Origin of the sequence: Luteimonas sp. TWI662 (genome assembly GCF_039673825.1) — a bacterium.
GTDB lineage: Bacteria > Pseudomonadota > Gammaproteobacteria > Xanthomonadales > Xanthomonadaceae > Luteimonas.
In genome coordinates this window covers 56776-114446 of the sequence record NZ_JBDJMI010000003.1, presented here as the reverse complement: position 1 = coordinate 114446, position 57671 = coordinate 56776, and the positions used below count along the sequence as shown (strand labels likewise).

General features: G+C 68.9%; 42 protein-coding genes and 1 tRNA gene (2 of these 43 only partly in view). 39 read left to right on the top strand and 4 right to left on the bottom strand.

The features are described 5' to 3' along the window. A protein-coding gene (locus ABE488_RS04145; RefSeq protein ID WP_346447257.1) for a TonB-dependent receptor crosses the window boundary here: on the bottom strand, window positions 1-523 show its 5' portion. The gene continues 1874 nt to the left of window position 1, outside the view; the window shows 523 of its 2397 coding nt (coding positions 1-523); it begins with the start codon at window positions 521-523; its stop codon lies beyond the left edge, outside the window. Between the two features lie 154 nt (window positions 524-677). Here ABE488_RS04145 and ABE488_RS04140 point away from each other — a divergent pair, with 154 nt between their 5' ends. Both ABE488_RS04140 and ABE488_RS04135 read left to right on the top strand, forming a co-directional pair. Further along, window positions 678-2537 (top strand): ABC-F family ATP-binding cassette domain-containing protein, encoded by a 1860-nt coding sequence (locus ABE488_RS04140; RefSeq protein ID WP_346441603.1) that lies wholly within the window; start codon window positions 678-680, stop codon window positions 2535-2537. A 59-nt stretch (window positions 2538-2596) separates the two neighbouring features. After that, window positions 2597-3289, top strand: a complete 693-nt coding sequence (locus ABE488_RS04135; RefSeq protein ID WP_346441602.1) for a hypothetical protein — start codon at window positions 2597-2599, stop codon at window positions 3287-3289. 27 nt (window positions 3290-3316) lie between these two features. Here ABE488_RS04135 and ABE488_RS04130 read toward each other — a convergent pair whose 3' ends face one another. Next, window positions 3317-4204, bottom strand: coding sequence for a LysR substrate-binding domain-containing protein (locus ABE488_RS04130; protein WP_346447256.1), 888 nt, complete (start codon window positions 4202-4204; stop codon window positions 3317-3319). A 169-nt stretch (window positions 4205-4373) separates the two neighbouring features. Between ABE488_RS04130 and bla the strand changes: the two genes are divergently transcribed. The 10 genes from bla to ABE488_RS04080 all read left to right on the top strand — a co-directional run bounded on the left by bla (window position 4374) and on the right by ABE488_RS04080 (window position 13075). Further along, the gene (gene bla, locus ABE488_RS04125; RefSeq protein ID WP_346447255.1) at window positions 4374-5285 is read left to right on the top strand and encodes a class A beta-lactamase; all 912 of its coding nucleotides are present in this window, start codon (window positions 4374-4376) and stop codon (window positions 5283-5285) included. A gap of 137 nt (window positions 5286-5422) precedes the next feature. Beyond that, complete coding sequence (locus tag ABE488_RS04120; protein ID WP_346447254.1) at window positions 5423-5752, top strand: zinc ribbon domain-containing protein; 330 nt, start codon at window positions 5423-5425, stop codon at window positions 5750-5752. A gap of 121 nt (window positions 5753-5873) precedes the next feature. Then, window positions 5874-7634 carry an aspartate--tRNA ligase gene (aspS, locus tag ABE488_RS04115; RefSeq protein ID WP_346447253.1) on the top strand — a complete coding sequence of 587 codons (1761 nt, stop codon included), beginning with the start codon at window positions 5874-5876 and terminating at the stop codon, window positions 7632-7634. A gap of 127 nt (window positions 7635-7761) precedes the next feature. After that, window positions 7762-7962, top strand: coding sequence for a periplasmic nitrate reductase, NapE protein (gene napE, locus ABE488_RS04110; protein WP_346447252.1), 201 nt, complete (start codon window positions 7762-7764; stop codon window positions 7960-7962). Between the two features lie 12 nt (window positions 7963-7974). Next, on the top strand, window positions 7975-8496 hold the full coding sequence (gene napF / locus ABE488_RS04105) for a ferredoxin-type protein NapF (RefSeq protein WP_346447251.1): 522 nt from the start codon (window positions 7975-7977) through the stop codon (window positions 8494-8496). Further along, entirely contained in the window at window positions 8489-8806 is a 318-nt protein-coding gene (locus ABE488_RS04100) for a chaperone NapD (protein WP_346447250.1), read from the top strand. Before napF ends, ABE488_RS04100 begins: the two co-directional genes overlap by 8 nt. Continuing rightward, on the top strand, window positions 8803-11301 hold the full coding sequence (gene napA / locus ABE488_RS04095; RefSeq protein ID WP_346447249.1) for a periplasmic nitrate reductase subunit alpha: 2499 nt from the start codon (window positions 8803-8805) through the stop codon (window positions 11299-11301). Before ABE488_RS04100 ends, napA begins: the two co-directional genes overlap by 4 nt. 1 nt (window position 11302) lies before the next feature. Then, entirely contained in the window at window positions 11303-11818 is a 516-nt protein-coding gene (locus ABE488_RS04090) for a nitrate reductase cytochrome c-type subunit (protein WP_346447248.1), read from the top strand. Beyond that, complete coding sequence (locus ABE488_RS04085) at window positions 11815-12453, top strand: cytochrome c3 family protein (protein ID WP_346447247.1); 639 nt, start codon at window positions 11815-11817, stop codon at window positions 12451-12453. Before ABE488_RS04090 ends, ABE488_RS04085 begins: the two co-directional genes overlap by 4 nt. Window positions 12454-12517: 64 nt before the next feature. Then, window positions 12518-13075: a GNAT family N-acetyltransferase gene (locus tag ABE488_RS04080; protein WP_346447246.1), complete on the top strand. Its 558-nt coding sequence runs from the start codon at window positions 12518-12520 to the stop codon at window positions 13073-13075. A gap of 34 nt (window positions 13076-13109) precedes the next feature. On the opposite strand, the gene ABE488_RS04075 is transcribed toward ABE488_RS04080, so the two are convergent. After that, window positions 13110-13535 carry an organic hydroperoxide resistance protein gene (locus ABE488_RS04075; protein WP_346441590.1) on the bottom strand — a complete coding sequence of 142 codons (426 nt, stop codon included), beginning with the start codon at window positions 13533-13535 and terminating at the stop codon, window positions 13110-13112. Window positions 13536-13650: 115 nt separating this feature from the next. Between ABE488_RS04075 and ABE488_RS04070 the strand changes: the two genes are divergently transcribed. The 26 genes from ABE488_RS04070 to ABE488_RS03945 all read left to right on the top strand — a co-directional run bounded on the left by ABE488_RS04070 (window position 13651) and on the right by ABE488_RS03945 (window position 54508). Further along, window positions 13651-14463, top strand: a complete 813-nt coding sequence (locus tag ABE488_RS04070; RefSeq protein ID WP_346441589.1) for an AraC family transcriptional regulator — start codon at window positions 13651-13653, stop codon at window positions 14461-14463. Next, window positions 14460-15083 carry an alpha/beta hydrolase gene (locus ABE488_RS04065; RefSeq protein ID WP_346447245.1) on the top strand — a complete coding sequence of 208 codons (624 nt, stop codon included), beginning with the start codon at window positions 14460-14462 and terminating at the stop codon, window positions 15081-15083. The genes ABE488_RS04070 and ABE488_RS04065 overlap by 4 nt, the downstream gene beginning before the upstream one ends. Before the next feature lie 31 nt (window positions 15084-15114). Next, window positions 15115-15846, top strand: coding sequence for a YebC/PmpR family DNA-binding transcriptional regulator (locus ABE488_RS04060; RefSeq protein WP_346441587.1), 732 nt, complete (start codon window positions 15115-15117; stop codon window positions 15844-15846). 22 nt (window positions 15847-15868) lie between these two features. Next, window positions 15869-16390 (top strand): crossover junction endodeoxyribonuclease RuvC, encoded by a 522-nt coding sequence (gene ruvC, locus ABE488_RS04055; RefSeq protein ID WP_183426630.1) that lies wholly within the window; start codon window positions 15869-15871, stop codon window positions 16388-16390. Between the two features lie 67 nt (window positions 16391-16457). Further along, the gene (gene ruvA / locus ABE488_RS04050) at window positions 16458-17048 is read left to right on the top strand and encodes a Holliday junction branch migration protein RuvA (protein ID WP_346441586.1); all 591 of its coding nucleotides are present in this window, start codon (window positions 16458-16460) and stop codon (window positions 17046-17048) included. A 100-nt stretch (window positions 17049-17148) separates the two neighbouring features. Then, the gene (locus tag ABE488_RS04045) at window positions 17149-19011 is read left to right on the top strand and encodes a potassium transporter Kup (RefSeq protein ID WP_346447311.1); all 1863 of its coding nucleotides are present in this window, start codon (window positions 17149-17151) and stop codon (window positions 19009-19011) included. Window positions 19012-19114: 103 nt separating this feature from the next. Further along, window positions 19115-20404 carry a diguanylate cyclase gene (locus ABE488_RS04040; RefSeq protein ID WP_346441585.1) on the top strand — a complete coding sequence of 430 codons (1290 nt, stop codon included), beginning with the start codon at window positions 19115-19117 and terminating at the stop codon, window positions 20402-20404. Between the two features lie 217 nt (window positions 20405-20621). Next, on the top strand, window positions 20622-21605 hold the full coding sequence (locus ABE488_RS04035) for an LLM class flavin-dependent oxidoreductase (protein WP_346441584.1): 984 nt from the start codon (window positions 20622-20624) through the stop codon (window positions 21603-21605). A gap of 41 nt (window positions 21606-21646) precedes the next feature. Further along, the gene (ruvB, locus tag ABE488_RS04030) at window positions 21647-22684 is read left to right on the top strand and encodes a Holliday junction branch migration DNA helicase RuvB (RefSeq protein ID WP_346447244.1); all 1038 of its coding nucleotides are present in this window, start codon (window positions 21647-21649) and stop codon (window positions 22682-22684) included. A 45-nt stretch (window positions 22685-22729) separates the two neighbouring features. Continuing rightward, complete coding sequence (gene ybgC, locus ABE488_RS04025) at window positions 22730-23179, top strand: tol-pal system-associated acyl-CoA thioesterase (RefSeq protein ID WP_346441582.1); 450 nt, start codon at window positions 22730-22732, stop codon at window positions 23177-23179. 6 nt (window positions 23180-23185) lie between these two features. After that, on the top strand, window positions 23186-23983 hold the full coding sequence (gene tolQ, locus ABE488_RS04020) for a protein TolQ (protein ID WP_346441581.1): 798 nt from the start codon (window positions 23186-23188) through the stop codon (window positions 23981-23983). A 51-nt stretch (window positions 23984-24034) separates the two neighbouring features. Beyond that, complete coding sequence (gene tolR / locus ABE488_RS04015) at window positions 24035-24472, top strand: protein TolR (RefSeq protein WP_241944079.1); 438 nt, start codon at window positions 24035-24037, stop codon at window positions 24470-24472. Further along, entirely contained in the window at window positions 24473-25477 is a 1005-nt protein-coding gene (gene tolA, locus ABE488_RS04010) for a cell envelope integrity protein TolA (RefSeq protein ID WP_346447243.1), read from the top strand. 2 nt (window positions 25478-25479) lie between these two features. Continuing rightward, window positions 25480-25854: a cell envelope integrity protein TolA gene (locus tag ABE488_RS04005; RefSeq protein WP_346447242.1), complete on the top strand. Its 375-nt coding sequence runs from the start codon at window positions 25480-25482 to the stop codon at window positions 25852-25854. Between the two features lie 82 nt (window positions 25855-25936). Beyond that, window positions 25937-27259 (top strand): Tol-Pal system beta propeller repeat protein TolB, encoded by a 1323-nt coding sequence (tolB, locus tag ABE488_RS04000; RefSeq protein ID WP_346441578.1) that lies wholly within the window; start codon window positions 25937-25939, stop codon window positions 27257-27259. A gap of 66 nt (window positions 27260-27325) precedes the next feature. Further along, window positions 27326-27838, top strand: a complete 513-nt coding sequence (gene pal / locus ABE488_RS03995) for a peptidoglycan-associated lipoprotein Pal (protein ID WP_346441577.1) — start codon at window positions 27326-27328, stop codon at window positions 27836-27838. 8 nt (window positions 27839-27846) lie between these two features. Further along, window positions 27847-28665: a tol-pal system protein YbgF gene (gene ybgF, locus ABE488_RS03990; protein WP_346441874.1), complete on the top strand. Its 819-nt coding sequence runs from the start codon at window positions 27847-27849 to the stop codon at window positions 28663-28665. A 4-nt stretch (window positions 28666-28669) separates the two neighbouring features. After that, complete coding sequence (gene queE / locus ABE488_RS03985) at window positions 28670-29350, top strand: 7-carboxy-7-deazaguanine synthase QueE (protein WP_346441576.1); 681 nt, start codon at window positions 28670-28672, stop codon at window positions 29348-29350. 131 nt (window positions 29351-29481) lie between these two features. Further along, complete coding sequence (gene queC / locus ABE488_RS03980; RefSeq protein WP_346441575.1) at window positions 29482-30162, top strand: 7-cyano-7-deazaguanine synthase QueC; 681 nt, start codon at window positions 29482-29484, stop codon at window positions 30160-30162. A gap of 212 nt (window positions 30163-30374) precedes the next feature. Next, window positions 30375-30548, top strand: a complete 174-nt coding sequence (locus tag ABE488_RS03975) for a hypothetical protein (RefSeq protein ID WP_346441574.1) — start codon at window positions 30375-30377, stop codon at window positions 30546-30548. 150 nt (window positions 30549-30698) lie between these two features. Continuing rightward, a tRNA-Lys gene (locus tag ABE488_RS03970) sits at window positions 30699-30774 on the top strand. A gap of 305 nt (window positions 30775-31079) precedes the next feature. Then, window positions 31080-35513 (top strand): DEAD/DEAH box helicase, encoded by a 4434-nt coding sequence (locus ABE488_RS03965; RefSeq protein WP_346447241.1) that lies wholly within the window; start codon window positions 31080-31082, stop codon window positions 35511-35513. Between the two features lie 82 nt (window positions 35514-35595). After that, entirely contained in the window at window positions 35596-36330 is a 735-nt protein-coding gene (locus ABE488_RS03960) for a response regulator transcription factor (RefSeq protein ID WP_346441572.1), read from the top strand. 974 nt (window positions 36331-37304) lie between these two features. Then, entirely contained in the window at window positions 37305-49349 is a 12045-nt protein-coding gene (locus tag ABE488_RS03955; protein ID WP_346447240.1) for an isopeptide-forming domain-containing fimbrial protein, read from the top strand. A gap of 14 nt (window positions 49350-49363) precedes the next feature. Next, window positions 49364-53038, top strand: coding sequence for a hypothetical protein (locus ABE488_RS03950; protein ID WP_346447239.1), 3675 nt, complete (start codon window positions 49364-49366; stop codon window positions 53036-53038). 27 nt (window positions 53039-53065) lie between these two features. Next, window positions 53066-54508, top strand: a complete 1443-nt coding sequence (locus tag ABE488_RS03945; protein WP_346447238.1) for a hypothetical protein — start codon at window positions 53066-53068, stop codon at window positions 54506-54508. Window positions 54509-54607: 99 nt separating this feature from the next. Here ABE488_RS03945 and recQ read toward each other — a convergent pair whose 3' ends face one another. Beyond that, window positions 54608-56470 (bottom strand): DNA helicase RecQ, encoded by a 1863-nt coding sequence (gene recQ, locus ABE488_RS03940; RefSeq protein ID WP_346447237.1) that lies wholly within the window; start codon window positions 56468-56470, stop codon window positions 54608-54610. A 79-nt stretch (window positions 56471-56549) separates the two neighbouring features. On the opposite strand from recQ, the gene ABE488_RS03935 reads away from it, so the two are divergent. Beyond that, window positions 56550-57671 carry the 5' portion of a dicarboxylate/amino acid:cation symporter gene (locus ABE488_RS03935; protein WP_346447236.1) on the top strand. Its footprint extends 297 nt past the window's final position, so 1122 of the gene's 1419 nt are visible here — the first part of the coding sequence; its start codon is at window positions 56550-56552; its stop codon lies beyond the right edge, outside the window.

Below are 57671 nucleotides of genomic sequence, written 5' to 3'. Positions count from 1 at the left end.
CGATGTTGACCACGCCGGCGATCGCGTCCGAGCCGTACTGGGCCGAGGCACCGTCGCGCAGCACCTCCACGCGCTCGATCGCAGAGACCGGGATCGTGTTGAGGTCGACCGGCGCCGAGCCACGGCCGATCGTGCCGTTGAGATTGAGCAGCGAGGAGGCGTGGCGGCGCTTGCCGTTGACCAGCACCAGCACCTGGTCGGGCGAGAGGCCGCGCAACTGCGCCGGGCGGATCGCCGAGGAGCCGTCCACCAGCGCCGGCCGCGGGAAGTTCAGCGACGGCAGCGCGCGTGCCAGTGCGGTCGCCAGTTCGGTGGTGCCGGTGGCCTGCAGCGACTCGGCAGTGATGATGTCGATCGGCGACTGCGATTCGGCGACCGTGCGGTCGCTGACCCGGGTGCCGGTGACGATCAGCGTGTCGAGGGTGGAGGTGCGTGTCTGGGCGTCGACGTCCTGCGCGAGCGCGGCGGGAGCGGTGGGCAGCAATGCGGCGAGCAGGGCAAGGGTGAGGCGATGGCGGGGCATGACGGACCTCGGGCGTGGGGGGCGGTGTTAATGCCGATTTAACAGGCGCGTTTCACGGGCGTCAATGCGGCCAGGAATAGGTTTCGATTGTTCCCTTTTTGGGACGATCGCGGGCGTCGGCGGGCCGAGGCCCCGGCTCCTGTAAAATCGGCGGATGATCTCTTTCAAGAATTTCGCCCTGCGGCGCGGCGAACGCCTGCTGCTGTCCGACGTCGACCTCACTCTGCATTCGGGCTGGCGCGCCGGTGTGGTCGGCCGCAATGGCGCCGGCAAGTCGTCGCTGTTCGCGGCCGTGCGCGGCGAAGTGGAAGCCGACCGCGGCGACCTCGACCTGCCCAACCGGCTACGCGTGGCGAGCATCGCCCAGGAACTGCCGTCGCTGCCCGACCCGGCGATCGAGTTCGTGCTGGGCGGCGATGCTGCGGTCGCCAGCGTGCTCAAGGCCGAGGCCGAGGCGATGGCCGCCGAGGACTGGGAGGCCGTGGCCGAGGCCCACGTGCGCATGGCCGAGCTCGGCGCCTACGACGCCTCGGCGCGCGCCGGCAAGCTGTTGCACGGCCTGGGCTTCCCGGCCGAGACCCACCAGCGTGCGGTCGCCACGTTCTCCGGCGGCTGGCGCGTGCGCCTGAACCTGGCGCGCGCGCTGATGACGCCCAGCGACCTGCTGCTGCTCGACGAGCCGACCAACCACCTCGACCTCGATGCGGTGCTGTGGCTGGAGCAGTGGTTGCTCAAGTACCCGGGCACACTGCTGCTGATCAGCCACGACCGCGAGTTTCTCGACAACGTCTGCACCCACACCCTGCACCTGCATGGCGGCGGCGCGAAGCTCTACACCGGCAACTTCACCGCGTTCGAGCGCCAGCGCGCCGAGCAGTTGCGCCTGCAGCAGATCACCCACGAAAAGACCCAGGCCGAGCGCGCGCACCTGCAGAAGTTCATCGATCGCTTCAAGGCCAGTGCCGCGAAGGCCAAGCAGGCGCAGTCGCGGGTCAAGCGCCTGGCCAAGCTCGCCGACACCGAAGCGGTGCGCGCCGAGCGCGAGGTGCGGATCGACTTCCCGCAGCCGCTGAAGCTGCCGCATGCGCTGCTGCGCATCAACGACGGCGTCTGCGGGTATCGGTCGGCCGACGGGCAGGTGGTGATTCTGGACAAGGTGGGGTTCGGCCTGGAGGCCGGCGACCGCATCGGCCTGCTGGGCCCCAACGGCGCCGGCAAATCCACCCTGGTCAAGTCGCTGGTCGGCGACCTGCCGCTGCTGGCCGGCGAGCGCTACGCGCATCCGGACCTGCGCATCGGCTACTTCGCCCAGCATACGGTCGAATCCTTGGTCGCCGGCACGTCGCCGATCGACCACCTGCGCGAACTCTCGCCCAATGTCGCCACCCAGGCCTTCCGCGACTTCCTGGGCAAATGGAGCTTTCCTGGCGACCGCGCGTTCGAGAGCATCGACGGCTTCTCGGGCGGCGAGCGCGCGCGACTGGCGCTGGCACTGATCGCCTGGCTGCAGCCCAACGTGCTGTTGCTCGACGAGCCGACCAACCATCTCGATCTGGAGATGCGCGAGGCGCTGGCCGAGGCGCTGAGCGACTTTCCCGGCGCGATCGTGCTGGTCTCGCACGATCGCCACCTCATCGGCCTGGTCAGCGACATCTATTGGCGCGTCGCCGATGGCAAGGTCGTGCCCTTCGATGGCGACCTCGACGAATACGCGGCGTGGCTGCGCGCGCGCGGCAATGCCGGCGAGCTGCGCACCCCGGCCGCCACGCCCGTCGCCGAGGCACCGCCGGCCTCGCCGGCGCCGCGTCCCAAGGTCAATCCGCATCGGCTGCAGAAGGTGGAGACGCGGGTCTCCGACCTTGCGGCAGAACTGGCCCGGATCGACGCGACGCTGGCCGACCCGGCCACCTATGCCGACGGCCCGCGCGTGGCCGAGCTGGGCCAGCGCCAGGCCGCGCTGCGCGACGAGCTGGAGACGGCCGAGGCCGAGCTGCTGGCCCTCTACGACGCTTGATCGGCAACCCGGGCAACCCCGGGTTGCCGTTGCGCGGCATGGGCGGGTAGGGTTGCGCGATGAACCGACTCCTGATTCCGACCGCCCTGGCCGCCGCCCTCGTGCTCGGCGCCTGCGGCAACACCGAACCGGCCGCCGACACCCGTCCGCCGCCGGCCAATCCGACCGCCGACGCCGCCGCTGCGGCCGCCGCCGAAGCTGCCGCGCGCGAGCACGTGCCCGCCGACGCGTTCCTGGCGGCGATCGCGCGCCACTGCGGCGAGGCCTTCGCTGGCCGTATCGTCGCCAACGAGCCGGCGCCGGCCGCCGACGCCGCGCCCGATCCGTTCGAGGGCAAAGAGCTGGTGATGCATGTGCGCGGCTGCAGCGACAAGACGCACGAACTGCGGATTCCTTTCCATGTCGGCGACGACCATTCGCGCACCTGGATCCTGACCCGCACCGAGCACGGCCTCCGGCTCAAGCACGACCATCGCAAGCCCGATGGCAGCGAGGACCCGGTGACGATGTACGGCGGCGAGACCCAGAATGCCGGCACCGACCAGCGCCAGGAATTCCCGGTCGATGCCGAGTCGATCGCGCTGTTCGAGAAGGAAGGCCTGAACGACTCGGTCACCAACACCTGGGCGATGGAAATCCATCCCGGCGAGCGGTTCGTCTACGAACTCACCCGCCCCGGCGGGCGCAAGTTCCAGGTCGAGTTCGACCTGACCAAGACCGTCGCGGCCCCGCCGACGCCCTGGGGTTACTGACCGCCGGCACACCGCGATAGCGGCGGGTCAGGGCGCAGGCGCTGGCGTGAGCGCCCGCTGTGCCTGCAGCCAGGTGCGGAACTGGCGCAGCGGCGCCGGTTCCGGCCGTGAGCGCAGCTGGGTCAGCCAATAGCGGCCCAGCGCGATACCGGTGTCGAAGGGCTGCACCAGCCGGCCTTCGCGCAGTTCGCGTTCGAACATCGCCAGCGGCAGCAGCGCCACGCCGGCGCCGGCCGCTGCGGCACTGGCGAGCGCCAGCGACGAATCGAAGACCGGCCCGCGCGCGTCCAGCGTGCCGGCGCCGGCCGCCTGCAGCCAGCGCGGCCACTCGTCGCCGCGGTAGGAGCGCAGCAGCGTCGTGCGATCCAGGTCGCGCGGGCTCGCCAGCCGGCGTGCCAATGCAGGCGCGCAGACCGGCGCAAACAGTGTGTCGACGATCGGCATGCAGGCCTGGCCCTGCCAGTCGCCGTCGCCAAAGCGCACCGCGGCATCCAGACCTTCGCTGGCCAGGTCGATGCGGTTGTTGTGGGTCTGCAGGCGCAGTTCGAGTTCCGGATGCGCGGCCTCGAACGCCGGCAACCGCGGCAGCAGCCAACCGGTGGCGAAAGTGCCGACGACCCCCAGGCTCAGAACCTGGCGCTCGGCGGTGCCGCCGGCACGCTGGACCGCGGTGGCGATGCGGTCGAAGGCGTCGTTGAGGACCGGGTACAGCGCGCTCGCCTCGTCGGTCAGCGCGACGCCGCGCGGCAGGCGATGGAACAGGCGCACCCCCAGGCGATCTTCCAGGCTGCGGATCTGGTGGCTGAGAGCGGCCTGGCTGACGCACAGCTCGAGCGCGGCGCGGGTGAAGTTCTGATGGCGCGCTGCGGCCTCGAAAGCGCGCAACGCGTTGAGTGGCAGCGGCGGACGCGACATGGCGGCAGGGGTGAGCGGGATCGATCGATGATCGCATTCCGGGCGCTGATTGGGGCAAATCGCCATTCCGCCATCGATATGGCTCATGGCTGCCCCCGATTCTTCGCGCTGGTGGCCGCCGCCGCGCGGGCACGAGAATCGGCGCTCACCCAATCTCGGAGATTGCCCGATGGCATCGCGACGCGCGCTGTTGAAACTCGCCGGCCTGTCCGCTCTGTCGCTGCCGATGGCCGCATTGCCGGCCCAGGCGCGCGCCGCGGGGGCGGGCACGAGACCCGACGCGATCGCCGCGGCGCCGGACCTGGCCGCGCTCGAAGCGGCCAGCGGTGGCCGGCTCGGCGTGGCGCTGCTGCGCGACGGCGCCTGGGGTGTGCAGTTCGGGCACCGGGTCGACGAGCGCTTCCCGATGGCCAGCACCTTCAAGGCCCTGCTGGCCTCGGCGGTGCTCGCACGGGTCGATCGCGGCACGCTGTCGCTGGACCAGCGGCTCGCGGTGCGTGAGGCCGACATGCTTGAGCATGCGCCGGTGACCGGCCGGCATGTCGGGCGCGACCTCACCGTGCGCGACCTGTGCCAGGCCACGATGGTCTGGAGCGACAACCCGGCGGCGAACTTGCTGCTGCCGCTGGTCGATGGCCCGGTCGGGCTCACCGCGTTCCTGCGCGCCGCCGGCGATGCGGTGACGGTCTGCGCCCGCAACGAGCCGCTCGCCAACGTGTTCGCGGTCGGCGATCCGCGCGACACGACCAGCCCGCAGGCGATGGCCGGCAATCTGCAGCGGTTCGTGCTCGGCGACGTGCTGTCACCGGCTTCGCGTCTGCAGTTGACCGACTGGCTGATCGGCAACCGCACGGGCGATGCACGCATCCGCGCCGCCGCCCCCGCAGGCTGGCGGGTCGGCGACAAGACCGGAGGCGCGAGCGGCATCAGCAACGACATCGGCGTGCTGTGGCCCGCCGATGGCGGGCGGCCGTGGCTGCTGGCCTGCTATCTGCAGGGCTCGGCGCTCGACGGCGCGGCCCGCGATGCCGTGGTCCGTCGCGCCAGCGAGTTGGCCCTTGCCTACGCGCGCGGTGCGTAGCGTCGCGCGCGAACGAGGTAACCGAGAGGCGCGGCGTCGGGCAGCGGCGCGAACGCGCCACGGTCGCATGCGGCGGACTTGATCCGGTCGCCGGCGCCCCCATGTCCACGCCCAGTCAAGGTTGCCTTCTTTCCATCATGCCGATCTACGCCTTCCGCTGCGCCGACTGCGGCCACAGCTTCGACCGCCTGCAGAAGCTCTCCGATCCCGATCCCGAGACCTGTCCGGCCTGCGACGCTGCGGCCGTCAAGCGTCAGCTCACCGCGCCTGCGTTCCGCCTGGCGGGCAGCGGGTGGTACGAAACCGACTTCAAGAAGGACGGCGACAAGAAGCGCAACCTGGCCGAAGGCGGCGAGTCGGCCAAGCCCGCGGGCGAGGCCGCCGCGAGCCCGGCGCCGGCGGCCAAGTCGGAAGCGCCCAAGGTAGAGGCCAAGCCGGCCGCCAAGCCCGCCGCCGCGGCCGACTGAGGCCGCGCGGCCGGCGTCGCTGCGAACGCAGGCGCGCGCGCACTGCCGCGCACGCCTTACACTATCGGGTTCCGCCCGCCGGGCGGCCCGTATCCCGTGTCTTTCCGCGTTCGGAGTGTCCATGCGTACCCATTTCTGCGGCCTCGTCGACGAGGCGCTGATCGACCAGACCGTCACCCTGTGCGGCTGGGCCGATGTCGCCCGCAACCTCGGCGGCGTCTGCTTCATCGATCTGCGCGATCACGAGGGGATCGTCCAGGTCGTCGCCGAACCGTCGGACGAGCCGGGCAACGCGGACGTGCTGGCCCGGGCCGAGCAGGTGGGTTACGAGGACTGCCTGCGCATCACTGGTGTCGTCCGCCGCCGGCACTCGGTCAATCCGAAGATCCGGACCGGCCAGGTCGAGATCGTCGCGCAGACCATCGAGGTGTTGAACAAGGCCGAGCCGCTGCCGTTCCATCATCACGAGAACCCCGGCGAAGACACGCGACTCAAGTACCGCTACCTGGATCTGCGTCATCCGCAGATGCAGCGCCGCATGCGCACGCGCACCAAGCTGGTCAGCGCGCTGCGCCATTGGCTCGACGCGCGCGGCTTCCAGGACATCGAGACCCCGATCCTGACCAAGGCGACGCCCGAAGGCGCACGCGACTTCCTGGTGCCCGCACGCATGCATCCGGGCGAGTTCTATGCGCTGCCGCAGTCGCCGCAGTTGTTCAAGCAGATCCTGATGATGTCCGGCTTCGACCGCTACTATCAGGTGGCGCGCTGCTTCCGCGACGAGGCGCTGCGCGCCGATCGCCAACTGGAGTTCACCCAGCTCGACATGGAGTTCGCGTGGGTGTCCGAGCGCGACGTGCAGGACACGGTCGAGGCGATGATCCGCGATGTGTTCCGTGAGGTCGCCGGCGTCGAACTCGACGCACAGTTCCCGCGCATGACCTGGGCCGAGGCCATGCGCCGCTACGGCTCCGACAAGCCGGACCTGCGCATCGCACTGGAACTGGTCGACGTCGCCGACCTGGTCAAGGACTGCGGCTTTGCGGTGTTCGCCGGCCCGGCCAACGAGGTCAACGGCCGTGTCTGCGCGCTGCGCATCCCCGGCGGCGCGTCGCTGAGCCGCAAGCAGATCGACGAGTACGCCGCGCATGCGGGCAAGTACGGCGCCAAGGGCCTGGCGTACATCAAGATCGCCGAGTCCGGCGAAATCAGCTCGCCGATCCAGAAGTTCTTCGATGAGGCCGCGTTCGCCGGGCTGGTGTCGCATGTCGGTGCCGGCAACGGCGATCTGGTGTTCTTCGGCGCGGGCAAGTACACGACCGTCAGCGACTTCATGGGCGCGGTCCGGCTCAAGGCCGGCAAGGACTTCGACCTGGTGGCCGAGGGCTGGAAGCCGCTGTGGGTGACCGATTTCCCGATGTTCGAATGGGACGACGAGGCGCAGCGCTACGTCGCCTTGCATCATCCCTTCACCGCGCCTGCGGTCGATGATGAGGCCGACCTGCGGACCAATGCGGCGACCGCGGTCTCGCGCGGCTACGACATGGTGCTCAACGGCAACGAGGTCGGTGGCGGTTCGATCCGTATCCATCGCGCGTCGATGCAGTCGGCGGTGTTCGACCTGCTCGGCATCGGCGCCGAAGAGGCGCAGGCCAAGTTCGGCTTCCTGCTCGATGCCTTGAAGTACGGCGCACCGCCGCACGGCGGCATCGCGTTCGGCATCGATCGCCTCGCGGCGCTGATGGCCGGGACCGAGTCGATCCGCGATGTCATTGCGTTCCCCAAGACCACCGGCGCGCAGTGTCTGATGACCGATGCGCCCTCGCCGATCGCCGACGCGCAATTGGCCGAGGTCCATATCCAGGTCCGCGCGCCACGCTGAAAGACTGCGTGCGGTGCATCGCTGTGCGACGCAGGTCGCGCAGTGGCCCGATATTGACCCAGATCAAGACCTCTGTCGCCAAGGTTGGGTAATCTTCGGGCGCGACTTCTTCTTCGACAGGACTGCCATGACGCCCGAATCGCAGGAGGCTGCCCGCTTGACCACACCCGCACAGCCGGCCGATCCGCGCCGGGCCAAGCGCAAGGAGTTGCTGCTGTTCCTGTTCATCACCGTGGTGATGTTCCCGATACTGTCGGTGCTGATCGTTGCCAGCTACGGGTTCTCCGTGTGGTTCTGGCAGATGTTCACCGGCCCGCCGACGTACTAGTTCGCCGTCGTCATGGTAGCCGCCGCCACCAGACCGCCCGATCCGCGCCGACGCGCGCTGCTGCGCGGTCGTCTGCACGACCCAGATCCCTTGCGCCCGCCGTGGGCATTGGACGAGCGCGCGTTCGTCGATGCCTGCACGGGCTGCGGTGCCTGCGTCGCGGCCTGTCCCGAGCGCGTGCTGGTGATCGGCGAGGGGCGCCTGCCGGTGTTCGATCCGGGCCTGGGCGAATGCACGTTCTGCACCGAGTGCGCCTCCGCCTGCCAGGCCCACGCGTTCCGCCCGGTCGCAGACGTGGCCTGGACGCTGCAGGCGCGCATCGCCGACACCTGCCTCGCGCTGCACGGGATCGTGTGTTCGAGCTGCCGCGACGCCTGCGGCGAATCGGCGATCCGTTTTCCGGTGGCCTCGCGTGTGCCCACGCCGGTCGTGGCCACGGACAGCTGCACTGGCTGCGGCGCCTGCGTCGCCGGTTGCCCATCGGCTGCGATCTCGCTGCGGCCCGTCACCCCTGAGGAAGCCGCCCATGTCTGATCCCCGCCACGAGTGGCATGTCGCCAGCCTGGTCGTCCGCCACCGTCCCCAGGCGCGTGCTGCGCTGGCGGCCGCGGTCGCGACCACCGACGGCCTCGAACTCGCGATGCAGGAAGACACCTGCAGCGTGCTGCTGCAGGAAAGCGACGGCACCGCGGGCCTCATGGCGAGCATCGACGTGCTGCAGTCGGTGGCCGGCGTGATGGCCGTCAACCTCGTCTATCACCACGCCGAGCCGACGTCTGCGATCGATCGCGACTTCGCGCCGGCCGACCACCGTACACAAGACACGACAGGAGCAACGGCATGACCAGCCGCCGCGAGTTCATCCGCAATACCGCCATCGCCAGCGCCGCAGCCGCGGCAGGCATGCCGGTGCCCGCCCATCTGGCCGAGGCGATGACCGAGGGCGACGGCCAGCTCAAGTGGAGCAAGGCGCCGTGCCGCTACTGCGGCACCGGGTGCGGCATCAACGTCGCGGTGCGCGATGGCCGGGTCGTCGCCACCCACGGCGACGTCCATGCCGAGGTCAACCGCGGCCTGAACTGCGTCAAGGGCTACTTCCTGTCGAAGGTGCTCTACGGCGCCGATCGCCTGACCACGCCGATGCTGCGCAAGCGCAATGGCGTGTTCGCCAAGGACGGCGATTTCACCCCGGTGAGCTGGGACGAGGCCTTCGACGTCATGGCCGAGAAGTTCCGCGCCGTGCTCAAGGCCAAGGGCGGCGACGGCATCGGTATGTTCGGTTCGGGCCAGTGGACGGTGTGGGAGGGCTACGCGGCCAACAAACTGATGAAGGCCGGTTTCCGCAGCAACCACATCGATCCGAACGCGCGCCACTGCATGGCCTCGGCGGTGACCGGCTTCATGCGCACCTTCGGCATGGACGAGCCGATGGGGTGCTACGACGACATCGAGGCCGCCGACGCGTTCGTGCTGTGGGGCTCGAACATGGCCGAGATGCACCCGATCCTGTGGACGCGCGTCACCGACCGCCGGCTCACGCATCCGCACGTCAAGGTCGCCGTGCTGTCGACCTACGAGCATCGCAGTTTCGAGCTGGCCGACATTCCGATGGTGTTCAAGCCGCAGACCGACCTGGTCATCCTGAACTTCATCGCCAACCACATCATCAAGACCGGTCGGGTCAACCGCGACTTCGTCGACAGGCACACGACCTTCAAGCGCGGCAACGACGACATCGGCTACGGCCTGCGGCCCGAGCACCCGCTGGAGGTCGCGGCCAAGAACGCGCAGGACCCCAACGGCGGCACGCCGATCGACTTCCAGGCCTTCGCCGACTTCGTCGCGCCGTACACGCTCGAGCGCACGATCGAAATGACCGGCGTGGAGCGCGCGTGGCTCGAGCAACTGGCCGAGCTGTACGCCGATCCGAAGATCAAGGTCATGTCGTTCTGGACCATGGGCTTCAACCAGCACACGCGCGGCACCTGGGCCAACAACATGGTCTACAACATCCACCTGCTGACCGGGAAGATCGCCACGCCGGGCAACAGCCCGTTCTCGCTGACCGGCCAACCGTCGGCCTGCGGCACCGCGCGCGAGGTCGGCACCTTCAGCCACCGCCTGCCGGCCGACATGGTGGTCACCAACCCTGAGCATCGTCACCACGCCGAGGCGATCTGGAAGATTCCGCACGGGATCATCAAGGACAAGGTCGGCTACCACGCGGTCGAGCAGAACCGCGCACTGCGCGACGGCAAGCTCAATGCGTATTGGGTGCAGGTCAACAACAACATGCAGGCCGGCGCGAACATGCTCGAAGAGGGCTACCCTGGCTACCGCAATCCCGACAATTTCATCGTCGTCTCCGACGCCTACCCGACGGTGACCTGTCAGGCGGCCGACCTGATCCTGCCCACCGCGATGTGGGTGGAGAAGGAGGGCGCCTACGGCAACGCCGAACGCCGCACGCACTTCTGGCATCAGTTGGTGCAAGCGCCGGGCGAAGCACGCTCGGACCTGTGGCAGCTGATGGAGTTCTCCAAACGCTTCACCACCGACGAGTGCTGGCCCGAGGAGATCCTGGCAGCGAACCCGCAGTTCCGCGGCAAGACGCTGTTCGACGTGCTCTACCGCAATGGCAAAGTGGACGCCTTCGGGGTCGAGGAGATCGAAGCGGGCTACGCCAATGCCGAGGCCGATGCGTTCAGCTTCTACGTGCAGAAGGGCCTGTTCGAGGAGTACGCCGAGTTCGGTCGCGGCCACGCGCACGACCTGGCGCCGTTCGACATGTATCACCGTGAGCGCGGCCTGCGCTGGCCGGTGGTCGACGGCAAGGAGACGCGCTGGCGCTACCGCGAGGGCGCTGATCCGTACGTCAAGCCGGGCACGGGCTTCCAGTTCTACGGCAACAAGGACGGCCGTGCGGTGATCTGGGCGCTGCCCTACGAGCCGCCGGCCGAGTCGCCCGACGACGAGTACGACCTGTGGTTGGTGACCGGGCGCGTGCTCGAGCACTGGCACTCGGGTTCGATGACCATGCGCATTCCCGAGCTGTACCGCGCTTTCCCGTCGGCAGTGGTGTTCATGCATCCCGACGACGCCCGCGCGCGCGGTCTCAAGCGCGGCGACGAAGTCTCGGTGTCGTCGCGGCGCGGTGCGATGCGCACGCGCGTGGAGACCCGCGGCCGCAACCGGATGCCGCGCGGGGTGATCTTCGTGCCATGGTTCGATGCCGCCCAGCTGATCAACAAGGTCACGCTCGATGCGACCGATCCGATCTCCAAGCAGACCGATTTCAAGAAATGCGCGGCCAAGGTCGCCGCGGTGGGAGTGGCCTGACATGCGCAAGATCCTCGCCATCGTGTTGATGCTCGTGCTGGCCGCGTGCGGCGATCGCGCACCCAAGCCCGAGATCGTGCCGCCGGCGCCCGAGGTCGGCGCGCGCGGCAATCCGGTCCAGGACATCGATCCGTTGCGACGCAACGTGCCGATTACCGCTGAGATCACGCCGCTGCCGATGGCGCGGGTCGAGAACTTCGATCGTCGCCGCGGCCGCGCCTACCCGATGCAGCCGCCGACCGTGCCCCACAGCATCGAGGGCTACCAGGTCGACAAGAACGCCAACCGTTGCATGCTGTGCCACGCGCGCAGCAATGCCGCGCAGTTCCAGGCGCCGGAGATCAGCGTGACCCACTACATGGATCGCGACGACCAGTTCCTGGCGCAGGTGTCCTCGCGGCGCTACTTCTGCCTGCAGTGCCACGTCGTGCAGACCGACGCGCAGCCGCTGGTCGCCAACGGCTTCCGTGATATCGACAGCGTGCTGCGGTCCGAGCGCGAGGAGACCTTGCAATGAAGGCGTTCGGGCGGGTCCAGGCCACGGTCCGGTCGTTCTGGAAGACGCTGCGCTCGCCGGCAGTCCACCTGAGCCTGGGCTTTTTGACGCTGGGTGGGTTCATCGCCGGGGTGATCTTCTGGGGCGGCTTCAATACCGCGCTGGAGGTCACCAACACCGAAGCGTTCTGCACCGGCTGCCACGAGATGCGCGACAACGTCTTCGAGGAGCTCAAGACCACCATCCACTACAACAACCGCTCGGGCGTGCGGGCGACCTGTCCCGATTGTCACGTGCCGCACAACTGGACCCACAAGATCGGACGCAAGATGCAGGCCTCCAAGGAGGTCTGGGGCAAGATCTTCGGCACGATCAATACGCGCGAGAAGTTCCTGGACATGCGCCTGACGCTGGCCGAGCACGAGTGGGCGCGGCTGAAGGCCAACGATTCGCTCGAGTGCCGCAACTGTCATGACTACGACTCGATGGACCTCACCCGCCAGGCGAGCCGGGCGGCGCAGATCCATCGCACGTACCTGGCGACCGGGCAGGCGACCTGCATCGACTGCCACAAGGGCATCGCGCACCGGTTGCCCGACATGACCGGCGTGCAGCAGGGCGTGCGGGCGGTGCCGGCGGCCCACACCGCGCACTGAAGGCGCGCAACATCGCGCCGGCCACCGCTGGAGGCCGGCGCGGCGTTGCTGCGACAATGGCGCGATGACTGTCGAACCCACCGCCGAACCGCCGCTGCCGCCGGGCTTCGTACTGCGCCGCGGTGTCGAAGCCGATGCGGCGCGGCTGTCCGCCCTCGCTGCGCGGACGTTCACCGAGACCTTCGGGCATCTGTATCCGCGCCATGATTTGCAGGCCTTCCTCGACGAGGCCTACGCCGTCGAGCGCCAGCGCATCGTGCTGACCCATCCCGACTACGCAGTCTGGCTGCTCGAGCGTAACGGCGAGGCCGTCGGTCATACCGCCGCCGGCCCCTGCGGCCTGCCGCACGCCGAGGTCGCACCGGGCGATGGCGAGCTCAAGCGGCTGTATCTCGTCCGTGGCCTGCAGGGGGCCGCGCTCGGCACCCGCATGATGCAGGTCGCGATGGACTGGCTGCTGCGCGAGGGCCCGCGCACGCTGTGGGTCGGCGTGTGGTCGGAGAACCTCGGCGCGCAGCGCTTCTATGGCCGCTATGGTTTCGGCAAGGTCGGCGAGTACCTGTTTCCGGTCGGCGCCACGCAGGATCTGGAGTTCATCCTGCGTCGGCCCGTGCAGCGCTGAGCCAGGCGCCTGGGATGGCGCCCGGCTGCTGCCCTCAGGCCACGACCAGGGTCACATCGATGTTGCCGCGGGTCGCGTTCGAGTAGGGGCAGACCGCATGCGCGGCCTCGACCAGCGGCTGCAACTGCTCGCGCGGCACGCCGGGGGCGCGGATCGTCAACGTGGCCTGGATGCCGAAGCCAGCCGGAATCGGGCCGATGCCGACTTCACCGGTGATCGTGGTATCGGCAGGCAGCGTGACCTTCTGCTTGCCGGCGACCAGCTTGAGTGCGCCCAGGAAGCACGCTGCGTAGCCGGCGGCGAACAGTTGTTCGGGATTGGTGCCCGGGCCGCCGGCGCCGCCCAGTTCGCGCGGCGTGGACAGGGCGATGTCGAGGGCGCCGTCGTTGGAGGCGGCGCGGCCTTCGCGTCCGCCGGTGGCGGTGGCAGTCGCGGTGTAGAGCACGGTGTCGAGGGACATGCGAAAGGTCTCCGGGTGGCAGCCGGCGGAATGCCGCTGCGGTATCGACACTGTGCGTGGTTCGCTGATACGTTTGGGCATGCCAAGTCCAGGAAACTTGGCCTGGAGTCCTGCAATGGTGGATCGGCTGGCCGTGCTGCTGGATCGGTTCCGGATCACCGCCGATGTCGACGCCGGCCCTGGCGAGGTTGGCAGCCACGACGACGGCGCGCTGTGGCTCGTGGCGGCCGGTGCGTTGCGCTTGGCTGCGCAGTCGCAGCCGATGGCCGGCCCCGGCCTCCTGCTCGTCCCCCAGCGCATCCTGGCCGACGAGGTCATCACCGAACCCGGAGCGCGCGTGCTCGCCGCGCGGCTGCGCTTGGAGGGCGGCGCCGACAATCCGCTGGTGCGGGCCTTGCCCGCCGTGCTGTGGCTGCCCGCCGACGCGGTGCCGGGCTCGGCCGGGCTGTTCGCGCTGGTGTTCGAGGAGGCCTTCGACGGCCGCTGCGGGCGCACGGTGCTGCTCGATCGGCTGATCGAGGCGCTGCTGGTCCAGGTGCTGCGCCAGCAGTTGGAATCGGGCGGCCTGCGCGGCGGACTGCTGGCGGGCATGGCGCACCCGCGGCTACGGCGCGCACTGGTCGCGCTGCACCAGGCGCCGGCGCGCGGCTGGACGCTGGCATCGATGGCACAGGCTGCGGGGATGTCGCGCAGCGCCTTCGCGCAGAGCTTCCGAGAGGCGCTCGGACAGACCCCGGGCCAGTACCTGCAGGATTGGCGGATCGCGCTTGCGCAGCGGGCGCTGCGGCGCGGCCGGCCGCTGAAGGTGATCGCCGACGAAGTCGGCTACGGCAGCGAGGCGGCGCTGTCGCGGGCGTTCAAGGCCCGCAGCGGGCTGTCGCCGCGGGCCTGGCGGCAGGCGACGGGTCTGCTGGACATGGCCGCATGAGCAACGGGCCTCAACGTGTCGTGCTGCTGCACGGCATCTGGATGGTCGGTCTGACGATGCGGCGCTTTGCACGCCGCCTGGCGGCGGCGGGGTTCGCGCCGGAGATCTTCGGTTACCCCAGCGTCACCGGTGGGCCGCAGGCCGCGGTCGATGGCCTGCTCGCGCAGGTGCGTCGCGGCGGGCCGGCGCATCTGGTCGGGCACAGCCTCGGCGGCCTGGTGGCGCTGCAGGCGCTGGCGCAGGCGCCGGACCTGCCGGTCGGGCGCGTGGTCTGCCTCGGCTCGCCGGTGTGCGGCAGCGGCGCTGCGGCCGAGCTGTCGCGGTGGCCGATCTCGCGGCTGTACTTCGGCCGCAGCGCCGACATCCTGCTCACCGGCTGCGCCCGGTGGCCGCCGCAGGTCGCGGTCGGGATGGTCGCCGGCCGGGTCCCGCGCGGGCTGGGGGCGTTGTTCGCGCGCTTCGATGGCCCACACGACGGCACCGTGGCGGTGGCCGAGACGCGCGCGCCGGGGTTGACCGACCACGTGGTCGTCGACGCCAGCCACAGCGGCCTGCTGTTCTCCTCCCCGGCGGTGTCCCAGACCGCTGCGTTCCTGCGCGAAGGCCGCTTCGCGCGCTAAAATCGCGCCTTCGACGCTGAAAAGAACGACCATGGGACGAGGACCTTCGATCGAGGCCCGCAAGAACGCGACCGACGCCAAGCGCGGCAAGATCTTCACCAAGATCATCCGCGAGATCGGCGTCGCCGCGCGTGCCGGCGGCGGCGATCCGGCCAACAATCCGCGCCTGCGCGTCGCCATCGACAAGGGCATGGCGCAGAACATGTCCAAGGACGTGGTCGAGCGCGCGATCAAGAAAGCGACCGGCGAACTGGAAGGGGTCGAGTACGAGGAGATCCGCTACGAGGGGTACGCGCCGGGCGGCGTGGCGGTCATCGTCGACGCCTTGACCGACAACAAGGTCCGCACCGTGGCCGACGTGCGCCATGCCTTCGGCAAGTGCGGCGGCAACCTCGGCACCGATGGCTCGGTGGCCTTCATGTTCAAGCGTCTGGGCGTGCTCAGCTACGACGCCGGCGCCGACGAGGAACGGATCACCGAGGTCGCGATCGAGGCCGGCGCCGACGATGTGGTCGTCTATCCCGAGGACGGCGCGATCGACGTGATCACCGCGCCCGAGGATTTCGCTGCGGTGCGCGAGGCGATGGCCGCCGCCGGCCTCGCCCCCGAGCACGCCGAGCTGACGTTCCGCGCCGACAACGACGTCGCGGTCGATGCCGAGACCGCGCAGCAGGTCCGCAAGCTGCTCGACCTGCTCGAGGACCTCGACGACGTCCAGGACGTGTACTCGAACGTGGATCAAGCGTCGCTGGACGGCGCCTGACGGCGCCGGTGATCCGTCGCCGATGACCCGCATTCTTGGCATCGATCCCGGCTCGCAGCGCACGGGGGTGGGCATCATCGACGTCGATGCGGCCGGCCGCGTCACGCATGTGCATCACGCGCCGCTGTCGCTGCTGTCGGCCGGCGATTTCCCGGCACGGCTGCGCCGCCTGCTGGTCGGGCTGGGCGAACTGGTCGAGCTGCACCGGCCCGACGAGGTGGCGATCGAACGGGTGTTCATGTCGCGCAATCCCGACTCGGCGCTCAAGCTCGGTCAGGCGCGCGGGGCGGCGATCGGCGCGGTGGTGCTGCGCGATCTGCCGGTCCACGAGTATGCGGCCAGCGAGATCAAGCTCGCGGTCGTTGGTCGCGGCAGCGCCGAGAAGGGCCAGGTCCAGCACATGGTCGGCCTGATGCTCGGGCTGACCGGCAAGTTGCAGGCCGACGCTGCCGATGCGCTGGCGGTGGCGATCACCCATGCCCACGTCCGTGCGACGGCCGGCCGACTGGGGCTCGACGCGCGTCAGGCCTGGAGCAGGAAATGAGCGACATCGCGGCCTTGTCCGCCCCCCTCCCCATGTTTCATGACCGGCCCGCGGCCGGAGGCGCTCCATGATCGGAAGACTGCGCGGCAAGCTCGTGCACAAGGCTCCCCCCTGGCTGGTCGTCGATGTGGGCGGGGTGGGATATGAGTTGGAAGCCCCGATGAGCACGTTCTACGACCTGCCCGAGGTCGGGCGCGAGGTCGCGCTGTTCACGCACTACGCGCACAAGGAGGACACCGTCTCGCTGTACGGCTTCCTGCACGAGTCCGAACGCCGGCTGTTCCGCGATGTGCAGAAGGTCAGCGGGATCGGCGCCAAGATCGCGCTCGCTGTGCTGTCGGGAGTCAGCGTCGATGCGTTCGCGCAACTGGTCCAGGCCGGCGACGTCACGGCGCTGACCCGAATTCCGGGGATCGGCAAGAAGACCGCCGAGCGGATCGTGGTCGAACTGCGCGATCGGGTCGCCGACCTGGGTGGCGCGGGTGGGGCGGTGGCCGGGCGCACCGGGCCTGCCGATCCGTTATCGGAGGCGACCGTCGCCCTGCAGCAATTGGGGTACAAACCGGCCGAGGCGGCGAAGATGGCGAAGGCCGCGGCGCGTGATGGCGATGCGGCCGAAATCATCATCCGCAAAGCGCTACAGTCCGCGCTTCGCTGACCCACCGCCCGTCAGGGGCCCCCACGTCATGAACCAGTCCACGCGCCAGGCGGCGCCCGATCCGCGCAGTCCGCCCGGCCACCCGCAGACCCATGGCCAGATCGGCCTGGCGGGGCTGGTCGCCGGGGCGATCGGCGTCGTGTTCGGCGACATCGGCACCAGTCCGCTGTACACCCTGCGCGAGGCGTTCTCGTCGCATTACGGTTTGGTGGCCGATCACGACACCGTGCTCGGCGTGCTGTCGATGATCTTCTGGTCGCTGACGATCGTGGTGACCTACAAGTACGTCACCATCATTCTGCGCGCCGACAACGACGGCGAGGGCGGCATCATGGCGCTGATGGCGCTGGCCCAGCGCTGCCTGGCCAAGGGCGGGAAGTCTGCGTATCTGGTCGGCATTCTCGGCGTCTTCGGCGCGTCGCTGTTCTTCAGCGACGGCGTCATCACACCGGCGATTTCGGTGCTGTCGGCGGTCGAAGGCCTGGAGGTCGTGGCGCCGGGCCTGCATGCGTGGATTATTCCGATCACCGTGCTCGTGCTCGGCATCCTGTTTGCGACCCAGCGGTTCGGCACCACGAAGGTGGGGCGGGTGTTCGGCCCGATCATGGTGCTGTGGTTCGCCTCGCTCGCGATGCTGGGCGTGCTCAACATCCTGCACGCGCCCGAGGTGCTGCATGCGCTCAATCCGTGGTGGGCGGGGCGGTTCTTCGTCGAGCACAGTTGGGGCGGGGTGTTCATTCTCGGCGCGGTGGTGCTTGCGGTGACGGGCGGCGAGGCGATCTATACCGATATGGGCCACTTCGGTGCGCGCCCGATCCGCTATGCCTGGTACTTCTTCGTGCTGCCGGCGCTGATGCTCAATTACCTGGGGCAGGGCGCGCTGGTGCTCGAGGACCCGGCAGCGATCCGCAACCCGTTCTACGTCGGCGTGCCCGAGTGGGCGCGCTGGCCGATGATCGTGCTGGCCACCGCGGCGACGGTGATCGCGTCGCAGGCGGTGATCACCGGCGGCTTCTCGGTCGCTCGGCAGGCGATGCAGTTGGGCTACATCCCGCGCATGCATGTGCGCCACACCTCCAGCGACACTATCGGCCAGATCTACATCCCCGGGGTGAACTGGGCGATGGCGGTGGTGGTGATCGCGCTGGTGCTCACGTTCCAGACCTCCTCGGCGCTGGCGGCGGCCTACGGCATCTCGGTCTCGCTGACGATGCTCATCGATACGTTGCTGCTGATCGTGGTCGCGCGGGCACTGTGGCCGCGCTGGCGGCGCTGGGTGCTGCCCTCGTGCGCGGTGTTCATCCTGATCGATGTCGCCTTCGTCATCGCCAACGGTGCCAAGGTGCTGCAGGGCGCCTGGTTTCCGCTGGTGCTGGGCATCACGCTGTTCACCCTGCTCAGGACCTGGCGGCGCGGCCGTCAGCTGCTGCGCGACGAGATCCAGAAGGAGGGCATTCGCCTGGATACCTTCCTGCCGGGCCTGATGCTCGCCCCGCCGGTCCGGGTGCCGGGCACCGCGGTGTTCCTGACCGCCGACCGCGGCGTCGTGCCGCAGGCGCTGATGCACAACCTCAAGCACAACAAGGTGCTGCACGAGCGCAACGTGTTCCTGACCGTCGAAACGCTCGCCGTGCCGTATGCGGCGCCTGCGCGCCGATTGCGGATCGATCCGGTCGGCGACGATTTCCATCGCATCACCCTGCGCTTCGGCTTCATGGAGACGCCGGACGTGCCGATGGCGCTGATGCGCTGTGGGGACGTGGAGGGCGGCATCGTGATCGACCCGATGGACACCACCTACTTCACCAGCCGCGAGACCGTGGTGGCGACGCCGCGGCGGGGCATGCCGGTCTGGCGCGACAAGCTGTTCGCGCTGATGCATCGCAACGCGGCGCCGGCCACGGGCTTCTTCCGCATCCCCGGCAACCGCCTCGTCGAGCTCGGATCGCAGGTGCATATCTAGCCGGACAGCACGCACCCGCCGGGCGGGTGCGACGCAGTGTCGCGTTCAAGCGCGCCCGCCGTCGGCCGATAACGTCGGCGAGTACCGTCGGACGCCGAACCGCATGCACGCGCTCCTGCCCAGGATCCCGACCTCGCCCCTGCCGCAGCGCGTGCTGCTGGTGGAGAACTCGCGTGCCTACACCCAGGCCGTCGCCGGCACCATCGAGAGCCGGCTCGAACTGCCGGTGACCGTGGCCGGATCGCTGGCCGAGGCCGAGCGGGCGCTCGACGCCCACAACGACTGGTTCCTGGTGTTGACCGGGTTGGTGCTGGCCGACGGCGATCGCGACTCGGTGGTCGATTTCTTCCTGGCCCGTGGCCTGGCCACGGTCGTCGTCAGCGGTGTCTACGACCGCGAACTGCGCGACCGGTTGCTGCGCCGGCAGGTGATCGACTTCGTGCTCAAGAGCACGCCCGGCAGTCTGGATTACATCGTCTGGCTGGTGCAGCGGCTCGAGCGCAATCGGCGGATCTCGGCACTGGTGGTCGACGATTCGGCCTCGGCGCGCGAGCGCACCGCCTGGTTGCTGGAGATGTTCGGCTATCGGGTGGTGCAGGCCGCCGAGGGCGATGCCGCGCTGCGTGCGCTCGAAGCCGACCCGACGATCCGCCTGGCCTTGATCGACGAGGAGATGCCGGGCATGCAGGGCGTGGAAGTGACGCGGCGCCTGCGCGCGCTGCGCGCCCGCGATCGGGTCGCGGTGATCGGCGTGTCGGGCTGCGAGGATGCCGACCTGGTCGCCCGTTTCCTCAAGAACGGCGCCAACGATTTCCTGCGCAAGCCCTATTCGCGCGAGGAGTTCTTCTGCCGTGTCTCGCAGAACGTCGATCAGCTCGAGCTCATCGGCAGCCTGCAGGACTTGGCGACGCGCGATTTCCTGACCGGCCTGCCCAACCGGCGCTGCTTTCTCGAGCGCACCGAGCAGCAGCTGCCCGCCCTGCAGGACGGCGGGACATCGGTGGCGATGGCGATCCTCGATGTCGACCACTTCAAGCACATCAACGACAGCTGGGGGCACGAGACCGGCGACCATGCGCTGCGAGCGCTGGCGAACGCCCTGTCGGCGCATGCTCGCCCGCAGGACCTGATCGCGCGCTTTGGCGGCGAGGAGTTCTGCCTGCTGGTGCCCGGGCTCGATACCGAGGCGCTGGCCGCGTACTTCGAGCGCCTGCGCGGCTGCGTCGAGAACCTGCGGGTGCCGGTGCGCGGCGGCGATCTGCGGATGACCGTCAGCATCGGCGTGTGCGCCGCGTCCGTCGGCGATGACCTGCACCGGCTGCTGGCCGAAGCCGATCGCCGGCTTTACCTGGCCAAGGCCGGCGGCCGCAACCGCGTGGTGATGGACGGCTGACCGCTCGGAGCACGAAGTAAGCGCGAGGCGTATCCGACCGCCACGGCGTCGATCGACGCGTCCATCGGCGCCCGAGAAGACCTGCGATGCGGCTCGGACGAAAGCGCGGCGTCCAGCACGCCGTTACGGCAACCGCAAGGCAGCGTTCCACCCGCCGGCCATGGAGTTCGACGGCTCGGGCCCCATGTCCCTGAGCATGCCCCCTCCAGGCCCCCCGATGATTCCGTACTCTGTCCTCGACCTCGCGCCCGTCACCGAAGGCTCGACGCCCGCCGACTCGTTCGCCCGCTCGCTCGACCTCGCCCGCCACGCCGAGGCCCTGGGCTACCGCCGCTACTGGCTGGCCGAGCATCACAACATGCCCGGCATCGCGAGCGCCGCGACGGCCGTGCTGATCGGCCACATCGCCGGCGGCACCTCGACGATCCGGGTCGGCGCCGGCGGCGTGATGCTGCCCAACCACGCGCCGCTGCAGGTCGCCGAGCAGTTCGGCACGCTCGCATCGCTGTATCCCGGACGTATCGACCTCGGCTTGGGCCGCGCCCCCGGCACCGACCAGGCGACCACCCAGGCCCTGCGCCGCTACTACGCGGGCGCGGACGCCTTCCCGTCCGACGTCATGGAACTGCTGCGCTACTTTGAGCCGGCCAGGCCGGGTCAGCCCGTGCAGGCCGTCCCCGGTGCCGGACTGGATGTGCCGGTCTGGATCCTCGGCTCGAGCCTGTTCGGCGCGCAGCTGGCCGCCTCGCTGGGCCTGCCCTATGCATTCGCCTCGCACTTCGCACCGGCCGCGATGACCGAGGCGCTTGCGCTCTATCACCGGGACTTCCGCCCATCCCAGCGGCTGCAGCAGCCGCATGCGATGCTCGCACTCAACGTCGTCGCGGCCGACACCCGCGCCGAGGCGCAGCGGCTGTTCACCACCCAGCAACAGAGTTTCGTGCGCCTGCGCCGCGGGATGCCGGGGTTGATCCCGCCGCCGATCGACGACATCGACGCGATCTGGAATCCGGCGGAGAAGGCCATGGTCGCCCAGGCCCTGGCGTGCTCGGTGGTCGGCGACCCGACCGATGTGCGCGAGGGTATCGCCGACTTCGTTGCCCGGCACCGCCCGGACGAGCTGATGCTCACCGCCAACATCTTCGATCACGACGCCCGCCGTCACAGCTTCGCACTGGCCGCCGAGGCCATGCGCCGCTGACCCCGGTTCTGGTTCGGGGGGTGGCGTGCGATCATGCCGGGATGACCCAGGACCGCATCATCGCCGCCGACGCCACCCACGAGGACGACGCCGTCGAGGCGAGCATCCGGCCGCAGCGGCTGGACGACTACCTCGGCCAGCAGCCGGTCCGCGAGCAGTTGTCGATCTACATCGAGGCCGCCCGGCAGCGCCGCGAGGCGCTGGACCACGTGCTGGTGTTCGGGCCGCCTGGCCTGGGCAAGACCACGCTCAGTCATGTGATCGCCAACGAACTGGGCGTGGCGCTGCGCGTGACTTCGGGCCCGGTGATCGAGAAGGCCGGCGACCTGGCTGCGCTGCTGACCAACCTGCAGCCGCACGATGTGCTCTTCATCGACGAGATCCATCGCCTGTCGCCGGTCGTGGAGGAAGTCCTGTACCCGGCGATGGAGGACTTCCAGCTCGACATCATGATCGGCGAGGGCCCGGCCGCGCGCTCGATCAAGATCGACCTGCCGCCGTTCACGCTGATTGGCGCGACGACCCGCGCCGGTCTGCTGACCGCACCGTTGCGCGATCGCTTCGGCATCGTCCAGCGCCTCGAGTTCTACAGCACCGAGGAGCTGACCCGCATCGTCCGGCGCTCGGCACAGATCCTGGGGATGGCGTGCGAACCGGAAGGTGCGGCGGAGATCGCGCGGCGCGCGCGCGGCACCCCGCGCATCGCCAACCGTCTGCTGCGGCGGGTGCGCGACTATGCCCAGGTCCGCGCCGGCGGCCGCATCGACCACGCCGTCGCGCACGCCGCGATGCAGATGCTCAAGGTCGACCCGGAGGGGTTCGACGAGCTCGACCGGCGCCTGCTGCAGCTGATCATCGAGAACTTCGATGGCGGCCCGGTCGGCGTCGAGTCGATGGCCGCCGCGCTCAGCGAAGAACGCGGCACGCTCGAGGACGTGATCGAACCGTATCTGATCCAGCAGGGCTTTCTGGTGCGCACCGCGCGCGGTCGCATGGCCACGCGCAAGGCCTACCTGCACCTGGGGCTGCGCCCGAAGGCGCCCGAACTGGGAAATGGAGACTCAGGGGTATTGTTCTGATGGCCCCACGATCCGCTCGACACCACCGACCGTGAGCCACACCCCATGACTTCCCGATCTCCCACCTCCGGTGCCGGTTCACCGGTATTCAGTTGGCCGACACGCGTCTACTGGGAAGATACCGACGCTGGCGGGGTCGTCTATCACGCGCAGTACGTCGCCTTCATGGAGCGCGCACGCAGCGAGTGGTTACGTGCCCACGGTCATGGTCAGACCTCGTTGCAGGATGACCACGGCACGATGTTCGCGGTGCGCGCGATGCGGATCGATTTCCGCAGTCCTGCGCGCCTGGACGATGCGCTGGAGGTCGAAGTGGTGCTGCGTCAGTGTCGACGCGCGAGCGCGGTGTTCGTCCAGCGGATCTGTCGCGAGGGCGTGCTGCTGGTCGATGCCGAGGTACGCGTGGCCGCGCTGTCGGCGGCGGATTTCCGTCCGCGTGCGTTGCCCGAAGCGCTGTATACCCAGCTCAAGTCACTCGAAACGTCAGCGGAGTAATCCTGGATGAGCCCAATGCCCGTACTGTTGCAGTCCGCCGCCCAGGTGCAGGCCCTGCCCGAGGAGGCCACCGCCGGCGCCACCGAGCTGGCGAACACCGGTGCGGCCGCTGCCGCGACTGCGCCGCTGCCCAACGATCTGAGCATCCTCGACCTGATCCTGCACGCCTCGATACCGGTGCAGTTGGTGATGCTGCTGCTGTTACTGGCGTCGATCTCCTCGTGGGTCATCATCTTCCGCAAGAAGCGCATGCTCGACCGCGCAGAAAAAGAGGCCGACCGCTTCGAGGAGCGTTTCTGGTCGGGCGCCGAGATCGGCAAGCTCTACAGTTCGGCGACCGAGCGCAGCCGTGAGATCGAGGGGCTGGAGGCGATCTTCGAGGCCGGCTACCGCGAGTACTCGCGCCAGCGCCAGCGTCGCGGCATCGACAGCCGCACCCAGCTCGAGGGGGCGCAGCGCGGCATGCGTGTGGCCGGTGCCCGCGAGCTCGACGGCCTGGAACGCAATCTCGAGTTCCTCGCCAACGTCGGCTCGATCGCGCCGTACGTCGGTCTGCTGGGCACGGTGTGGGGGATCATGATCTCGTTCCACGGCTTGGCCAGCGTCAAGGAGGCCACCATCGCCACCGTCGCGCCGGGCATCTCCGAGGCGCTGATCGCGACCGCGATGGGCCTGTTCGCGGCGATCCCGGCGGTGTGGGCCTACAACCGCTTCGCGACCAAGGTCGAGCGCATCGCCACGCGCTATGAGGCCTTCTCCGACGAGTTCTCCTCGATCCTCGAACGTCAGACCGGCGCCGACTGACCCCAGCCGCGCCGGGCGGTCGCTGGACCGTCCACGAACCCGGACCCCGCCATGTCGTCGATCTCCCTTCGCCGTGCCAAGCGGCGCAAGCTCAAGAACGAAATCAACGTCGTGCCCTACATCGACGTGATGCTGGTGCTGCTGATCATCTTCATGGTCACCACGCCGCTGATGAACCTGGGCACCGACATCAACCTGCCCGATTCGCGCGCCAAGTCGCTCGGTACGCCGAAGGACCCAGTGGTCGTCAGCGTCTATCCCGACGGCCAGCTGGCGCTGATGGTCGAGCAGCAGAACACCTCGGTCACGCGCGAGGACCTGGTCGCACGCTTGCGCGGTATCCACACGCAGAACCCGGAGGCCACGATCCTGGTCAACGGCGATGGCGCCGCCAGCTACCAGCGCATCATGAATGCCATCGACCTCATCAACGAGGCCGGCATCTCCAAGGTCAGTCTGATCAGCCGCCCGCAGGAGGGCGCGAACTGAATGCGTGAATCGCGCACCGACGACGCGATCGCAGTCGGGCTGGCGATCCTGGTCCACGTGCTGCTGTTCGGGCTGATCCTGCTCGGCGCACTGTGGAGCGCGTCGTCGCGCCCGACCTCAGCCGCCGGTTCTCCGGTTTCGGCGGACGTCATCGACCCCAATGCGTTGAGCGCGGCCGACCGACGCGCGCTTGCCAGCCGCCCCGAGCCGGTCGCCGAGCCCGTGCCCGAACCTGCACCGGAGCCGGTGCCAGCGCCCACGCCCGAGCCCGTCGTCGAGCCCCTGCCCGAGCCGGAACCCGAGCCGGTTGCCGCGCCGCCGCAGCCGCTGCCCGAGCCGCGTCCCGAGGATGCGGTCGAGCGTCGCCAGCCGACGCCCCAGGAGGTCGTGCCCAAGCCCGACACCGTCTCCCAGGATGCCGTGCGTCGTGAGGCGCAGGCTGCCGAGGCGCGCGAGCGGGAGCAGGAGGAAAAGCGCCGGCAGGCGCAGATCGAGCTGGCCGAGCAGCAGAAGCAGCAGGAGGCCGAGGAGAAACGCCGGCTTGCCCGCCAGGAACTGGAGAAGCTGCGCGCCGAACGCGAGAAGGCCCAGCGCGAAGCGCGCCTGGCCGAGCAGCGGCTCAAGCAGATCGCCGACCGCGAGGCGCGCCAGGCGGCCGAGCGCGCCGCGGCGTCCGCAGCGGCGTCGGCGGCGAGTCCGCCGCCCGGCCGTCCCGATGGCGACAGCGGCCTGGCCGCCAAGTACGCGGCGGCGATCCAGGAAGCGGTGCGCCGCAACTGGCGTCGGCCCGACAACGTGCAGTTGGGTCAACGCTGCCGCCTGTACATCACCCAGTTGCCGGGCGGCGAGGTGATCAGCGTCGAGTTCGACCCGTCGTGCCCGTACGACGCTCAGGGCCGGCGCTCGGTCGAGGCCGCGGTGCGCGCCGCCGAGCCGCTGCCTTACGCCGGCTTCGAATCGGTCTTCAACCGCAGGCTCAACTTCAACTTCACCGCGCAGGATTGACGATGCCAAGTCCGGTCTCGACTGCCAGGGCGGCGTTCGCAGTGAGCGTGCTGGCGGTGTGCGGCCTGACCACACCCGTGGCTGGCCGCGCCGACGACGGGCTCGAGGCCCGGTATCGGATGGCCTTGCATCAGGCCGTGCAGAGCCAGTGGCGCAAGCCGGACATCGTTGGGGACGTGCGGTGCCGGGTGCTGGTCCGGCAACTGCCTGGTGGCGATGTCGTGTCGGTCGAGCCGGTACGCGAGTGCGGGTTCGACGCCAAGGCCCGGCAATCCCTGCTCGAGGCGGTGTACCGGGCCTCCCCGCTGCCGTATTCGGGCTTCGAGCGGGTGTTCGAGCGTCAACTCGTCATCACCTTCACCAGCGGCGCGCCATGATTGCGCCCGGATTCATCCTGTTGCGCCGCGCAGCGGCCAAGCTGCGCGGGTCTCTTTTCCCATTCTCATGTCCGGTAGGCCGATGAAACCCATCCTGATCCGTTGTCTGATCGCCCTGTTCGCGCTCGCACTGCCGATGATGGCCAGCGCGCAACAGCAGGGGCTGGAGATCGATATCACCGGCGGCAGCGCGCAGGCGATGCCGATCGCGGTCGTCCCGATGCCCTACCAGGGCAGCGGCACCGCGCCCGATACCGACGTGGCCGCGGTGATCCGCGCCGACCTCGACCGCTCCGGTCAGTTCCGCACGCTGCCCGACCGCGACATCGTCGAGCGCCCGACCCGTGGCAGCGAGGTCCAGTACCCGACGTGGCGCGCGCTGCGCCAGGACTTCCTGGTCGTGGGCCGGGTCGTCGACGCCGGCGGCGGTGGCTACCGCGTCGAGTACGAGCTGTTCGACGTCGCCAAGCAGGAGCGCATGCTCGGCCTGGCGATGACCGCACGCGCCAATGCGATGCGCGACGTCGCCCACCAGATGGCCGACGCGATCTACGAGAAGATCACCGGCGTGCGCGGTGCGTTCTGGACCCGGATCGCCTACGTGACTCAGACCGGGCTGGGGCAGAACGCCCGCTATGCGCTGGTCGTCGCCGATTCCGACGGCCACAACCCGCAGACTGTGGTGCGCTCCAACGAGCCGCTGCTCTCGCCGGCATGGAGCCCGGACGGCCGCCGCATCGCCTACGTGAGCTTCGAACGTGGCAACTCGGCGATCTACATCCAGGACATCTCCACCGGCGGCCGCGAACTGGTCTCCAGCTTCCGTGGCATCAACGGCGCCCCGGCGTTCTCCCCCGACGGCCGTCGCCTGGCGCTGTCGCTCTCGCGCAGCGGCAATCCCGAGATCTACGTCATGGACCTGGGCAGCAAGGCGCTGACCCAGGTGACCAATCACTTCGCGATCGACACCTCGCCGGTCTGGGCGCCCGATGGCGCCAGCCTGTACTTCATCTCCGACCGGGGCGGGCGGCCGCAGGTCTACCAAGCGCCGGCGAGCGGCGGCAACGCCACCCGGGTGACGTTCGAGGGCAGCTACAACGCCGACCCGTCGGTCTCCTTCGATGGCAAGAAAATCGTCGTGGCGCAAGGGTCGGGCAACGTGTACCGTATTGCACTGCTGGATCGCAGCCTGGGGTCGCCCCGCTGGTCCACGCTGTCGCCCGGATCGCTCGACGAATCGCCGAGTTTCGCTCCGAACGCCGGCATGGTCCTGTACGCGGCGCGCGAGGGACGTAGGGGTGTGCTGTATGCGGTCTCTTCGGATGGCCGGGTACGCCAGCGCCTCGTCCTCGCCGATGGTGATGTGCGCGAACCGGCATGGGGTCCGTTCCGGGAACAGCGCTGACGCTGCCTGCACGTCCTTCACAACAATACTCACTGCCCTGATTCGACATAACCAAGGATCGACGAGATGAAGACGACCACCCGTGTGATGCTGGCAGCGCTGCTCTGCACCGCCGCCGTCGCGTGTTCCAAGAAGGTGAAGGAAGAAGCGCCGGTCGCGACCGGTCCGTCCACCGGCACGGTCGCGCCGACCCCGTCGACCGCGGGTGCCTACACGCCGGCCGACCTGGACAGCGACGCCTGCCTGCGCCAGCGCGTGGTGTACTTCGATCTGGATCAGGACTCGCTGCGTCCGGAGTTCCAGGCCATCGTCAGCTGCCACGCCAAGTACTTGCGCGACCGCAGCTCGGCGCGCATCTCGCTTGAAGGCCACGCCGACGAGCGCGGTAGCCGCGAGTACAACCAGGGCCTGGGCGAGCGCCGTGGCAATGGTGTGTCCTCGGCACTGCAGGCCAACGGTGGCTCGGCTGCCCAGCTGGCCGTCGTGAGCTACGGCGAAGAGCGTCCGGTGTGCACCGAGTCGAACGAGGATTGCTGGGCCCGCAATCGTCGCGTCGAGATCATCTACACCGCCCGCTGATGCGCTCGATGCGTCACTGGCTGGTGCTCCCAGTTGCGTTCGCGGCGACCCTCGTGGTCGCCGCGCCCGCGTCCGCGCAGCGCGCGAGCCTGGCCGACCGCGTTGCCGCGCTGGAAGCCCGCTCGGGAGACACCAGCGCGAACATGGACCTGCTCAACCAGGTCAACCAGCTGCGGCAGGAACTGGTCGCCCTGCGCTCGCAGGTCGAGGAGCTGCAGCAGCAGAACGAACAGCTCAAGAACAGCAACCGCAGCCAGTACCTGGACATCGACGGCCGGCTCAACCGGCTCGAAGGCGCCGGAGGCGGTGCCGGCGGTGCCGGTGGCATGGAACTGCCCGAACTCGGGCGTGGGGCCGTCGGTGCCGCGCCGACCCCATCCCAGGACGGCGCCGGCACGCAGCCGTCGGACGCGCCGCCGGCGACGGCGCAGGCACCGGCCGATGAGCGTGGTGCCTACGAGCAGGCGTTCGCCGCGCTGCGCAATGGCGACTACGCCGAATCGGCGACGTTGTTCCAGGCCTTCCTGGCCCAGCACCCGCAGGGCAGCTACGCGCCCAATGCGCTGTACTGGCTGGGCGAGAGCTACTACGTGACCCAGAACTACGCCTTGGCCGAGGAACAGTTCCGCGCGCTGCTGCAGCGCTATCCGACCAGCGACAAGGCGCCCGGCGCCCTGCTCAAGGTCGGTCTGTCGCAGTACGGCCTGAAGAACCTCGAAGCGGCCGAAGCGACGTTGGCCGAGGTCGGCAAGCAGTATCCGGGCAGCGATGCCGCCCGCACGGCAGCCGACCGGCTGCGCGCGATCCAGCTCTCGCGCTTGCGCTGATCCCATGACCGCCGTCGCGCCCGATGCGGTCGCCGCATCCGCGGCCGACCGGCTCAAGCTCACCGAGATCTTCCTGTCGCTGCAGGGCGAGGCCCGCGACGCAGGCTGGCCCACGGTGTTCGTGCGCCTGACCGGCTGCCCGCTGCGCTGCGGCTATTGCGACACCGCCTACGCCTTCCACGGTGGTCAGTGGTGGACGATCGACGCGATCCTCGACGAGGTCGCCCGCCAGGGCGTGCGCCATGTCTGCGTGACCGGCGGCGAGCCGCTGGCGCAGAAGCGTTGCATCGGCCTGCTCAAGCGCCTGTGCGATGCCGGCTACCAGGTCTCGCTCGAAACTTCGGGCGCGCTCGATGTGTCCGACGTCGACCCGCGCGTAAGCCGCGTTGTCGACATCAAGACGCCGGGCTCCGGCGAGGCCCACCGCAACCTGTGGGACAACCTGGCGTTGCTGACCGCGCACGACCAGATCAAGTGCGTGATCTGCTCGCGCACCGACTACGAATGGGCCCGCGATCTCGTCCTCGAACGCGGCCTGCACCAGCGCTGCGATGTGCTGTTTTCCCCAAGCAAGGGCGAAATCTCCGCGCGCGACCTCGCCGACTGGATCGTGGCCGATCGCCTGCCGGTCAAGTTCCAGATGCAGTTGCACAAGCTGCTGTGGAACGACGAGCCGGGGCGATGATCGCGCGATACGCGACGCGGTTCCACGGCCGGCGGTGACGCGCGGGCGACTGCGTTCCGTGCGAGGACCCGGCGCGTGGCGCTGTGGCTGCTAGGCTTCTCGATTCCTCGATTCCCCTCGTTTGCTCCCCCATGAAGAACGCCGTTGTCCTGTTGTCCGGAGGCATGGATTCCGCCGCCGTCGTCGCCATCGCCCGCGAGCAGGGCTTCGCGGTCCACGCGCTGAGCGTGCGTTACGGACAACGTCACACCTCCGAGCTCGACGCGGCCGCGCGCGTGGCGACTGCGCTGGGCGCGGTGGCCCATAAGACCGTCGACGTCGACCTGCGCGCGTTTGGCGGCTCGGCGCTGACCGACGACATCGAAGTTCCCGAGGCCGGCAGCGTGGGCATCCCGGTCACCTACGTGCCGGCCCGCAACACGATCATGCTGTCGCTGGCGCTGGGCTGGGCAGAAGTGATCGGCGCGGCCGACCTGTTCTGCGGCGTCAACGCGGTCGACTACTCGGGCTACCCGGACTGCCGGCCGGAGTTCGTCGCCGCGTTCGAACGGCTGGCCAACCTGGCGACCAAGGCAGGCGTCGAGGGGGCCGGCATCCGCGTTCACGCGCCGCTGCAGCACATGAGCAAGGCGGACATCGTCCGCGAAGGCCTGCGCCTGGGCGTGGACTTCGGGCTGACCGTCTCGTGCTACCGCGCCGATGCACAGGGCCACGCCTGCGGCCATTGCGACGCCTGCCGGCTGCGCGCCGATGGCTTCGCCTCCGCGGGCGCGCCCGATCCGACGCACTACGTGCCGACCATCGCCGGCTGAGCCGGCATCGTTCGCGGGCGCCGGCTGGCCGGTCGGTGGCGCCTATTGCCCGCCGATCGCATGCGGACATCGCCCATATACGCGTGTGTCGCGCTCGCCCTGCGTGATATCGGGTGCACACCTGCGCGATCGCGCGCTCCAGGCGGCGCCGCGACGTGCCTGTCACGGCGCGTGCGTACCGTGGGCGTGGACTCCACACGCGGACACCACCGATGCCCCTGACCGACGACCAGTTGCGGATCCTGCGCGATATCGACGCCACCACGCCGATCACCGAGGCCGAGACCGACTGGGCCGTGCGTGCCGGCTATGCCGTCTTGGCCGAGGACGGGGACATCGACTTGACCGAGCAGGGGCGCGCGCTCGTCGGGGGCCCGCAGGCCTAACGGCGTGACTGGCCGCGCGCCGCTGCAGACGGCGGCCCCTGTCCGGTACAATGCGCCTCCGGCCTGTGCCGGTGCCGCCCAAGGGCGGCAGGCGTCCTCCGCCTCACTGGTGGCCAGGATGCGCTGACCGGGCGCATGCCGCCCGTCGATGGGTCGTTAGCTCAGTCGGTAGAGCATCGGACTTTTAATCCGCTGGTCGATGGTTCGAATCCATCACGACCCACCATTCCATCGACGGGAGCGCCAACACCGCAGGCGGCCGGATGTGCGCCGGCGATCCGCGCTTGCGCAATCCTGTGAGTCGATCCTGAAGGCGCTGCCTGGAATGGACGATGCGTAGCGTGCGCCTCAGCAACGCAATCGGAAGCGTGGTGCGCGGCGCGGATCAAGCAGGCTTTGGGCGCTGCATCGTGCAGGCGTGTGGTAGCCGCTGAACGCGGCGCGCAGCGCTGTTGAAGCCTGCATCCGGCGGTCGCATATCCGTAGCACTCTCGCGGGTGCAGCTCGCGCTGACTGGCGACGCCTTCGTCCATGCCCCTCGACACCCTCCATCCCGCCGTCGCGCAGTGGTTCGGCGACACGTTCGCGGTGCCGACGCCGGCGCAGGTCGCGGCGTGGCCGGCGATCGCGGCCGGGCACGATGTGCTGGTGTCGGCGCCGACGGGGTCGGGCAAGACGCTGACGGCATTCCTGGTCGCGATCGACGGGCTGGTACGCGAGGGCCTCGAGGCCGGCGGGACGCTGCCGGACACGACGCGGGTGGTCTATGTGTCGCCGCTCAAGGCGCTGTCGAACGACGTGCGCATCAACCTGGAGGCGCCGCTGGCCGGCATCGCTGCGGCGCTGACGGCGATGGGGCTGCCGGACGTCGGGATCCGCACGGCGGTACGCACCGGCGATACGCCGCAGGCCGAGCGTGCGCGGATGCGCCGGCGGCCGCCGCACATCCTGGTGACCACACCCGAGTCGCTGTACGTGTTGCTGGGCTCGGTGTCGGGGCGGGCGATGCTCGGGGACGTGCGCAGCGTGATCGTCGACGAGATCCATGCGGTGGCCGGCGACAAGCGCGGCAGCCATCTGACCTTGACGCTGGAACGGCTGCAGGCGCTGTGCGGCCGGCGGCTGCAGCGGGTCGGGTTGTCGGCGACGCAGACGCCGATCGGCACGGTGGCCCGGTTCCTGGTCGGTGAGCGCGGTGGGGACATCGCAGCAACTGCGCAGGCCCAGCCTAACTCGTCCCCGCATGCGGGGGAGGGCGAGGGCGCTGCCGGCACAGCGACGAGGGACAACAACGGCTGCACCATCGTCGAGGTCGGGCTGGACCGCTCGCGCGACCTGGCGCTCGAACTACCGCCCACGCCACTGTCGGCGGTGCTGTCGAACGACCAGGCGATGCAGCTCTATCAGCGCATCGCAGAACTGACGCAGGCGCACCGGACCACGCTGGTGTTCGTCAATACGCGGCGCATGGCCGAGCGGGCGGCGCGTCACCTGGGTGAGCTGCTGGGCCGCGAGCGTGTGGCCGCGCACCACGGCAGCCTGGCGCGCGAAGCCAGGCTCGACGCCGAGCAGCGGCTCAAGCATGGCGAATTGACGGTGCTGGTAGCCACCGCGTCGCTGGAGCTGGGCATCGATATCGGCGATGTCGACCTGGTGTGCCAGATCGGCTCGCCGCGCTCGATTGCTGCGTTCCTGCAGCGTGCGGGCCGCTCACGGCATCAGGTCGGCGGTGTGCCGAAGGCGCGGCTGCTGGCGACCACGCGCGACGAACTGGTCGAGTGCGCGGCCTTGCTCGACTGCGTGCGCCGCGGCGAACTCGACGCAGTGCGTATCCCGCCGGCGCCGCTCGACGTGCTGGCGCAGCAGATCGTCGCCGAAACCGCGATGCAGGATTGGGACGAGGACGCGCTGTTCGCGCTGGTGCGTCGGGCGTGGCCGTATCGGGACCTGGCGCGCGTGGACTTCGATGCGGTCGTGCGCATGCTGGCCGAGGGCTTCGTTGGCCGCCACGGGCCGCGCGCCGGCCACGTCCATCGCGACGCGGTGCATCGCCGGCTGCGGGGGCGCAAGGGGGCACGCATGGTCGCGACGATGTCCGGCGGCACGATTCCCGACACCGGCGACTACACGGTGCTGCTCGAACCCGAGTCGCAGTCGATCGGCACCGTCATCGAGGATTTCGCGGTCGAGAGCTTGACCGGTGACGTGTTCCAGCTGGGCAATGCCAGCTACCGGATTTTGCGGGTGGAGGCGGGGCGGCTGCGCGTGGAGGATGCGCAGGGCCTGCCGCCGAACATCCCGTTCTGGATCGGCGAGGCGCCCAGGCGTACGGACGCGTTGTCGGCGGGCGTGGCGCGGCTGCGTGCGCAGGTCGAGGCCCTGCTCGATGCACCGGGCGCGGGATCCGGCCATCTGCGTGCCCACGCCTGGCTGCAGGACGAGGCGGGCGTGTCGGTCGAGGCAGCCACGCAACTGGTCAATTATCTGGGCCGTGCACGCGATGCGCTCGGGGCGCTGCCGACGCAGTCGTGCCTGGTGCTCGAGCGCTTCTTCGACGCCACTGGCGGCACCCAACTGGTGCTGCATGCGCCGTTCGGCAGCCGCATCAACCGCGCATGGGGCCTGGCACTGCGCAAGCGCTTCTGCCGCAAGTTCAATTTCGAACTGCAGGCGGCAGCGACTGAGGATGCGATCGTGCTGTCGCTCTCGACCAGCCACAGCTTCCCGCTGGCCGAAGTCATGGACTATCTGCGCGCGGCGACTGCGCGCGAGGTGCTGGTGCAGGCCCTGCTCGACGCGCCGTTGTTTGGCGTGCGCTGGCGCTGGAATGCGACCACCGCGCTCGCGCTGCCGCGCTTTACCGGCGGCCGCAAGGTCGCGCCGCAACTGCAGCGGATGAAGAGCGAGGACTTGCTCGCGGCAGTGTTCCCCGACCAGGTCGCGTGCCTGGAGAACATCGTCGGCGAGCGCGAGATTCCCGACCACCCGCTGGTCGCGCAGACGCTGTACGACTGCCTGGAGGTCGCAATGGACGCGTCCGGCTGGCTGGCCGTGCTCCGCGGTGTCGAGGCGGGCCGGATCGAGGTGCTCGCGCGGGAGTTGACCGCGCCGTCGCCGCTGGCCGCCGAGGCGATCAACGCGCGCCCCTATGCCTTTCTCGATGATGCGCCCCTCGAGGAACGCCGGACCCAGGCGGTGCAGCAGCGCGATTGGTGCGATCCGGCCGCGACGGACGACCTCGGGCGGCTCGACCCCGCGGCGATCGCGCGGGTGCGCGACGAGGCGTGGCCGGACGCGGTGACGCCGGACGAAATGCACGATGCGCTGATGATGCTCGGTGCCATCGCCGAGGATGAGGCGGCGGCCGTCGCGCATTGGCCAGCGCTGCTTGCCGCACTGGCCGGCGATGCGCGCGCAACGCGCGTGCCCGTGGGCGGCGAGGCTGCGGTCTGGGTTGCGGTCGAGCGACTGCCGCTGCTACGCGCGTTGCATCCTGACGCCGCGGTCCAGCCTGACGTCACGGTGCCGGTGGAGTACGCGGTGGCGTGGACGCGCGAGGCCGCGCTGCTGGAACTGGTCCGCGCCCGTCTGGGTGGGCTCGGGCCGGTGACGGCCGAGGCATTGGCCGCACCGCTCGGCCTGGCCGCGTCAGCGGTGTTGCCGACGCTGCACGCCCTCGAGCACGAGGGCACCGTCATGCAGGGCTGGTTCTGCGGCGACGCCGCCGGGCCGCTCGAGTGGTGCGAGCGCGGGCTCTTGGCCCGCATCCATCGCGAGACGCTGGGTCGCCTGCGTCGCGAGATCGAGCCGGTGCCGGTGGCTGACTACGTGCGCTTTCTGTGCGACTGGCAACGCGTGTCGCGGAGCGGGCGCGTGCGCGGTGCCGAGGCCTTACCCGGCGTGCTGGCGCAGCTCGAAGGCTACGAAGCGCCCGCGGCGGCATGGGAGGCGGATCTGTTGCCGGCACGGGTGCCGGACTTCTCGCCCGGTTGGCTCGATGCGCTGTGCAGCACTGGGCGTTTGGCATGGCTGCGTCTGCGGCCGCGTGCCGGCGAAGGGAGCGGCGGCCACCTGCGCCAGATCCCGATCGCGCTGCTGCCGCGGCCGGATGTCCCGCGCTGGATGCGCCTGGCGCCGGCGCCGGGTGAGGCGGCGGCGTTGTCTTCGCGCGCGCGTCGGGTCGACGAGGTGCTGGCGCGGGATGGCGCGTCGTTCTTCGACGACCTGCAGGCGCACACGCGCCTGCTGCAGACCGAGTTGGAGGACGGGCTGTCTGAACTGGTCGCCGCCGGGCGTGCGCACTGCGACAGTTTCGCGGGACTGCGCGCGTTGCTGGTGCCACCCTCGCGTCGGCCGGCCACTGGCGGGCGACGGCGTGGGAGGCCGTTGGTCGGCATCGCCGATGCCGGGCGCTGGAGCCAGCCCAGGCGCGGCGAAGACGGCCCCGACGCCGACGATCTGGAGCACATCGCGCGCGTGCTGCTGCGGCGTTACGGCGTGGTCTGCTGGCGGATCCTCGATCGTGAACCCGACTGGCTGCCGCCGTGGCGCGAGCTGGTGCGGGTCTATCGCCGGCTCGAAGCCCGTGGCGAGATCCGCGGCGGCCGTTTCGTGGCCGGGCTGTCGGGCGAGCAGTACGCGCTGCCCGAAGCCGTGGGGCTGTTGCGCGCGGTCCGCGCGCGACCTGCGGATGGTGAACTGATTTGCGTGGGCGCGTCCGACCCGTTGAATCTCGCCGGGACGCTGCTGCCCGGCGAGCGGGTGCCCCGGCAGCCGGGCGCGCGACTGGTTCTGCGCGATGGGCGCGTGGTCGCCAGCCGGGTGGCGGATCGCTGCAGTGTCGACGATGCGCTCTCGGCCGAAGAGGCGGCCGCGGCAAAGGCGCTGCTCCAGCGTTCCGGGGCAGTGCCGCGTCACGGACACGGCCGGTATGGCGCGGCTGCGCCTAGTGATCGCGCTGGGTGACGGCGTCGGGATTAGCGCTCAGCGGGGGTTTGCTATCGTTGTCGAATGACCCGCGGGGAGAGGCGCCCGCTTCGAAAATGGGATGCATGGCGTGAACGGGGCGGCGGTAGAGCGTGTCAGTGTCGCGGTGGTCGAGGACGACGACGAACTGCGTGACGAGATTCTGGTACCCCTGCTGCGTGCGGCCGGGTTCGAGGCGACCGGCATGCCCGGCGCGCTGGCGCTGTACCGCGATCTGGTGGCCGGCCGCTATGACCTGGTGCTGCTCGATGTTGGCCTGCCGGACGAGGACGGCTTCGCGATCGCCCGCCATCTGCGCGAGGCTGCGCCCACGATCGGGCTGGTGATGCTGACCGGGTACGTGTCCAACGGCGATCGGCTGCGTGGTCTGGAAGCCGGCGTCGATGCGTATCTGACCAAGCCGGTCGAGGCCAGCGCGTTGATCGCCACGCTACGCAATCTCGCGCGTCGCATCGTGGCCTCCGATGGCGGCCAAAGCAGCGAGCTGGGCGAGGAGCTCGACAGCGAAGCGGGTTGGCGGCTCGACGAGCGCGGGTGGAACATCCTGTTGCCCGATGGTCGTGCGGTCGAACTCACGCTCGCCGAACAACAAGTCATGCGCCGGCTTGCCGGCTCGCCGGGACAGCCGGTCCGTCGCGAGGATCTGATCGCCGGACTCGTGGACGATGTGCACGAGTTCGATCCGCACCGGCTGGAGATGTTGGTCTACAGGCTCCGGCGAAAGTGCCAGGACAGTACCGGGGTGGCGCTGCCACTGCGCTCGGTCCGCGGCGTGGGTTACGTGTTGACCTGGTGATGGTGGCGCTGGCGGTCTGACGCGAGGGCGTGCCTGGCGTGGGCCAGCCGATGTCGGCATTTTCGGCCGCGGGACACTGGATCGTTCCTGGCGTCCGAACCGGGGCGAGGGGCGGGCTCGGCAATCCCCAATGCGATCGAGCGCGCGCAGCCTCGATGCGCACGAATTGCAAGAGACACTCGAACGACAGAGCGTCGGCAGTGAGTCTGCGCCGGCGCCGGCCCGATGCCGCCCGCAGCGGCTGTGCTTCTCTGCGTGCAGTCTCTCGGGATCACAGCATCGGGCGCGAGGGCCTACGAGCCGCAGCGCCCTACCGCATCGGCCGTACACAAGGCGAAGCTGCCATCTTCCTGCTGCCAGGGACGGGTCGACTCCGATGTCGGCGGGGCCTAAAACGCATTTGCCGCGCTCGAAGCGTCGCCGCCTTGTTTTGAGTTGAGGGCGGAATCGCATGCCGCCTGGATCTCAACATGGGCCTGTGGCGGTAACGCCGAACACAGATCGCTCTTTTACTTGGTACTGCGTTGGGTCGGCAGCGCGCACGAACTGGGTAAATAGGCCGACTTTCCCGTTTCAGCAAGTCGGTCATCGCGTGCTGAATGCGGGTTATTTATCTCACCGTTTCTCTCATTCGCTAACATATAGAGAGATATAAAATCTGTGATTGACGTCCGATTTTTGCACACATAAGATGCCGTCCCGCTCGACGATGGTTCTTTTTCGTGCGGGTGGCATCTCACGCGATGGGGAAGTTTCTTTCTGAACGACGAGCTCGATCGAGCTCGTTGTCGCGCGGCTGGATGTCATTCAAGGAAATGCGGGTCCGTCGATCTCGGGCCATGGCAGGTTTTTCGGGGGATTGCGGGATGCTGTTGAACAACATCCGGGCGGCCGCAGCGGCCGCGGGCGGTACGGTATTGGCCTGTCTTCTGGGATTGGCGGGAGCGTCTCCGGCGTTCGCCCAGTCGACGTCCGTGACCAACGTCGCGACCGTCACCGCGCCTCCGGGTACGAACGACATCGATCTCGCCAACAACACCGCGAGCGCGACGGTCACCGTGGCGCGTCCGGTCGTTGAGGTCGTCAAGAGCGCCGACCCCGTCGCCGGCTCTACGGTGACCGCAGGGCAGGTCATCACGTACACGTTAAGCGTGCGTGTGGCGGAAGCCGCCACCCTGTCCGACGTCGTGTTGAACGACACGCTCAGCGCGGGCCTGATCTTCGGCGCGGTGACCAGCGCCGGTGACTTCGTCGAGGGCGGTAGCGGCAACGCCCGCACCTTCACTCTGCCGGCCGGGACGGCGCCGGGCGACTACAACGTCGTCTACACCGCCACCGTCGGCGCGGATGCGCAGACGTCGGTCGGGAATGCGGTGGTCGCCACGGGCGGTGGCGATCCGGACAATCCGGATGCCCCGTCGCCGACTTGCACGAGCTGCACCACCGAACATCCGTTGGCCTCGGTCGTGACGGTGACGAAGGCCTCCGACCCGGCGTCGGGTAGCCAGGTGTCGCCTGGTGACACGTTGACCTACACGGTGAGCGCAACGGTTGCCAGTGCGGCGACCACCGAAGTGCTGACGCTGGCCGACACGCTCGGCACGGGTCTGACCTTTGGCGCCGTCACCGACGCGGGTGCGTTTGTCTGCACCGGTGCGCTGACCTGCACGCTGCCTGCGGGCACTTTGCCGGGCACCTACACGCTGACCTACACCGCAACCGTCAATGCGGATGCGACGGGCAGCGTCGGCAACGTCGTCGTAGCCAGCAACCCGGCTGGCGGCAACGATCCCGATCCGGTCTGCACGACCTGCGAGACCGAGCATCCGGTTGTCGCGACCTCGATCACGGTGGCCAAGACCTCCAACCCGGCGTCCGGCAGCGAGGTGTCGCCTGGCGACACGCTGACCTACACGCTGACGGCGACGGTCGCGAACTCGGCCACCACTGAAGTGCTGACGCTGAGCGATACGCTCGGGGCGGGTCTGACGTTCGGTTCGGTGACCGATGCGGGTGCGTTCGCCTGCACCGGCACGCTCACCTGCACGCTGCCGGCGGGCACCTTGCCGGGCACCTACACGCTGACCTATACCGCAACCGTCAATGCGGATGCGACGGGCAGCGTCGGCAACGTCGTCGTAGCCAGCAACCCGGCTGGCGGCAACGATCCCGATCCGGTCTGCACGACCTGCGAGACCGAGCATCCGGTCGTTGCGACGTCGATCACGGTGAGCAAGAGCTCCAACCCCGCCTCGGGTAGCGAAGTCGCACCTGGCGACACGCTGACCTATACGCTGACGGCGACGGTCGCCAATTCGGCGACGACTGAGGTTCTCACGCTGAGCGATACGCTCGGCACGGGCCTAACCTTTGGGTCGGTCACCGATGCCGGCGCGTTCGCCTGCACCGGTGCACTGACCTGCACGCTGCCTGCCGGCACGCTGCCGGGTGTCTACACGCTGACCTACACCGCGACTGTCAATGCGGATGCGACCGGAAGCGTCGGTAACGTCGTCGTAGCCAGTAACCCGGCTGGCGGCAACGATCCCGAGCCGGTCTGCACCTCCTGCGAGACCGAGCATCCGGTCGTTGCGACCTCGATCACCGTGGCGAAGACCTCGAATCCGGCGACAGGTAGCGAAGTGTCGCCTGGCGACACGCTGACCTATACGCTGACGGCGACGGTCGCCAATTCGGCGACGACTGAGGTTCTCACGCTGAGCGATACGCTCGGCACGGGCCTAACCTTTGGGTCGGTCACCGATGCCGGCGCGTTCGCCTGCACCGGTGCACTGACCTGCACGCTGCCTGCCGGCACGCTGCCGGGTGTCTACACGCTGACCTACACCGCGACTGTCAATGCGGATGCGACCGGAAGCGTCGGTAACGTCGTCGTAGCCAGTAACCCGGCTGGCGGCAACGATCCCGAGCCGGTCTGCACCTCCTGCGAGACCGAGCATCCGGTCGTTGCGACCTCGATCACCGTGGCGAAGACCTCGAATCCGGCGACAGGTAGCGAAGTGTCGCCCGGCGACACGCTGACCTACACGCTGACCGCGACGGTCGCCAACTCGGCGACGACCGAGGTACTGACGCTTGCCGATACGCTGGGCGCAGGCCTGACCTTCGGGTCCGTCACCGATGCGGGTGCATTCGCCTGCACCGGTGCGCTGACCTGCACGCTGCCGGCGGGCACGCTGCCGGGCACGTACTCGCTGACCTACACCGCGACCGTCAATGCGGATGCGACCGGTGCGGTGGGCAACGTTGTCGTGGCCAGTAACCCGGCTGGTGGCAACGATCCTGATCCGGTGTGCACCACCTGCGAGACCGAACATCCGGTCGTCGCGACGTCGATCACGGTGAGCAAGACCTCGAACCCCGCATCGGGCAGCGAGGTGTCGCCTGGCGACACGTTGACCTACACGCTGACGGCGACGGTCGCGAACTCGGCGACGACCGAAGTGCTGACGCTTGCCGACACGCTGGGCGCAGGCCTGACCTTTGGGTCGGTGACGGATGCGGGCGCGTTCGCCTGCACCGGTGCGCTCACCTGCACGCTGCCGGCCGGTACCTTGCCGGGCATCTATACGCTGACCTACACGGCCACGGTGGACGCCGCCGCGACGGGCAGCGTCGGTAACGTCGTCGTGGCCAGTAACCCGGCCGGTGGCAACGATCCCGATCCGGTGTGCACGACCTGCGAAACCGAGCATCCGGTCGTTGCGACGTCGATCACCGTGGCCAAGACCTCGAACCCGGCCTCGGGCAGTGAGGTGTCGCCTGGTGACACGCTGACCTACACGCTGACCGCGACGGTCGCCAACTCGGCGACGACCGAGGTACTGACGCTTGCCGATACGCTGGGCGCAGGTCTGACCTTTGGTGCGGTCACCGATGCCGGCGCGTTCGCCTGCACTGGTGCACTGACCTGCACGCTGCCTGCCGGCACGCTGCCGGGTGTCTACACGCTGACCTACACCGCGACCGTCAACGCGGATGCGACCGGAAGCGTCGGTAACGTCGTCGTAGCCAGTAACCCGCCCGGCGGCAACGACCCCGAGCCCGTGTGCACGACCTGCGAGACCGAGCATCCGGTCGTCGCCACGTCGATCACGGTGAGCAAGAGCTCCAACCCGGCTTCTGGTAGTGAGGTGTCGCCTGGCGACACGCTGACCTACACGCTGACCGCGACGATCGCCAACTCGGCGACGACCGAAGTGCTGACGCTCGCCGACACACTCGGTGCAGGTTTGACCTTCGGTGCCGTCGCCGATGCGGGTGCATTCGCCTGCACCGGCGCACTGACCTGCACGCTGCCTGCCGGCACGCTGCCGGGCACCTACACGCTGACCTATACGGCCACGGTGGACGCCGCGGCAACGGGTAGCGTCGGTAACGTCGTCGTGGCGACCACGCCGCCGGGCGGTAACGACCCCGATCCGGTGTGCACGACCTGCGAGACCGAACATCCGGTCGTTGCGACGTCGATCACGGTGACCAAGACCTCGAGCCCGGCCTCGGGGAGCGAAGTCGCACCTGGCGACACGCTGACCTACACGCTGACGGCGACGGTCGCGAACTCGGCGACGACCGAAGTGCTGACGCTTGCCGACACACTCGGTGCAGGTTTGACCTTTGGTGCCGTCACGGACGCGGGTGCGTTTGCTTGCACGGGCGCGCTGGCCTGCACGTTGCCTGCGGGCACGCTGCCGGGTACTTACACGCTGACCTACACCGCGACCGTCAATGCGGATGCGACGGGCAGCGTCGGTAACGTCGTCGTGGCCAGTAACCCGGCTGGCGGCAACGATCCCGATCCGGTGTGCACGACCTGCGAGACCGAGCATCCGGTCGTTGCGACGTCGATCACGGTAAGCAAAAGCTCCAACCCGGCTTCTGGTAGTGAGGTGTCGCCGGGCGACACGCTGACCTACACGCTGACGGCGACGGTCGCGAACTCGGCCACCACTGAAGTGCTGACGCTGAGCGATACGCTCGGGGCGGGTCTGACGTTCGGTTCGGTGACCGATGCGGGTGCGTTCGCCTGCACCGGCACGCTCACCTGCACGCTGCCGGCGGGCACCTTGCCGGGCACCTACACGCTGACCTACACCGCAACCGTCAATGCGGATGCGACCGGCAGCGTCGGCAACGTCGTGGTGGCGAGCACGCCCCCAGGTGGTAACGACCCTGAGCCGATCTGCACCACGTGCGAGACCGAACACCCGGTCGTCGCGACGTCGATCACGGTGAGCAAGACCTCGAACCCGGCGTCGGGTAGCGAGGTGTCACCTGGCGACACGCTGACCTACACGCTGACCGCGACGGTGGCGAACTCGGCGACGACCGAAGTACTGACGCTGGCCGACACGCTGGGCGCAGGCCTGACCTTCGGGTCCGTGACCGATGCGGGCGCGTTCGCCTGCACCGGTGCGCTGACCTGCACGCTGCCGGCGGGCACCTTGCCGGGTGTCTACACGCTGACCTACACCGCGACTGTCAATGCGGATGCGACCGGAAGCGTCGGTAACGTTGTCGTAGCCAGTAACCCGGCTGGCGGCAACGATCCCGATCCGGTGTGCACCACCTGCGAGACCGAGCATCCGGTTGTCGCGACCTCGATCACGGTGAGCAAGGCCTCCAACCCGGCCTCGGGGAGCGAGGTGTCGCCTGGTGACACGCTGACCTACACGCTGACGGCGACGGTCGCCAATTCGGCGACGACCGAAGTGCTGACGCTTGCCGATACCCTTGGCGCAGGTCTGACCTTTGGTGCGGTCACCGATGCCGGCGCATTCGCCTGCACCGGTGCGCTGACCTGCACGCTGCCGGCGGGCACGCTGCCGGGCACGTACTCGCTGACCTACACCGCGACTGTCAATGCGGATGCGACGGGCACGCTGGGTAACGTTGTGGTGGCGACCACGCCGCCCGGCGGCAACGACCCCGATCCGGTGTGCACCACCTGCGAGACCGAACATCCGGTCGTTGCGACGTCGATCACGGTGAGCAAGGCCTCGAACCCGGCCTCGGGGAGCGAGGTGTCGCCTGGTGACACGCTGACCTACACGCTGACGGCGACGGTTGCGAACTCGGCCACGACCGAAGTGTTGACGCTCGCCGATACGCTGGGCGCAGGCCTGACGTTCGGTTCGGTGACCGATGCGGGTGCCTTCGCTTGCACGGGCGCGCTGACCTGCACGCTGCCTGCCGGCACGCTGCCGGGTACTTACACGCTGACCTACACGGCCACGGTGGACGCCGCCGCGACGGGCAGCGTCGGCAACGTTGTCGTGGCCAGTAACCCGGCCGGTGGCAACGATCCCGATCCGGTGTGCACGACCTGCGAGACTGAACATCCGGTTGTCGCGACGTCGATCACGGTGACCAAGGCCTCCAATCCGGCCTCCGGTAGTGAGGTGTCGCCTGGCGACACGCTGACCTACACGCTGACGGCGATGGTTGCGAATTCGGCGACGACCGAAGTGCTGACGCTCGCCGACACCCTTGGCGCAGGTCTGACCTTTGGCGCCGTCACCGATGCGGGTGCATTCGCCTGCACCGGCGCACTGACCTGCACGCTGCCGGCGGGCACGCTGCCGGGCACCTACACGCTGACCTACACCGCGACTGTCAATGCGGATGCGACGGGCAGCGTCGGTAACGTCGTCGTGGCCAGTAATCCGGCTGGCGGCAACGATCCCGATCCGGTGTGCACGACCTGCGAGACCGAACATCCTGTCGTCGCGACCTCGATCACCGTGAGCAAGAGCTCGAACCCGACCTCGGGTAGTGAGGTGTCGCCTGGCGACACATTGACCTACACGCTGACGGCGACGGTCGCGAACTCGGCGACGACCGAAGTGCTGACGCTCGCCGATACGCTCGGCACGGGTCTAACCTTTGGCGCCGTCACCGATGCGGGTGCATTCGCCTGCACCGGCGCACTGACCTGCACGCTGCCTGCCGGCACGCTGCCGGGCACCTACACGCTGACCTACACCGCAACCGTCAATGCGGATGCGACCGGCACGCTGGGCAACGTCGTGGTCGCGAGCACGACGCCCGGCGGCAATGACCCCGAGCCGGTGTGCACCACGTGCGAAACCGAGCATCCGGTGGTCGCGACGTCGATCACGGTGGCCAAGGCCTCCAACCCGGCCTCGGGCAGCGAGGTGTCGCCTGGCGACACGCTGACCTACACGCTGACCGCGACGGTCGCGAACTCGGCCACGACCGAAGTGTTGACGCTCGCCGATACGCTGGGCGCAGGCCTGACGTTCGGTTCGGTGACCGATGCGGGCGCATTCGCCTGCACCGGCGCACTGACCTGCACGCTGCCGGCGGGCACGCTGCCGGGCACGTACTCGCTGACCTACACCGCGACCGTCAATGCGGATGCGACCGGAAGCGTCGGTAACGTCGTCGTGGCCAGTAACCCGGCTGGCGGCAACGATCCCGATCCGGTGTGCACCACCTGCGAGACCGAACATCCTGTCGTCGCGACGTCGATCACGGTGTCCAAGACCTCGAACCCGGCCTCGGGCAGCGAGGTGTCGCCTGGCGACACGCTGACCTACACGCTGACGGCGACGGTTGCGAACTCGGCGACGACTGAGGTCCTCATGCTGAGCGATACGCTCGGCACGGGCCTGACCTTTGGGTCGGTGACGGATGCAGGCGCGTTTGCCTGCACCGGCGCACTGACCTGCACGTTGCCGGCCGGCACGCTGCCGGGCACCTACACGCTGACCTACACCGCGACCGTCAATGCGGATGCGACCGGTGCGGTGGGCAACGTCGTCGTGGCCAGTAACCCGGCTGGCGGCAACGATCCCGATCCGGTGTGCACGACCTGCGAGACCGAACATCCGGTCGTTGCGACCTCGATCACCGTGGCGAAGACCTCGAATCCGGCGACGGGTAGCGAAGTGTCGCCTGGCGACACGCTGACCTACACGCTCACGGCGACGGTCGCCAATTCGGCGACTACTGAAGTGCTGACGCTGAGCGATACGCTCGGGACCGGTCTGGCGTTTGGTGCGGTGACCGATGCGGGTGCGTTTGCCTGCACCGGCACGCTGACCTGCACGCTGCCGGCTGGCACGCTGCCGGGTACTTACACGCTGACCTACACCGCAACCGTCAATGCGGATGCGACGGGCAGCGTTGGCAACGTCGTGGTGGCCAGTAACCCGGCTGGCGGCAACGATCCCGATCCGGTGTGCACCACCTGCGAGACCGAACATCCGGTTGTCGCGACCTCGATCACCGTGGCCAAGACCTCGAACCCGGCGACGGGTAGCGAAGTGTCGCCTGGCGACACGCTGACCTACACGCTCACGGCGACGGTCGCCAATTCGGCGACGACTGAAGTGCTGACGCTGAGCGATACGCTCGGGACCGGTCTGGCGTTTGGTGCGGTGACCGATGCGGGTGCGTTTGCCTGCACCGGCACGCTGACCTGCACGCTGCCGGCTGGCACGCTGCCGGGTACTTACACGCTGACCTACACCGCAACCGTCAATGCGGATGCGACGGGCAGCGTTGGCAACGTCGTGGTGGCCAGTAACCCGGCTGGCGGCAACGATCCCGATCCGGTGTGCACCACCTGCGAGACCGAACATCCGGTTGTCGCGACCTCGATCACCGTGGCCAAGACCTCGAACCCGGCCTCGGGCAGCGAAGTGTCCCCTGGCGACACGCTGACCTACACGCTGACGGCGACGGTCGCGAACTCGGCGACGACCGAAGTACTGACGCTGGCCGACACGCTGGGCGCAGGCCTGACCTTCGGGTCCGTGACCGATGCGGGCGCGTTCGCCTGCACCGGTGCGCTGACCTGCACGCTGCCGGCGGGCACCTTGCCGGGTGTCTACACGCTGACCTACACCGCGACTGTCAATGCGGATGCGACCGGAAGCGTCGGTAACGTTGTCGTAGCCAGTAACCCGGCTGGTGGCAACGATCCCGATCCGGTGTGCACGACCTGCGAAACCGAGCATCCGGTCGTTGCGACCTCGATCACCGTGGCCAAGACCTCGAACCCGGCGTCGGGCAGCGAAGTGTCCCCTGGCGACACGCTGACCTACACGCTGACGGCGACGGTCGCGAACTCGGCGACGACCGAAGTGCTGACCCTGGCCGACACGCTAGGCACCGGCCTGACCTTCGGTGCCGTCACCGACGCGGGCGCGTTTGCCTGCACCGGCGCGCTGTCCTGCACGCTGCCTGCCGGCACTTTGCCGGGCACCTACACGCTGACCTACACCGCGACCGTCGATGCGGATGCGACCGGCAGCGTCGGCAACGTCGTCGTGGCCAGTAACCCGGCTGGCGGCAACGATCCGGAGCCGGTGTGCACGACCTGCGAGACCGAGCATCCGGTCGTTGCGACGTCGATCACGGTGACCAAGACCTCGAACCCGGCCTCGGGGAGCGAAGTCGCACCTGGCGACACGCTGACCTATACGCTGACGGCGACGATCGCGAACTCGGCCACGACCGAAGTGCTGACGCTCGCCGACACACTGGGCACCGGCCTGACCTTCGGGTCGGTGACGGATGCGGGCGTGTTCGCCTGCACCGGCGCACTGACCTGCACGCTGCCGGCGGGCACGCTGCCGGGCACGTACTCGCTGACCTACACCGCGACCGTCAATGCGGATGCGACGGGCAGCGTCGGTAACGTCGTCGTAGCCAGTAACCCGCCCGGCGGCAACGACCCCGAGCCCGTGTGCACGACCTGCGAGACCGAGCATCCGGTCGTCGCCACGTCGATCACGGTGAGCAAGAGCTCCAACCCGGCTTCTGGTAGTGAGGTGTCGCCTGGCGACACGCTGACCTACACGCTGACGGCGACGGTTGCGAATTCGGCCACGACCGAAGTGCTGACGCTCGCCGACACACTGGGCACCGGCCTGACCTTTGGGTCGGTGACCGATGCGGGTGCGTTCGCCTGCACCGGCACGCTCACCTGCACGCTGCCAGCCGGCACCTTGCCGGGCACCTACACGCTGACCTACACCGCAACCGTCAATGCGGATGCGACGGGCAGCGTCGGCAACGTCGTGGTGGCCAGTAACCCGGCTGGCGGCAACGATCCCGATCCGGTCTGCACGACCTGCGAGACCGAGCATCCGGTTGTCGCGACCTCGATCACTGTGAGCAAGGCCTCCAACCCGGCCTCGGGGAGCGAGGTGTCGCCTGGTGACACGCTGACCTATACGCTGACCGCGACGGTCGCCAACTCGGCGACGACCGAGGTACTGACGCTTGCCGATACGCTGGGCGCAGGCCTGACCTTCGGGTCCGTCACCGATGCGGGTGCATTCGCCTGCACCGGCGCACTGACCTGCACGCTGCCGGCGGGCACCTTGCCGGGTGTCTACACGCTGACCTACACAGCGACTGTCAATGCGGATGCGACGGGCACGCTGGGTAACGTTGTGGTGGCGACCACGCCGACCGGCGGCAACGACCCCGAGCCGGTGTGCACCACCTGCCAGACCGAGCATAAAGTCGAACAGCCGACGATCGAGGTCGCCAAGACCTCTGAGCCAGGGAGCGGTGCGGAAGTGCGCGCAGGCGATGTGCTCGTCTACACGCTGACCGCTGTCGTCGCCAACTCGGCCACCCTCGACACGCTCACGCTGACCGATACGCTTGGCGCGGGTCTGAGCTTCGGCGAGGTGACCGATGCCGGTGCGTTCACTTGCACGGGCGCGCTGACCTGCACCTTGCCGGCCGGCACGCTGCCGGGCAGCTATGCGCTGACGTACACGGCCACCGTGGACAGCACCGCCACCGGAACCGTCGGCAACGTCGTGACGGCCACCGGCGGCACCGGGGAGGGTGGTCCTCCCCCGACGTGCGGCGCATGCAGCACCGAGCATCCTTTGGCGGAGCCGCGCGTGCGCATCGCCAAGCACGCCACGCCCGGCGAGGCGCAGGAAGTGCAGGTCGGCGATGTCATCGAGTACACGCTGACCGTGGAGGTTGCGAATTCGGCCACGCTCGCGGATATGCGGCTGTCCGATACGCCCGGGCCGGGTCTGGCCGTGGGCGTGCTGCCGACGGGTTGCGTTGCCGAGGGCGGCAACGTGGTCTGCATGCTGCCCGCCGGCACCGTGCCGGGCACCTACACCTTTGTGTATCCGGCAACAGTGACCGCCGATGCGATCGGCGCTGTGGAGAACCGGGTGTCGGGTGGTTATGTGAACGAGGGCGGTGGTTCTGAGCCCGAGTGCACCACCTGCCAGACCCGCCACGAGGTGTCCGACAAGGCGCAGTTGCGCATCAGCAAGGCTGTGGGTAGCCGGACTGTGAAGATCGGCGATCTGGTGCGCTACACCGTGACCGTGGAGAACGTGGGTGTGGTGAACGTGACCGACGGCATCGTCGTGGATACGCCGCCCGCGGGCTTCAGCTACGTCGAAGGGTCCATGGCGGTCGCCGATCGCGATGGTGCCTTCACTCTCACCGGCCAGCACCCGCTGCGTATCGGCGGCGTCGACATTGCCGTCGGTGAGCGCGCCACCATCGTGTATCTGCTGCGCGTGGGCGCTGGCGTACGGCAGGGCGTGCACATCAACGAAGCAGTCGCGGTGGACGTGAACGGGACGCCGGTGTCCAACGTGGCGACCGCCCAGGTGTCGCTGGATGCAGACCCTCTGTTCGACGACAGCCTGGTCTTCGGCACCGTGTTCGACGATCGCGACGGTGACGGTTGGCAGGACCGCGCGGATCTGTCCGGTGTGCGGGTGCAGGGTGGCTTCCCGCCCGACCTGTACGTCGCCGGCTCCACGACGATCGACCGCGGCGATGGCCCGCAGCCGCTCGCCGATGCCAGCGCGCCGCTGCTCCACGGCATCGAGGTCGGTGCGATCTCGGCCCGGCAGTCCTTGGGCGATCCGGCCGAGGCCCATCGCGTGATCATCCGCCAGCGGCTGACCGCGCCCGACTTCAGCGACGACTTCGTCCTGGTCAGTGGGCAGGGCGTCACCGTGCGCATGGCGGCCGATGGGTCGACCCGCGTGGAGCGCGAGGGCGAGGCAGCGAAGGGGCTCAATGCCGCCGAGCCGGTGGTGACGCGCCGCGTATCGGCGGTCGAGAACGGCTACGAAGTGGCCTACATCATCGAGAACCACGGCATCGATGAGCGCGGCATTCCGGGCGTGCGGATCGCGTCAGTGGAGGGTCTGCTGATCGAGACGGACCAGTACGGCCGCTATCACCTGGCCGATGTGCAAGGCGGGGACTGGCGCCACGGCCGCAACTTCATCCTGAAGGTCGATCCGGCCACGTTGCCGCCGGGCACGGAGTTCACCACGGCGAACCCGCTGGTACGGCGTGTCACGCCTGGCTTGCCGGTGCGCTTCGATTTCGGTGTGCGTCTGCCGGTCGAGCAGATACCCGGAGGCGAGCAGCGGATCGATCTGGAGCTCGGTGAGGTGATCTTCGCACCCGGCAGCGCGGAGGTCCGCGCGATGTGGTTGCCGGCGATCGAGCGGATGGCCGAACAGGTCGAGCGCTACCGCGGCGGCGATGTCTCGATCGTCGCCGAAGGCGGCAACGACGCGCTGGCGTTCGCCCGTGCGGCAGCGGTACGCGACGTGCTTCAGGCGCGGGTCGGGCCGGAAGCGCAGGCGGGCCTGTCGGTTGCGCTGCGCACCGTGGTGGACGACCCGCATGCGCTGGTGGCCGGGGTGGATGCCAGGGGCGCATTGCTCGGAACTGTGCTGTTCGACACCGATCGCGCCGAGATCCGGCCGGAGTTCGGCGCGCTGCTCGACGAGGTCGCCCGGCGTCTAGAGGCGCTCGGTGGCGGCGTTGTGGTGCTCGTCGGCCACACCGACGTCCGCGGATCGCACGCCTACAACACGGCACTGGGTCTGCGCCGCGCGACTGCGGTGCAACAGGCGCTGGCGGCGCGATTGCCTGCGCAGACCAGACAGAAGGTCCGCGTGGAAGCCAGCGCCGACCCGGCGGCGCCGATCGATGCAGAGCGCAAGTGAGGAATAGCTGGATCATGAAGATGAAACTGCTCGATACCGCCTTGATCGGCATCCTGGCCGGCATGAGTTCCGCCGTCCTGGGGCAGCCGAGGCCGGCGGCGCTTGCGACGGATCCTGCGATGGACTGCGACGACGGCGCCTGCACCACAGAATCTGGCGACCTGGTGTTCCGGGTGCGCACGCGCAGCTTCGACCAGCCTGTGACCGTCGACACCGACGCGGGCTCGTCGTCGGAGGCGCTGCAGCCCGACCGCCGGGTGTCCATCGCATTGGACGAACCCGGCCGCGCAACCGTTCGCGGTGCCTTCTCTGCCCAACTGCCCGGTGGCGGTGTGGTCTGGGCCACCGAGGACCCCAGCCTGGGGGCGCCCGAGCTGACGGTGTCGGCCCCGGCGATGGTGGCCTTCGATGCGGGGCGTATCGTCGAGCCGGTCAAGTTCTTCGTCCGCAGCAACTATGTGTCGTTCGTCGAGCGATACGAGCTGACGCTCTATCGGGGCAACGATGCCGACCTGGTCGAGCCGGTCGCCCGCTTCGGGCTGCCGGTCGAAGCGGTCTCGCAGAGCGAGTGGGATGGCGCGTTGCCGGCGGGCCTGGCGCTCCGGACGGGCGATGAACTGGTGTACGTCCTGCGTGCCTACGACACCGCGGGCAACTTCGACGAGACCTCGCCTCGAAAGCTGCAACTGGTGCGCCCTGACGAGGCCGAGCGCGGCATCCAGCGACTGCGCGACGGAGTCGAGCGTTCACTCGGCACTGCGCTGGGCATCGAGCAGGCGCGCAATCAGGCCCTGATCGACGACGTCTTCGCCGGTAACGGACTGCGCCAGCAGAACATCCCGATCTACGGATCGCGGGTGCGCGTGCAGGGCCGCAACCTGCCTGTTGGCTACGGCCTGCGCATCAACGGCGAGAACTACCCCGTCGATCTCGAACGCAAGTTCGTCGCCGAGTACCTGATGCCGATCGGCCACCATCGTTTCGACATCACCCTCGAGGCGCCGGAGGGTGAGCCGCCGTTGCAGCGTGCGCTGGAGGTCGACGTCAGCGGTCGCTACTTCTTCGGCGTGGGCCTGGCCGATGTCACGGTGTATCAGAACAAGGCCAGCGGGCCCGGACGTTCGTTGGCCATGGCAGGCCGCGAGGACGACATTCTCAGCGACGGCCGCCTGGCCTTCTATCTGAAGGCGAAGGCCCAGGGCAAGTACCTGATCACCGCACAGGCCGATACCCAGAACCGTCCGCTGCAGGATCTGTTCGACGGCTTCACGTCCGCCGATCCGCAGGACGTGTTCCGTCGTCTCGACCCGGATCTGTACTACCCGACCTATGGTGACGACTCGAGTGTCTGGCGCGATGTCGACACCATGGGGCGCTTCTACCTGCGCGCCGAGTGGGACAAGAACGAGGCGCTGTGGGGCAACTTCAGCACCGGCCTGACCGGTACCGAGTACGGCCAGTACGTCCGTTCGCTCTACGGCGTGGCGCTGAACTGGCGGTCGCGTGGTGCCAATGCCTGGGGCGATCCGGTCACCCAGTTCCGGGCGTTCGCGTCCGAAGCGCAGACCGCGCCGGGCCACAGCGAGTTCATCGGCACAGGCGGCAGCCTGTACTACTTGCGCCACACCGACGTGCTGCCCGGTTCCGACCAGGTGGTGTTGGAGGTGCGTGACCGGACCACCGGTCGGGTCGAGCAGCGGGTGGTACTGCTGCGTGGCGCCGACTATGAGATCGACGAGCTCCAGGGCCGCATCCTGCTGACCCGAGCGCTGGCCCAGATCACGCGCCAGAACATGCCGACGCTCACGCGCGATGCGCCGCTCGACGGTCTTGAGCAGCGGCTGATCGTGGACTACGAGTGGGTACCGAACGATTTCAACGCCGACGAGATCGCCGCCGGCGTGCGCGGCAAGCATTGGTTCGGCGATCACCTCGGCATCGGCCTGACCTACGTCGACGAGAACCGTGCCGGCGAGGACTACTCGCTGATGTCGGCCGACGTCACGCTTCAGGCCGGCAAGGGCACCTACCTCAAGCTCGAGCACAGCCGGACCGAATCGACCAGCGCACCGGTGTTCTTCTCCGACAACGGCGGCCTGAGCTTCAGCCGGCTCAACCCCAGCGGATCCCGCGAGGGCGAGGCAACTGCGCTGGAAGCCCGTGCGAACTTCCAGGAGCTTGGCTGGAGCGAGCAGCCGTGGAGCGCGGGTGCGTGGTGGCGCCAGGTCGACGCGGGCTATTCGATCTCGCGCTTCGATACCGGTGCGCAGATCGAGGAGTACGGGGCGGAGGTGCTGGGCCAGTTCGGCGCCAACGTGGGCGTCTATGCGCGCTACAGCCGGGCCGAGCGCAACGCGGATAGCCTCACCCAGGCCCAGGCCAATGCCGAGTGGCGGATCGGCGAGGCCGATGCGCTCGCATTCGAGTTGCGGCGGGTCGAGGAGGCGCGCGGCTCCTTTGACGCAGCAGGTCTGCTCGGTGCGTTGCGCTACACCCGCCGTTTCGGCACTGCGCTGGATGTCTACGGCACCGCGCAGCTGACCTTGGACGACGACAGCGGCCGCTACGCGGACAACGATGCGTTCACGCTGGGGGGGCGCTACAACTTCGCCAATCTCTCCACCGTGGGCGCGGAACTGACCACGGGCGATCGCGGCGACGCCGCACGCGTGGATGCCGAGTATCGACTGTCGCCGCAGCACAGTTTCTACGGGGCCTATACCTATTCCACCGACCGCAGCGACTACGATCCGCTGTTCAACCCCAATGCGCAGAACGGTTGGACGCTGGGCCAGCGCTGGCGCCTGTCCAACCAGGTCAATCTCTTCAACGAGAGCCAGTTCCTCAAGAGCCGGCGCGAGAGCGGCCTGGCCCATACCTACGGCATGGATTTCTTCCCGGCCTACGGCTGGAACCTTGGCTTCACCTTGAGCGACGGCGAACTGACCAACAGTGACGGCGGCCAGGTCGACCGGCGCGCGGTGAGCCTGAGCGGCGGGCGGACCTCCGGCGACACCAGCTGGCAGAGCAAGCTGGAGTGGCGTGAGGACACCGGTGCCGAGCGGATCACGCAGTGGGTCACCACCCATCGCCTGACCCACAAGCTCAACGAAAGTTGGCGGATTGCCGCACGCTTCAACTACGCCGACACCCAGGACGATCTGAATCCGCTCGCCAGCGCCAAGTTCATCGAGAGCAATCTCGGCTTTGCGTACCGCCCTTGGAACAGCACGCGCTGGGGCCTGTTCGGTCGCTACACCTATCTCTACGACCTGGCGACGCTGGGCCAGCTCGGCGGCGCGCAGTACGATCAACGCACGCAGGTGCTGTCGCTCGAAGGCGTGTATCGGCTCGATCATCACTGGGAGTTCGCCGGCAAGCTGGCTCGGCGCGAGGGCGACGTGCGCTTCGGTCGCGGCACCGGCGCCTGGTTCGATTCGGCCACCACGTTCGCCGCGGGCCAGGTCCGCTACGAACTGATTGAGCGCTGGCACGCGATGGCGGAGTACCGTTGGCTGGACGTCAAGGATGGCGGGACGCGCAAGGGCTGGATGGCCGGCCTCGACCGCGACATCGGTCGGAACTTCCGCATCGGCGCCGGCTACAACTTCACCGACTTCACCGACGACCTCACCGATTTCGATTACGACCACCGGGGCTGGTTCGTCAACTTCGTGGGCAGCTACTAAAAGAAGCAGCACAGGCTGACCGCACCGATGAGCAAAGGTTCGACTATGAAAGATCGCCACGCCACAGTTTCCACCCAGCGCCGCGCCTCCCTGCTGGGCGCCGCCCTGACAGCCGCGCTCGCGGCCATCGCCATGCCGCAAGCATCCGCCCAGGTGGGGGTGAATGCGGTGCAGCGCAGCTTCATCAATCTGAGCTTCGAGCAGCCGAACCTGCAGACTGCGGGCTGCCGTGTGTATATCGGCGAGCAGTTCGTGCCCGGCTGGACGACGAGCCACGGGCTGCACAACCAGGAGAATGTCGGCAACTGTGTGCCGCCGGCCGGTTTCGTTGCGGGGCAGCAGGCGCGCATTCTCGAGTTGTGGCGCACCCCGCGGACCAACGGCGGGCTGACGGTGAATGCACGCAGTGGTTCACAGCTGGCCGAGCTCAACGCCGAGCAGCTGTCGCGTATCTCGCAGAACGTCTGCCTGGTCCCCGGCGACGTGGTGCGCTGGCAGTTCAGTCATCGTGGGCGCAGCAGTGCCACCGTCCAGGACCGCATGGCGTTCCTGCTCGGCACCGCACCGATCGTGCAGGTGGGCACCACCAACAACGGCGGCGGTGGCGTCCTCTCCACATCGCAGGGCACCGCGACGTCCGTACTCGGGCCCAATGGGTGGCGCGACTACAACGGCAGCTTCCCCTACAGCGGGGCGGGCGGTGTCACCAACATCGGCTTCGAAGCGCTGTCGGGTGCGGCGACGACCGGCAACTTCCTTGATGACATCCAGGTCTACCTCAAGCCCTTCATCGAGTTGACGGGCACTGGGTTCGAGACCGTAGAGGGCACCAGCGCAGGTCTGCCGGAACTGCGGGTCGTCGGCACACTCGACAACGACCTGAACATCGTGGTCTCGGTCACCGGCGGTACCGCCGTGCTGGGGACCGATTTCACGACCCCGACCGGCTCCAATACGTTCAGCGTGTTCATTCCCGCGGGCACCTACGATGGAGACGTTGCAATGCCACTCGGCCTCACGTCGCTGGGCAATGCCATCATCGACGGCAGCCGGACCGTGCAACTGAGCCTTCAACCGAGTCCCGACGACTATCTGCTCAGCTCCACGCAGGCGTGCGGCGCTGCCGCGATCGCCCAAGCCACGTGGACGTTGCTCGACGACGATCTTGATCTGTCGATCGAGAAGACCGCGTCGGCCACGAATGTGCCAGTGGGCGGTAACGTTGCTTTCACGCTGACGGCGGCGCATCTTGCAGGCGTGGACGGCAGTGGCGCGGTGATTCGCGATCCCGCCGTCGCCGGCCTGGACTGCAGCGCGGCCGTGGTGTCGTGCAGCGCGAGCGGTGGCGCCGTCTGCCCGGCATCGCCGACGATCGGGGCGTTGCAGAATGCTGGTCTGGTCGTCCCGACGTTGCCGGTGGGCGGACAGCTCGAAATCGGCTTCAGTTGTGTCGTGACCGCGACGCCGTAGAGCAGCACGCGACAGGGCGGCGTCGCGACGGGCGCGCCGAATCGGCGGAGACCCGTGGCCCGGTGGCCGCGGGACCCTGCGGTCACGGAGCCGAGGGCGTCAGCCGGCTTCGTGCACGGTCTCGAGTACGGCGTCGCCGTAGCGCTCGAGCTTGCCCGCGCCGACGCCGCCGATCCCCCCGAGTTGGCCGAGCGTCAGCGGCCGCTGGCGTGCGATTTCGCGCAAGGTGGCGTCGTGGAAGATCACGTACGCCGGCACGTTCTGCTCGCGGGCGAGCGTGGCGCGTAGCGCGCGCAGGGCCTCGTACAGCGGGCGGTCGACGGGGGCCAGTTCGATGTCGGCCGTCGCCACCGCGCGTGCGGTGCGCCCGCGCTCGCGAGCGGCGGTGGGCTTGCGCAGCATCACCCGCTCCTCGCCCTTGAGCACCGCGCGGCTGGCCTCGGTCAGGCGCAGTCCGCCGTAACCCTCGGCATCGACCTCGAGCAGGCCGTGGGCGACGAGTTGGCGCAGCACCGCCTTCCAGGCGCGGGCGTCGAGGTCGCTGCCCACGCCGTAGGTACTGAGTTGCGCGTGGCCGAACTGCCGGATGCGCTCGTTGTCGCTGCCGCGCAGGATGTCGACGATGTGCGCGGCGCCGAAGCGCTGGCCGCTGCGGTACACGCAGCTCAGCGCCTTCTGCGCGGCGACCGTTGCGTCCCAGGCTGCCGGCGGATCGAGGCAGTTGTCGCAGTTGCCGCAGGCCCGGCCTTCGCCGGTGCCGGCGTAGTCCTCGCCGAAGTTCGCCAGCAGCACCTGGCGCCGGCATCGCATGGTTTCGCAATAGCCGACCAGTGCATCGAGCTTACGGTGTTCCAGGCGCTTGCGCTCGTCGCCCGCGTCGGACTGCTCGATCATCTGCCGCAGCAGCACCAGGTCGCCCAGGCCGTAGCACATCCAGGCTTCGGCGGGCTCGCCGTCGCGCCCGGCGCGGCCGGTCTCCTGGTAGTAACCCTCGATCGACTTGGGCAGGTCGGTATGCGCGACGAAGCGCACATCGGGCTTGTCGATGCCCATGCCGAAGGCGATCGTCGCCACCACCACCACGCCTTCGCTGCGCAGGAAGCGGCGCTGGTTGGCCGCGCGCAGCGAGGCATCCATGCCGGCGTGGTAGGGCACCGCGTCGATGCCCTGGCCGGCCAGGTACTCGGCGGTCTCCTCGACCTTGCGCCGCGACAGGCAGTAGACGATACCGGCCTGGCCACGATGGGCCTGCAGGAAGTCGAGCAACTGGCGCTTGGCGTTGTCCTTCTGGACGACGGTATAGCGGATGTTGGGACGGTCGAATGAACTGACGAACCGGCGCGCGTCCTCAAGCTGCAGGCGCTCGGCGATCTCGCGCTGGGTCGGCGGGTCGGCGGTCGCGGTCAGCGCGATCCGCGGCACCTGCGGCCAGCGCTCGTGCAGGATCGTCAGCTCGCGGTACTCGCGGCGGAAATCGTGGCCCCACTGCGAGACGCAATGCGCCTCGTCGATCGCGAACAGCGCCAACGGGGCGCGGTCGAGCAGCGACAGGAAGCGCGGGGTCAACAGGCGCTCGGGCGCGACGTAGAGCAGGTCGAGCTCACCGGCCAGCAGTTCGCGTTCGACCCGCTGCGCCGTCTCGGCGTCGAGCGTGGAATTGAGGTAGGCCGCACGCACGCCCGACTGCAGCAGCGCATCGACCTGGTCCTGCATCAGCGCGATCAGTGGCGAGACGACGATGCCCACGCCGTCGCGCAGCAGGGCAGGGACCTGGTAGCACATCGACTTGCCGCCGCCGGTGGGCATCAGCACCAGGGCATCAAAGCCCGCGGCGACGTGTTCGACGATCGCCGCCTGCTCGCCGCGGAACGCGGCATGGCCGAACACGCGCTGGAGCACACCGAGTGCGTCTTGCGCCGGCGTACGCGCGGGGGACGCGCCGGAATCGGGAAGCGGGAACATCCGCCTAGGATACCGGCTGGCAGGCCGGGGGCCATCGGGCCGCTTTGCTAAGCTCCTGCGTTTTGCACGGGACGGGCGGATGACCTCATCGAGCGGGCGCGGCATGGCGCTGCACACCAAGATGCTGATCGGGTTCGCGATCGGCGCGATCGCGGGACTGTCGATCAACCTGCTGAGCAGCTACGCCGTTGCCAACGACCTGTGGCTGGTGCCCGGGGCCGACGGCCAGCCGGTGCCGGCGTTCCAGCCGTGGGTCCAAGGGCTGATCGTCAATCTCACCGAGCCGGTCGGCCAGCTGTTCCTGCGCTTGTTGTTCATGCTGGTGGTGCCGCTGGTGTTCTCGGCCCTGATCCTGGGCGTGGTGGAGATCGGCGATCCGCGCGCCTTGGGGCGCCTGGGTGGCAAGACCTTGCTGTGGGTGTTCAGTACCACCTGCATCGCGGTGCTGATCGGCCTGGCGATGACCCATCTGCTGCAGCCGGGCTCCGGGATCGATCGGGCCCTCCTGGACGCCGCGATCTCCGACTCGGCGGCTGCCGGGATCGTATCGGGCGACCATAAGCCCGTTGGCGTGATCGAGATGCTGCTCAACATGGTGCCGCGCAACCCCGTGGCGGCTGCGGCCAACACCGATCTGATCGCGGTCATGTGCTTCTCGCTGCTGTTCGGTATCGCAGCTGCCGTGGTCGACTCCCCGGGCACGCGCAGCTTCGTCTCGGCGGTCCAGGGCGTCTACGACATCAGCCTGAAGCTGATCGACTGGGTGATCCGCCTGGCGCCGTACGCCGTCGCAGCCTTGCTGTTCACGCTCACCGCACGGATGGGGCTGGGCCTGATGGTGCAGTTGGGCTGGTTCGTGCTGACCGCCGCCCTGGCGCTCGGGCTGCATTTCTTCGGCGTGTACGGCTTGTTGATCGCGCTGCTGGCCCGGCGCTCGCCGCTTGACGTGCTCCGGGGCGCGCAGCCGGCGCTGCTGACTGCGTTCTCGACCTCGTCGAGCGCGGCCACGCTGCCCACCTCGCTCAAGACCGCCGAGGAGAATCTGGGCGTGCCGCGCCGCGTGGCACGCTTCGTGTGCACGCTCGGCGCCACCGTCAACGCGAACGGCACCGCACTCTACGAAGGCGTGACGGTGCTGTTCCTGGCTCAGCTGTTCGGCGTGGAGCTGACGCTGGTGCAGCAGGTGATGATCCTGGCGATG

What these genes read in the sequence shown, in the direction of transcription:
- ABE488_RS04140 (WP_346441603.1), top strand. Translation starts at nt 678, where the DNA reads ATGATCTCTTTCAAGAATTTCGCCCTGCGGCGCGGCGAACGCCTGCTG.
- ABE488_RS04135 (WP_346441602.1), top strand. Translation starts at nt 2,597, where the DNA reads ATGAACCGACTCCTGATTCCGACCGCCCTGGCCGCCGCCCTCGTGCTC.
- ABE488_RS04130 (WP_346447256.1), bottom strand. Translation starts at nt 4,204, where the DNA reads ATGTCGCGTCCGCCGCTGCCACTCAACGCGTTGCGCGCTTTCGAGGCC.
- bla (WP_346447255.1), top strand. Translation starts at nt 4,374, where the DNA reads ATGGCATCGCGACGCGCGCTGTTGAAACTCGCCGGCCTGTCCGCTCTG.
- ABE488_RS04120 (WP_346447254.1), top strand. Translation starts at nt 5,423, where the DNA reads ATGCCGATCTACGCCTTCCGCTGCGCCGACTGCGGCCACAGCTTCGAC.
- aspS (WP_346447253.1), top strand. Translation starts at nt 5,874, where the DNA reads ATGCGTACCCATTTCTGCGGCCTCGTCGACGAGGCGCTGATCGACCAG.
- napE (WP_346447252.1), top strand. Translation starts at nt 7,762, where the DNA reads ATGACGCCCGAATCGCAGGAGGCTGCCCGCTTGACCACACCCGCACAG.
- napF (WP_346447251.1), top strand. Translation starts at nt 7,975, where the DNA reads ATGGTAGCCGCCGCCACCAGACCGCCCGATCCGCGCCGACGCGCGCTG.
- ABE488_RS04100 (WP_346447250.1), top strand. Translation starts at nt 8,489, where the DNA reads ATGTCTGATCCCCGCCACGAGTGGCATGTCGCCAGCCTGGTCGTCCGC.
- napA (WP_346447249.1), top strand. Translation starts at nt 8,803, where the DNA reads ATGACCAGCCGCCGCGAGTTCATCCGCAATACCGCCATCGCCAGCGCC.
- ABE488_RS04090 (WP_346447248.1), top strand. Translation starts at nt 11,303, where the DNA reads ATGCGCAAGATCCTCGCCATCGTGTTGATGCTCGTGCTGGCCGCGTGC.
- ABE488_RS04085 (WP_346447247.1), top strand. Translation starts at nt 11,815, where the DNA reads ATGAAGGCGTTCGGGCGGGTCCAGGCCACGGTCCGGTCGTTCTGGAAG.
- ABE488_RS04080 (WP_346447246.1), top strand. Translation starts at nt 12,518, where the DNA reads ATGACTGTCGAACCCACCGCCGAACCGCCGCTGCCGCCGGGCTTCGTA.
- ABE488_RS04075 (WP_346441590.1), bottom strand. Translation starts at nt 13,535, where the DNA reads ATGTCCCTCGACACCGTGCTCTACACCGCGACTGCCACCGCCACCGGC.
- ABE488_RS04070 (WP_346441589.1), top strand. Translation starts at nt 13,651, where the DNA reads ATGGTGGATCGGCTGGCCGTGCTGCTGGATCGGTTCCGGATCACCGCC.
- ABE488_RS04065 (WP_346447245.1), top strand. Translation starts at nt 14,460, where the DNA reads ATGAGCAACGGGCCTCAACGTGTCGTGCTGCTGCACGGCATCTGGATG.
- ABE488_RS04060 (WP_346441587.1), top strand. Translation starts at nt 15,115, where the DNA reads ATGGGACGAGGACCTTCGATCGAGGCCCGCAAGAACGCGACCGACGCC.
- ruvC (WP_183426630.1), top strand. Translation starts at nt 15,869, where the DNA reads ATGACCCGCATTCTTGGCATCGATCCCGGCTCGCAGCGCACGGGGGTG.
- ruvA (WP_346441586.1), top strand. Translation starts at nt 16,458, where the DNA reads ATGATCGGAAGACTGCGCGGCAAGCTCGTGCACAAGGCTCCCCCCTGG.
- ABE488_RS04040 (WP_346441585.1), top strand. Translation starts at nt 19,115, where the DNA reads ATGCACGCGCTCCTGCCCAGGATCCCGACCTCGCCCCTGCCGCAGCGC.
- ABE488_RS04035 (WP_346441584.1), top strand. Translation starts at nt 20,622, where the DNA reads ATGATTCCGTACTCTGTCCTCGACCTCGCGCCCGTCACCGAAGGCTCG.
- ruvB (WP_346447244.1), top strand. Translation starts at nt 21,647, where the DNA reads ATGACCCAGGACCGCATCATCGCCGCCGACGCCACCCACGAGGACGAC.
- ybgC (WP_346441582.1), top strand. Translation starts at nt 22,730, where the DNA reads ATGACTTCCCGATCTCCCACCTCCGGTGCCGGTTCACCGGTATTCAGT.
- tolQ (WP_346441581.1), top strand. Translation starts at nt 23,186, where the DNA reads ATGAGCCCAATGCCCGTACTGTTGCAGTCCGCCGCCCAGGTGCAGGCC.
- tolR (WP_241944079.1), top strand. Translation starts at nt 24,035, where the DNA reads ATGTCGTCGATCTCCCTTCGCCGTGCCAAGCGGCGCAAGCTCAAGAAC.
- tolA (WP_346447243.1), top strand. Translation starts at nt 24,473, where the DNA reads ATGCGTGAATCGCGCACCGACGACGCGATCGCAGTCGGGCTGGCGATC.
- ABE488_RS04005 (WP_346447242.1), top strand. Translation starts at nt 25,480, where the DNA reads ATGCCAAGTCCGGTCTCGACTGCCAGGGCGGCGTTCGCAGTGAGCGTG.
- tolB (WP_346441578.1), top strand. Translation starts at nt 25,937, where the DNA reads ATGAAACCCATCCTGATCCGTTGTCTGATCGCCCTGTTCGCGCTCGCA.
- pal (WP_346441577.1), top strand. Translation starts at nt 27,326, where the DNA reads ATGAAGACGACCACCCGTGTGATGCTGGCAGCGCTGCTCTGCACCGCC.
- ybgF (WP_346441874.1), top strand. Translation starts at nt 27,847, where the DNA reads ATGCGTCACTGGCTGGTGCTCCCAGTTGCGTTCGCGGCGACCCTCGTG.
- queE (WP_346441576.1), top strand. Translation starts at nt 28,670, where the DNA reads ATGACCGCCGTCGCGCCCGATGCGGTCGCCGCATCCGCGGCCGACCGG.
- queC (WP_346441575.1), top strand. Translation starts at nt 29,482, where the DNA reads ATGAAGAACGCCGTTGTCCTGTTGTCCGGAGGCATGGATTCCGCCGCC.
- ABE488_RS03975 (WP_346441574.1), top strand. Translation starts at nt 30,375, where the DNA reads ATGCCCCTGACCGACGACCAGTTGCGGATCCTGCGCGATATCGACGCC.
- ABE488_RS03965 (WP_346447241.1), top strand. Translation starts at nt 31,080, where the DNA reads ATGCCCCTCGACACCCTCCATCCCGCCGTCGCGCAGTGGTTCGGCGAC.
- ABE488_RS03960 (WP_346441572.1), top strand. Translation starts at nt 35,596, where the DNA reads ATGCATGGCGTGAACGGGGCGGCGGTAGAGCGTGTCAGTGTCGCGGTG.
- ABE488_RS03950 (WP_346447239.1), top strand. Translation starts at nt 49,364, where the DNA reads ATGAAGATGAAACTGCTCGATACCGCCTTGATCGGCATCCTGGCCGGC.
- ABE488_RS03945 (WP_346447238.1), top strand. Translation starts at nt 53,066, where the DNA reads ATGAGCAAAGGTTCGACTATGAAAGATCGCCACGCCACAGTTTCCACC.
- recQ (WP_346447237.1), bottom strand. Translation starts at nt 56,470, where the DNA reads ATGTTCCCGCTTCCCGATTCCGGCGCGTCCCCCGCGCGTACGCCGGCG.